Source organism: Paenibacillus sp. GD4 (genome assembly GCF_030846225.1).
GTDB classification, from domain to species: Bacteria; Bacillota; Bacilli; order Paenibacillales; family NBRC-103111; genus Paenibacillus_G; species Paenibacillus_G silviterrae.
In genome coordinates, this window is sequence record NZ_JAVCYK010000002.1 from 1,153,431 (window position 1) to 1,211,101 (window position 57,671).

At 49.5% G+C, this 57,671-nt stretch carries 49 protein-coding genes, 17 tRNA genes, 3 rRNA genes and 1 riboswitch (2 of these 70 cut by a window edge); of the genes, 11 read left to right on the forward strand and 58 right to left on the reverse strand.

Annotated features, from left to right (window positions below; all coding sequences use genetic code 11):
* Positions 1-518: the 5' portion of an alkaline phosphatase family protein gene (locus tag RAC89_RS27870; RefSeq protein ID WP_306616976.1), read on the reverse strand. The gene continues 43 nt to the left of window position 1, outside the view; 518 of the gene's 561 nt are visible here — the first part of the coding sequence; its start codon is at positions 516-518; the stop codon falls past the left edge of the window.
* Positions 519-551: 33 nt separating this feature from the next.
* Here RAC89_RS27870 and RAC89_RS31795 point away from each other — a divergent pair, with 33 nt between their 5' ends.
* Both RAC89_RS31795 and RAC89_RS27875 read left to right on the forward strand, forming a co-directional pair.
* Positions 552-713: an AraC family transcriptional regulator gene (locus tag RAC89_RS31795; protein WP_373430115.1), complete on the forward strand. Its 162-nt coding sequence runs from the start codon at positions 552-554 to the stop codon at positions 711-713.
* A gap of 126 nt (positions 714-839) precedes the next feature.
* The gene (locus tag RAC89_RS27875) at positions 840-1,520 is read left to right on the forward strand and encodes an MBL fold metallo-hydrolase (protein WP_306616977.1); all 681 of its coding nucleotides are present in this window, start codon (positions 840-842) and stop codon (positions 1,518-1,520) included.
* A 160-nt stretch (positions 1,521-1,680) separates the two neighbouring features.
* Here RAC89_RS27875 and RAC89_RS27880 read toward each other — a convergent pair whose 3' ends face one another.
* From RAC89_RS27880 to RAC89_RS27930, 11 genes are all read right to left on the reverse strand, one after another.
* Positions 1,681-2,064 carry a winged helix-turn-helix transcriptional regulator gene (locus RAC89_RS27880; protein ID WP_306616978.1) on the reverse strand — a complete coding sequence of 128 codons (384 nt, stop codon included), beginning with the start codon at positions 2,062-2,064 and terminating at the stop codon, positions 1,681-1,683.
* A gap of 39 nt (positions 2,065-2,103) precedes the next feature.
* Complete coding sequence (locus RAC89_RS27885) at positions 2,104-3,141, reverse strand: zinc-binding alcohol dehydrogenase family protein (RefSeq protein ID WP_306616979.1); 1,038 nt, start codon at positions 3,139-3,141, stop codon at positions 2,104-2,106.
* A 186-nt stretch (positions 3,142-3,327) separates the two neighbouring features.
* Positions 3,328-4,782, reverse strand: coding sequence for a hypothetical protein (locus RAC89_RS27890; RefSeq protein WP_306616980.1), 1,455 nt, complete (start codon positions 4,780-4,782; stop codon positions 3,328-3,330).
* Between the two features lie 242 nt (positions 4,783-5,024).
* Complete coding sequence (locus tag RAC89_RS27895; RefSeq protein WP_306616981.1) at positions 5,025-6,437, reverse strand: sulfatase family protein; 1,413 nt, start codon at positions 6,435-6,437, stop codon at positions 5,025-5,027.
* A gap of 43 nt (positions 6,438-6,480) precedes the next feature.
* Complete coding sequence (locus tag RAC89_RS27900; protein WP_306616982.1) at positions 6,481-8,124, reverse strand: ABC transporter substrate-binding protein; 1,644 nt, start codon at positions 8,122-8,124, stop codon at positions 6,481-6,483.
* Between the two features lie 14 nt (positions 8,125-8,138).
* On the reverse strand, positions 8,139-9,032 hold the full coding sequence (locus tag RAC89_RS27905) for a carbohydrate ABC transporter permease (protein WP_306616983.1): 894 nt from the start codon (positions 9,030-9,032) through the stop codon (positions 8,139-8,141).
* Positions 9,033-9,047: 15 nt separating this feature from the next.
* Positions 9,048-10,022 (reverse strand): ABC transporter permease, encoded by a 975-nt coding sequence (locus RAC89_RS27910; RefSeq protein ID WP_306616984.1) that lies wholly within the window; start codon positions 10,020-10,022, stop codon positions 9,048-9,050.
* A 95-nt stretch (positions 10,023-10,117) separates the two neighbouring features.
* A complete protein-coding gene (locus tag RAC89_RS27915; protein ID WP_306616985.1) occupies positions 10,118-11,923 on the reverse strand; it encodes a sensor histidine kinase in 1,806 nt (601 codons plus the stop codon).
* Positions 11,923-12,942 carry a response regulator gene (locus RAC89_RS27920; protein WP_306616986.1) on the reverse strand — a complete coding sequence of 340 codons (1,020 nt, stop codon included), beginning with the start codon at positions 12,940-12,942 and terminating at the stop codon, positions 11,923-11,925. The genes RAC89_RS27915 and RAC89_RS27920 overlap by 1 nt, the downstream gene beginning before the upstream one ends.
* A gap of 288 nt (positions 12,943-13,230) precedes the next feature.
* The gene (locus RAC89_RS27925) at positions 13,231-13,995 is read right to left on the reverse strand and encodes a CPBP family intramembrane glutamic endopeptidase (protein WP_306616987.1); all 765 of its coding nucleotides are present in this window, start codon (positions 13,993-13,995) and stop codon (positions 13,231-13,233) included.
* A gap of 303 nt (positions 13,996-14,298) precedes the next feature.
* Positions 14,299-15,036, reverse strand: coding sequence for an SDR family oxidoreductase (locus RAC89_RS27930; RefSeq protein WP_306616988.1), 738 nt, complete (start codon positions 15,034-15,036; stop codon positions 14,299-14,301).
* A 224-nt stretch (positions 15,037-15,260) separates the two neighbouring features.
* Between RAC89_RS27930 and RAC89_RS27935 the strand changes: the two genes are divergently transcribed.
* On the forward strand, positions 15,261-16,196 hold the full coding sequence (locus RAC89_RS27935) for an AraC family transcriptional regulator (protein WP_306616989.1): 936 nt from the start codon (positions 15,261-15,263) through the stop codon (positions 16,194-16,196).
* 44 nt (positions 16,197-16,240) lie between these two features.
* Here the strand turns inward: RAC89_RS27935 and RAC89_RS27940 are convergent, their stop codons facing one another.
* Both RAC89_RS27940 and RAC89_RS27945 read right to left on the reverse strand, forming a co-directional pair.
* Positions 16,241-17,449 carry an MFS transporter gene (locus RAC89_RS27940; RefSeq protein ID WP_306616990.1) on the reverse strand — a complete coding sequence of 403 codons (1,209 nt, stop codon included), beginning with the start codon at positions 17,447-17,449 and terminating at the stop codon, positions 16,241-16,243.
* A 65-nt stretch (positions 17,450-17,514) separates the two neighbouring features.
* Positions 17,515-18,114: a TetR/AcrR family transcriptional regulator gene (locus tag RAC89_RS27945; RefSeq protein WP_306616991.1), complete on the reverse strand. Its 600-nt coding sequence runs from the start codon at positions 18,112-18,114 to the stop codon at positions 17,515-17,517.
* A gap of 248 nt (positions 18,115-18,362) precedes the next feature.
* Between RAC89_RS27945 and RAC89_RS27950 the strand changes: the two genes are divergently transcribed.
* Entirely contained in the window at positions 18,363-20,033 is a 1,671-nt protein-coding gene (locus tag RAC89_RS27950) for a DUF2339 domain-containing protein (RefSeq protein ID WP_306616992.1), read from the forward strand.
* Between the two features lie 234 nt (positions 20,034-20,267).
* On the opposite strand, the gene RAC89_RS27955 is transcribed toward RAC89_RS27950, so the two are convergent.
* From RAC89_RS27955 to RAC89_RS27985, 7 genes are all read right to left on the reverse strand, one after another.
* On the reverse strand, positions 20,268-22,313 hold the full coding sequence (locus RAC89_RS27955) for a beta-galactosidase (protein WP_306616993.1): 2,046 nt from the start codon (positions 22,311-22,313) through the stop codon (positions 20,268-20,270).
* Positions 22,314-22,358: 45 nt separating this feature from the next.
* Positions 22,359-26,663, reverse strand: coding sequence for a discoidin domain-containing protein (locus tag RAC89_RS27960; RefSeq protein WP_306616994.1), 4,305 nt, complete (start codon positions 26,661-26,663; stop codon positions 22,359-22,361).
* A 41-nt stretch (positions 26,664-26,704) separates the two neighbouring features.
* On the reverse strand, positions 26,705-29,473 hold the full coding sequence (locus RAC89_RS27965) for a glycoside hydrolase family 31 protein (protein ID WP_306616995.1): 2,769 nt from the start codon (positions 29,471-29,473) through the stop codon (positions 26,705-26,707).
* A 9-nt stretch (positions 29,474-29,482) separates the two neighbouring features.
* Entirely contained in the window at positions 29,483-31,033 is a 1,551-nt protein-coding gene (locus RAC89_RS27970; protein WP_306616996.1) for an extracellular solute-binding protein, read from the reverse strand.
* Between the two features lie 64 nt (positions 31,034-31,097).
* The gene (locus RAC89_RS27975) at positions 31,098-31,994 is read right to left on the reverse strand and encodes a carbohydrate ABC transporter permease (protein ID WP_306616997.1); all 897 of its coding nucleotides are present in this window, start codon (positions 31,992-31,994) and stop codon (positions 31,098-31,100) included.
* A 14-nt stretch (positions 31,995-32,008) separates the two neighbouring features.
* Positions 32,009-33,001: an ABC transporter permease gene (locus RAC89_RS27980; RefSeq protein WP_306616998.1), complete on the reverse strand. Its 993-nt coding sequence runs from the start codon at positions 32,999-33,001 to the stop codon at positions 32,009-32,011.
* A 266-nt stretch (positions 33,002-33,267) separates the two neighbouring features.
* Positions 33,268-35,565 carry an AraC family transcriptional regulator gene (locus RAC89_RS27985; protein WP_306616999.1) on the reverse strand — a complete coding sequence of 766 codons (2,298 nt, stop codon included), beginning with the start codon at positions 35,563-35,565 and terminating at the stop codon, positions 33,268-33,270.
* Positions 35,566-35,838: 273 nt separating this feature from the next.
* On the opposite strand from RAC89_RS27985, the gene RAC89_RS27990 reads away from it, so the two are divergent.
* Positions 35,839-36,507, forward strand: a complete 669-nt coding sequence (locus RAC89_RS27990) for a CBO0543 family protein (RefSeq protein WP_306617000.1) — start codon at positions 35,839-35,841, stop codon at positions 36,505-36,507.
* A 41-nt stretch (positions 36,508-36,548) separates the two neighbouring features.
* Here RAC89_RS27990 and RAC89_RS27995 read toward each other — a convergent pair whose 3' ends face one another.
* The 14 genes from RAC89_RS27995 to RAC89_RS28055 all read right to left on the reverse strand — a co-directional run bounded on the left by RAC89_RS27995 (position 36,549) and on the right by RAC89_RS28055 (position 45,489).
* Positions 36,549-36,914 (reverse strand): hypothetical protein, encoded by a 366-nt coding sequence (locus RAC89_RS27995; RefSeq protein ID WP_306617001.1) that lies wholly within the window; start codon positions 36,912-36,914, stop codon positions 36,549-36,551.
* A 93-nt stretch (positions 36,915-37,007) separates the two neighbouring features.
* Positions 37,008-37,421, reverse strand: a complete 414-nt coding sequence (locus RAC89_RS28000; RefSeq protein WP_306617002.1) for a DUF2812 domain-containing protein — start codon at positions 37,419-37,421, stop codon at positions 37,008-37,010.
* The gene (locus tag RAC89_RS28005; RefSeq protein ID WP_373430070.1) at positions 37,418-37,759 is read right to left on the reverse strand and encodes a PadR family transcriptional regulator; all 342 of its coding nucleotides are present in this window, start codon (positions 37,757-37,759) and stop codon (positions 37,418-37,420) included. Before RAC89_RS28005 ends, RAC89_RS28000 begins: the two co-directional genes overlap by 4 nt.
* A 131-nt stretch (positions 37,760-37,890) precedes the next feature.
* On the reverse strand, positions 37,891-38,064 hold the full coding sequence (sda, locus tag RAC89_RS31800) for a sporulation histidine kinase inhibitor Sda (RefSeq protein ID WP_373430071.1): 174 nt from the start codon (positions 38,062-38,064) through the stop codon (positions 37,891-37,893).
* 24 nt (positions 38,065-38,088) lie between these two features.
* Positions 38,089-38,163: riboswitch (cyclic di-GMP riboswitch) on the reverse strand.
* A gap of 280 nt (positions 38,164-38,443) precedes the next feature.
* Positions 38,444-38,695 carry a hypothetical protein gene (locus RAC89_RS28010; RefSeq protein WP_306617003.1) on the reverse strand — a complete coding sequence of 84 codons (252 nt, stop codon included), beginning with the start codon at positions 38,693-38,695 and terminating at the stop codon, positions 38,444-38,446.
* A 268-nt stretch (positions 38,696-38,963) separates the two neighbouring features.
* The gene (locus RAC89_RS28015; RefSeq protein WP_306617004.1) at positions 38,964-39,620 is read right to left on the reverse strand and encodes a hypothetical protein; all 657 of its coding nucleotides are present in this window, start codon (positions 39,618-39,620) and stop codon (positions 38,964-38,966) included.
* A gap of 127 nt (positions 39,621-39,747) precedes the next feature.
* Positions 39,748-40,146 (reverse strand): VOC family protein, encoded by a 399-nt coding sequence (locus RAC89_RS28020; RefSeq protein WP_306617005.1) that lies wholly within the window; start codon positions 40,144-40,146, stop codon positions 39,748-39,750.
* A 196-nt stretch (positions 40,147-40,342) separates the two neighbouring features.
* Entirely contained in the window at positions 40,343-41,149 is an 807-nt protein-coding gene (locus tag RAC89_RS28025) for a class I SAM-dependent methyltransferase (RefSeq protein WP_306617006.1), read from the reverse strand.
* 125 nt (positions 41,150-41,274) lie between these two features.
* Positions 41,275-42,060, reverse strand: coding sequence for an excinuclease ABC subunit UvrA (locus tag RAC89_RS28030; protein WP_306617007.1), 786 nt, complete (start codon positions 42,058-42,060; stop codon positions 41,275-41,277).
* A 218-nt stretch (positions 42,061-42,278) separates the two neighbouring features.
* Complete coding sequence (locus RAC89_RS28035; RefSeq protein ID WP_306617008.1) at positions 42,279-42,650, reverse strand: hypothetical protein; 372 nt, start codon at positions 42,648-42,650, stop codon at positions 42,279-42,281.
* Between the two features lie 221 nt (positions 42,651-42,871).
* A complete protein-coding gene (locus RAC89_RS28040) occupies positions 42,872-44,116 on the reverse strand; it encodes a UDP-N-acetylmuramoyl-tripeptide--D-alanyl-D-alanine ligase (RefSeq protein WP_306617009.1) in 1,245 nt (414 codons plus the stop codon).
* 135 nt (positions 44,117-44,251) lie between these two features.
* Positions 44,252-44,716: a phage tail protein gene (locus RAC89_RS28045; RefSeq protein ID WP_306617010.1), complete on the reverse strand. Its 465-nt coding sequence runs from the start codon at positions 44,714-44,716 to the stop codon at positions 44,252-44,254.
* Positions 44,717-44,761: 45 nt separating this feature from the next.
* Positions 44,762-45,163: an SRPBCC family protein gene (locus RAC89_RS28050; protein WP_306617011.1), complete on the reverse strand. Its 402-nt coding sequence runs from the start codon at positions 45,161-45,163 to the stop codon at positions 44,762-44,764.
* A complete protein-coding gene (locus tag RAC89_RS28055; protein WP_306617831.1) occupies positions 45,160-45,489 on the reverse strand; it encodes an ArsR/SmtB family transcription factor in 330 nt (109 codons plus the stop codon). The genes RAC89_RS28050 and RAC89_RS28055 overlap by 4 nt, the downstream gene beginning before the upstream one ends.
* A 187-nt stretch (positions 45,490-45,676) precedes the next feature.
* Here RAC89_RS28055 and RAC89_RS28060 point away from each other — a divergent pair, with 187 nt between their 5' ends.
* Together RAC89_RS28060 and RAC89_RS28065 are read left to right on the forward strand one after the other, a co-directional pair.
* Positions 45,677-46,906 carry an MFS transporter gene (locus RAC89_RS28060; RefSeq protein ID WP_306617012.1) on the forward strand — a complete coding sequence of 410 codons (1,230 nt, stop codon included), beginning with the start codon at positions 45,677-45,679 and terminating at the stop codon, positions 46,904-46,906.
* Positions 46,907-46,935: 29 nt separating this feature from the next.
* Positions 46,936-48,273 (forward strand): multi antimicrobial extrusion protein MatE, encoded by a 1,338-nt coding sequence (locus RAC89_RS28065; RefSeq protein ID WP_306617013.1) that lies wholly within the window; start codon positions 46,936-46,938, stop codon positions 48,271-48,273.
* A gap of 71 nt (positions 48,274-48,344) precedes the next feature.
* Here RAC89_RS28065 and RAC89_RS28070 read toward each other — a convergent pair whose 3' ends face one another.
* A complete protein-coding gene (locus RAC89_RS28070) occupies positions 48,345-49,238 on the reverse strand; it encodes a LysR family transcriptional regulator (protein ID WP_306617014.1) in 894 nt (297 codons plus the stop codon).
* Positions 49,239-49,348: 110 nt separating this feature from the next.
* Here RAC89_RS28070 and RAC89_RS28075 point away from each other — a divergent pair, with 110 nt between their 5' ends.
* Positions 49,349-50,737, forward strand: a complete 1,389-nt coding sequence (locus RAC89_RS28075; protein WP_306617015.1) for an MFS transporter — start codon at positions 49,349-49,351, stop codon at positions 50,735-50,737.
* Between the two features lie 97 nt (positions 50,738-50,834).
* Here RAC89_RS28075 and RAC89_RS28080 read toward each other — a convergent pair whose 3' ends face one another.
* Positions 50,835-51,047 (reverse strand): VOC family protein, encoded by a 213-nt coding sequence (locus tag RAC89_RS28080; RefSeq protein ID WP_306617016.1) that lies wholly within the window; start codon positions 51,045-51,047, stop codon positions 50,835-50,837.
* A 36-nt stretch (positions 51,048-51,083) separates the two neighbouring features.
* Positions 51,084-51,206 (reverse strand): VOC family protein, encoded by a 123-nt coding sequence (locus RAC89_RS28085; protein ID WP_306617017.1) that lies wholly within the window; start codon positions 51,204-51,206, stop codon positions 51,084-51,086.
* A 277-nt stretch (positions 51,207-51,483) separates the two neighbouring features.
* On the opposite strand from RAC89_RS28085, the gene RAC89_RS28090 reads away from it, so the two are divergent.
* From RAC89_RS28090 to RAC89_RS28100, 3 genes are read left to right on the forward strand one after another with little or no spacing between them, the layout of a single operon-like run.
* The gene (locus RAC89_RS28090; protein WP_306617018.1) at positions 51,484-51,774 is read left to right on the forward strand and encodes a sigma factor; all 291 of its coding nucleotides are present in this window, start codon (positions 51,484-51,486) and stop codon (positions 51,772-51,774) included.
* Between the two features lie 57 nt (positions 51,775-51,831).
* The gene (locus RAC89_RS28095; protein WP_306617019.1) at positions 51,832-52,068 is read left to right on the forward strand and encodes a hypothetical protein; all 237 of its coding nucleotides are present in this window, start codon (positions 51,832-51,834) and stop codon (positions 52,066-52,068) included.
* Positions 52,069-52,076: 8 nt separating this feature from the next.
* Complete coding sequence (locus RAC89_RS28100; protein WP_306617020.1) at positions 52,077-52,217, forward strand: hypothetical protein; 141 nt, start codon at positions 52,077-52,079, stop codon at positions 52,215-52,217.
* 107 nt (positions 52,218-52,324) lie between these two features.
* On the opposite strand, the gene RAC89_RS28105 is transcribed toward RAC89_RS28100, so the two are convergent.
* From RAC89_RS28105 to RAC89_RS28200, 20 genes are all read right to left on the reverse strand, one after another.
* Positions 52,325-52,398, reverse strand: a tRNA-Gly gene (locus RAC89_RS28105).
* Positions 52,399-52,401: 3 nt separating this feature from the next.
* A tRNA-Pro gene (locus tag RAC89_RS28110) sits at positions 52,402-52,478 on the reverse strand.
* Between the two features lie 7 nt (positions 52,479-52,485).
* Positions 52,486-52,565 (reverse strand) — tRNA-Leu (locus RAC89_RS28115).
* A gap of 6 nt (positions 52,566-52,571) precedes the next feature.
* A tRNA-Arg gene (locus RAC89_RS28120) sits at positions 52,572-52,648 on the reverse strand.
* Positions 52,649-52,657: 9 nt separating this feature from the next.
* Positions 52,658-52,728: transfer RNA gene (locus RAC89_RS28125), tRNA-Cys, on the reverse strand.
* Positions 52,729-52,742: 14 nt separating this feature from the next.
* Positions 52,743-52,814, reverse strand: a tRNA-Gly gene (locus RAC89_RS28130).
* A 5-nt stretch (positions 52,815-52,819) separates the two neighbouring features.
* Positions 52,820-52,903: transfer RNA gene (locus RAC89_RS28135), tRNA-Leu, on the reverse strand.
* A gap of 12 nt (positions 52,904-52,915) precedes the next feature.
* Positions 52,916-53,001, reverse strand: a tRNA-Leu gene (locus RAC89_RS28140).
* An 8-nt stretch (positions 53,002-53,009) separates the two neighbouring features.
* Positions 53,010-53,082 (reverse strand) — tRNA-Lys (locus RAC89_RS28145).
* Positions 53,083-53,092: 10 nt separating this feature from the next.
* Positions 53,093-53,164, reverse strand: a tRNA-Gln gene (locus RAC89_RS28150).
* 13 nt (positions 53,165-53,177) lie between these two features.
* A tRNA-His gene (locus RAC89_RS28155) sits at positions 53,178-53,250 on the reverse strand.
* Positions 53,251-53,278: 28 nt separating this feature from the next.
* Positions 53,279-53,364 (reverse strand) — tRNA-Tyr (locus RAC89_RS28160).
* A gap of 8 nt (positions 53,365-53,372) precedes the next feature.
* Positions 53,373-53,449 (reverse strand) — tRNA-Asp (locus RAC89_RS28165).
* An 8-nt stretch (positions 53,450-53,457) separates the two neighbouring features.
* A tRNA-Met gene (locus RAC89_RS28170) sits at positions 53,458-53,534 on the reverse strand.
* 16 nt (positions 53,535-53,550) lie between these two features.
* Positions 53,551-53,626, reverse strand: a tRNA-Val gene (locus tag RAC89_RS28175).
* Positions 53,627-53,725: 99 nt separating this feature from the next.
* A tRNA-Ser gene (locus RAC89_RS28180) sits at positions 53,726-53,814 on the reverse strand.
* A gap of 58 nt (positions 53,815-53,872) precedes the next feature.
* A tRNA-Ile gene (locus tag RAC89_RS28185) sits at positions 53,873-53,949 on the reverse strand.
* A 36-nt stretch (positions 53,950-53,985) separates the two neighbouring features.
* A 5S ribosomal RNA gene (rrf, locus tag RAC89_RS28190) occupies positions 53,986-54,102 on the reverse strand.
* Positions 54,103-54,185: 83 nt separating this feature from the next.
* A 23S ribosomal RNA gene (locus tag RAC89_RS28195) occupies positions 54,186-57,098 on the reverse strand.
* Between the two features lie 267 nt (positions 57,099-57,365).
* Positions 57,366-57,671 (reverse strand): 16S ribosomal RNA (locus RAC89_RS28200) (it continues 1,229 nt past the right edge of the window).
* Together the 16S, 23S and 5S rRNA genes with 17 tRNA genes alongside form the textbook arrangement of a ribosomal RNA operon.

The window sequence follows — 57,671 nt, forward strand, 5'->3', positions numbered from 1 at the left end:
TCCGCTTCGCCACGCTCCGATTGCTTAAGCCACTCGATATACTCCTTGAGATGACCTTTGGCGTGGAAGGGTCCGCCCTCCTTCATGACCGTCCATAGCGGGTCCGTATCAAACGGCATGGATTTCATTTGATCATCATGCCATTGGTTTAATAAATACACCGCATCTTTCCTAAGGACCAAGTTCTCTTCAGCGATATCAACTTGTTCGTATGGATCGTTCTTTAGATTATAGAGCATTTCCTCAGGAAACAAATGATAACCATCGTGATAGGTACGAATGTAGATCCAGTCGCCGAACCTCACGCTGCGCTGGCATACATGCACGCATTGGGAAACCACCAGATAATCGCGTCCGCACTCCCGTCCGTCTAGCAAAGCAGGTGCATAGCTCTTTCCGTCCCAGCCGGTGCAGGGTTGTTTATTAAGCAGCTCCGCCAGTGTAGGCGCCAGATCCAGATGATAATGAAAGCCCGTGTCGATATGCCCGCTTCTCATCCCTGGCCAACGAATAATCATAGGTATGTGACAGGTTCCCTGATCGGCAGTGCCATGCTCGAGGAGCATTATACCGAGCCTTTTGATCTAAGCAGCTTAGCCAGGGAGCTTCATCTTTCAAAGCATCATGTGTCGCATTTATTCCGGTCTGAAACGGGGGGCAGCATCACTGAATATGTGATCGATGCTTTCCTTCTGGCAGGATTCGAAATGTGATTTCCTGACGTTGAATTCCTTGTTATACTAAATGAATCAGTTCATTTGCTTTCCGAATGACTCAACCACATCCGTAATCGACGTTAGAATGGTATGAAGCGAACCTGAAAGAGAGGCGAGTTTAAAGTGACGAAGAAACAAGAAATCATTCCGTTGCTTCTAAAGATGGATGCGGGCGGCAGGCCTTTCCCGGTCCATGCGGCGGCGCTTTGGGACGGGGAAGAAGCGACACTCGTCGATACCGGTATCCCAGGGCAGCTTGATGTGATCCGATATGCGTTGGAAGAGCATCATATTCCGTTCGAACGGGTGACCCGTATCCTGATCACGCATCAAGACCGCGATCATATCGGCAGCTTACCGGAGCTTGTCGAGGCCGGCGGGGGACGGATCGAGGTGTTGTGCCACGAAACCGGCAGACCGTATCTTGAAGGAGAGACACCGCTCGTTAAAAACGGAACGCTCGCCACGCCTGTTAAGGTTACCGGCACGTTTCGGGACGGGGAGATTCTGCCGATCGCGGGAGGCCTACGCGTCATCTATACCCCGGGACATACGCCGGATCATACGAGCTTCTACCACGAGTCGAGCCGCACACTAATCTCCGGCGACGCGTTGACTGCTCAGGACCACGTCCTACTGCCGTTCAACCCGAACTTCACCTCGGATAAGGAGGAAGCACTACGCTCGATCGAGAAGCTGTTGGAGCTTAAGATAGAGACGGTGATCGCGTACCACGGCGGGGTCTGCATCGGAAACATCCGGGAACGCCTTCTTGAAATCGTGGGTACGATGCGGGGGGCATAGAGCTTTATCGGTTGGTCGTCATCAGAGCCAAGGACGGGTAAACGTCCTTGGCTCCCTTGGTTTATTAAAAGTAACGTCTCTCCTGAAAGCTGCTTCGCTTTCATCTAAACCCCGCAGATAGAAAGACGGGTTAGTCTTCGTTGTAAAGCTGATCGGAACGTTACTTGTTGTGTCCGGTCGGTTGAAGGTCAGACGGATTTCGAACGGTCTTCTTGTAGCTATCTCCCCATTCCTTCATCGCGGTGATTATAGGAATTAAGGTTTGACCGAAATTCGTAAGAGAGTACTCTACCTTGGGCGGAACCTGATGAAACACTTCGCGGTGTACGACTCCGTCTTCCTCCAGCTCCCTAAGCTGCAGAGTAAGCATTCGCTGGGTTATGGCCGGACAAATCTTACGAAATTCATTAAAGCGCTTGGGCCCCTCCATCAGATGATAAAGCAGCACGCCCTTCCATTTGCCGCCAATAACGTCCAACGTGAACTCAACAGGACAACCTTCGTCGTTCGGGCAAAATCCGTACCCGCTTTTTCGGTCTCGCATGTTTTCCCCGCTCCTTCTTTCAAATTACCTCCCTCTATATTATAATGAAAATCCTTCTAAAACCACTTTTCCGACCGTCCGGCCCGTTTCCAGCATGGCATGCGCTTTGCGCAGGTTCGCAGCGTTGATCGGCGTCAGTGTTTCGCTTGTGGTCGTCCGGACCACACCTTCGTCCACGAGACGAGCGATTTCATTCAACAGCTTGTGCTGCTCTATCATGTCCGGCGTTTGGTACATGGATCTGGTAAACATCAACTCCCATACAAACGTGACGCTTTTGTTCTTCAGCAAGGTCAGGTTCAACAATTCATTGGTTTCGACGATCGAGCAAATTTTGCCCTGCGGCGCGATCGCCTCCGCCATGTTCGTCCAGTGCTTTTCCGTGCTGTTTAAGCAGAGAATATAGTCGACCTGGTTGAATCCGACTGCCTGCAATTGCGGTACAAAGGCTTCAAAATGATCAATGACGTAGTCCGCGCCAAGCTCCTTCACCCACCCGGTCGATTCCGGTCGGGAAGCCGTACCGATGACCGTCAGACCGGAGTACTTGGCTAATTGTGTCGCAATCGAGCCAACGCCCCCCGCAGCTCCGATAATCAAGATGGACTTGCCTGCGTTATCGGCTTTCCTATGTGATATGCCCATTCGGTCGTACAAGCTTTCCCAAGCTGTAATCGACGTTAAAGGCAATGCCGCGGCTTGCGCAAAATCCAGTTTGGACGGCTTCGTACCGACGATCCGTTCGTCCACGAGATGAAACTCGCTATTCCCGCCGGGGCGCGTAATGCTGCCTGCATAGAAAACCTCGTCACCGGGACGGAACAATGTGCAATCCGGACCTACCTGCTCGACTACCCCCGCAACGTCCCAGCCTAATATTCTGGGTTCGCTTTCCTCACGGCTTTTGGGGGAACGGACTTTGTAGTCCACCGGATTCACAGAAACCGCCTTAACCTTAACCAGCAAATCCCTGCCCGCAGCCGTCGGCTTCTCCACTTCCACGTCCATTAGACTTTCCGGATTCTCAATGGGCAAATACTTGTAAAGACCAATCGCTTTCATGGTTTCTCTTGTCATTGTTCTTCTCTCCTTTATTTGTTTACGATGTTGTTTTGTTGTTACTCGCAGTATAGAGGATATGCAGAATTTTTAATAGTACGCACATTCATGTGATATAGTATCAATTTATATACTATTGGATTGCACGCAAATGAAAAAAAAGACAACCATTTTCCAATTGGCTGCCTTCTGCTAAGATCACTCTTAGTCCGATATCATGTATTCCGTCTGCGAAAAGGGCGCCGGATTTCGACTGATTTCCGGTCGCTTGCCGCTGGCAGTAGTGAGATTTCGGGATATTACTTTTTTACAGGTTACATAAGGATAGGGCCTGCCCTCATAGCTCTGATTGTCACATGGATCGGAAAACAGATAAAGGCCTTTGCTGTCTTCCGGGATGACGGAATCATCTACGTGGAGGTTAGAAATTTCCACATTCCCGGGCATGTAGCACGTATATCCAAAATCATGCATACCATGATTTCTAGCGCTGATAAGCGCAGGCGTTCCCACATCCCCTTCCGATGGAATCCACTTGGTGTCCCGAATGATGACATCGCCCTCCCACGTGCTGCCGTAATCAGCCCGAAGCTCCACCAGCGAATTGCCATAGGATACTACATTATCAATTGTTAACAGCCCTCTGCCAATCGCTTTGATGCCCTGCCATCCGATAGAACTATCTTTAATGGAATAAATACCGGATACCCCCATATGGGCATCAATTCTTGAAATGACACAGTTCTCTACCGTAATATTTTTACAAAAATTGGATGCCACAACACCCCAGCGAGTTCGGTCTGTAATGTTGTTCATTCTGCAGTTGACTAAAGCAAAATTAACTACACTATTCGCGTGAACATCATAGGATCCCATCATGACAGGCTCACCTGCGGCACCAATGGTAGTATAGATCTTATGGCCGCTGACAAAGCAGTTCTGAATGGTCACATTGGCACAGCACATGGCATTTAAAAATCCTCTATAGGGCGAGCCGTGACCTATTTCACCTGCAATATAATGGACCACTCCGTCTACCCATGTATTGGAACGAGTGATATCGATCCCTCGACCATAATAATCATATTTGGATTCTCCCCGATTGGCTATCGTGGTAAAGATTCCGCCGCTGATTTTCAATACGGTCTTATCGATGGGCCGTGCTTCTGCCTGAGTAATTTCCTCGTAATCCCAATCAATCGGTGCATCTACGGATCCGTCTTGTTTCAAAATAAAGCAGTCCGTTTGAGCAGTCCCATTATTCTGGTTTAACCCGTATCGGATAAACCTCTTCACATTGGCATTGGCTACAATGACATAACAATCTTCCTCCAAGGTCAGCTCCAAATGTTTCTGGTCTCTGGTCAGAGACGATATCTCCAGCTCGAAGGGTTGGTGCACGGACTTTACATGAAAGCAAGGCATTTTATTGTTCTCTACAACCGTATCGTCTATCGTAAATCTGGACGTGCTCCAATCGACATCGGTTTCGATCACGGCTGTCAAGGCTTTTGCTCCAATATAATAGGTTGCATCGGGCTTCGTCTTAACCGGCAACCCATGTTTATTGGCATAGGCATGTGCAGCACAGATAGCCTCCATATCGTCTGTCTCGCCATCTCCCAGGGCTCCGAAATCTTCATAATTGACAAATTTCAATAGGTTCGCCATTTGTTACTCCCTTTCCACCGTACCATGACGGTTGCTTTATAAAAAATATCGCAGAGAATAAATAATGATTGTAGCTAGTGTACCATTGAACTCCGTATCCAACAATAACCAACCATGGTGAAAAAAACCGACCGCAGCTATTAAAGCTATCGGTCGGTTCACGCCGTCGGTTTCCGCCGTCGGTTTCCGCCGTCGGTTTCCGCCGTCGGTTCACGCATGATTCAGTTTTTTCACGAGCCGGCACTCGGAGTAACAGGAATCACCGGCTTATCCTGCATAATATCGCTGCAAGCCTGCATCCATGAAGCCAGCTCGGTGGCAAGCCGTTCGATGTGGCCGGCATTTGCCGGATCTGCCGACAAATCCTGCGTTTCCCATGGATCGTTTAGCAGGTCGAACAGCTGGATTCGTTCCGTTCCTGTGTTCGTAACCGGCGAGCGATAATAACGGATCAGCTTCCATCGGCCGTCCGTTACCATCCGCTGTACATCTCGGTAAACCGAGCACACGATACTGCGAACGCCATCACTTTCTCCTGCAATGACGGGATATAGACTTACGCCTTCCGTTTCCTCCGGCAGACCGACGTCACATAGCCCTGCAACGGTGGGAAAAATATCGATATTACTTGCCAGCGCAAGCTCCTGCTTGCCCTCCGGCACGCCTGGCCCCCGGAATATTAGCGGTATGCGTACGCTGTGCTCGTAAAGGCTCTGTTTGCCCATCAGTCCGTGTTGCCCGACCGCCAACCCATGATCCGCTGTATACACGATGAGCGTATCGTCATAAATACCCTTAGCCTTCAGCGCTTCGACGACTCTGCCGATTTGCGCGTCCATATGGCTTATCATCGCATAGTAATCGGCAATATGTTCACGAATTTCGCCCTCGTCCCTCGGCCATTGCGCAAGCCTCTCGTCCCGGCACGTCATATCGCCGGTATCGAATGGATGCTCCTTCATAAAGTTCGGTGGCAGCGGAACATCGGATTTGTCGTACATGCTTGCATACGGCTCCGGCGCGGTTCGGGGATCATGCGGCGCTGTATAAGCCACATACAGGAAAAACGGCCGCTCCTCTCGGTAATCCTCAATAAATTGGACGGCGGCGTTCGTAAACAGCTCCGTCGAGAACGTCCGTTCGATATATTCGTGTTCCTTCGGATAAGCCCCACTCGGGTCATAATCGTACACAGGAACCTTGGTATGCTCACTCATTCCGTGGAAAAGCAGCTTATCCCCTCCTTCGAAGCTTCGGGCAAAGCTTGCCTTGTCATTATGCCATTTGCCGATGGCATGAGTTCGGTATCCGGCACCCTGCATCGTTTGCGGCATGAGCCGAACATCCGGACGAATGACGCTCGAATGTTCCCGGATCAACATATCCTTGCCGATCGTCGCTCGAAAGATAGGAATACCCGTATGGACGCACGCTCTGCTAGGTGCACAAACCGCCCCGGTTAAGCCGCCGAATATATGGACGTTACGACACGATGTCCCGCTGGCAGCCAAGGAATCCAATACCGGCGTATGCACGGTTTCATCGCCGAATACTCGAATGGCGTCACCACGATGATCGTCCGCTATTAGAAATACGACATTAGGTCTTTCGGCTGAACGCTTCTTTAATTTCTTCTCTTTCATCTTGTACCTCACTCTCACGGGACAGGAAAGCTCCCCGATGCGGCTACTTTTTCGATTTAAACTGGGTATAGGCCTGTTGATAAATTTCAAGGTAGCGCTTAATGTTCATTTTATCCAAAGTGCTTAAATAGTTGTTCCACTCCTTGTCAATATCCAGCGAGCCCGTAACCGTTTTTGCAAAAAATTCAGCTCTGTAGTCCGTAAGCGTCTTCTCAAGCGTTGACAGCTCCTCCGCTTGTTCATTGGTGAAGAATAATGGCGGCACAATTTTACTCGCATCGATTGCGTAAGGCTCGTATTTTTTCGTTTCTTTATACAAAATAAGCTCCAGCGAATTTTTCGGATCCGCTGCCACGCTTAATCGCAAGTCGTTTGTTCGCAGCGAAGGCCCCGCCTGCGCCCAGTGAACATTTTGCAGCTTGCCAAATGTGGCGATCGGTTTCCATTTCGCTTGCTTCCCGTTAACGCCAAGCTCTCCTTGCTCTGGACGCACCCATTCCTGACCGGGACGGCCTTGCGTGCTGCGAAGTGTCGCTTCTTCCGAAAGCAGCAGGTCAGCCATACGGAATGCGGCAGCGGGATTTTTGGCCTTATTGGTAATGACAAATTGACCTGCAGATACCGCGTAAGGATTATATGCAGTTGAACGTATACCTGACGGTCCTTTGAGCGGAGGAACGGATACGTAATCTTTGAATCTCGGATTATCGACTTCGACAAATACCGTTTGGTTTTGCGAGACAATCGCTCCGACGATCGGGATTTCCGGGTTCATGCCCATTTGTTTCAGCTGGTTTCTGTCCTGTGTAAACGTTTGCGGAGAAATGAATCCTTCAGCAAACAGTTTACGCATATAGGTCAAAGCTTCCTTCCACTCCGGTTGATTAAAGGCAACTTGAACCTTTCCATCCCTAATAAAACGCAGGTTGAAATCCTTCTCGATAAAAGCGCTGGTCAGAAAAAGATCCAAAGTAGATGATGGGCCATTCGTAGCGCCGACAAGCGGGATCTCATCCGCCTTCCCGTTTCCGTTCGGATCTTTTTCTTTAAATGCTTTTAACACTTGATAAAACTCATCCGTCGTTTCCGGCATTTTTAAACCGAGCTTATCCAGCCATGGTTGATAAATCCACATCTTTTGGCCAAGTGAGCAGTGGTAGCAATCATTCACCTGAGGGACCGAGTAAATTTTGCCGTCAGGCATGGTAATCAAGTCTTTGACATAGGAAACCTGCTCGAACATCTTTTTCATTTCAATGCCGTATTTATCAATATACGGGTTCAGCGGAATAAATACGCCATCCTTACCGTAAATCGACTGCTGAATCGGCGATACGCTCATATTAAGCAGCACGTCCGGATAGTCGCCGCTTGCGAGTGAAACGTTAAGCTTCTCTGCAAACGTTTTTTCCGGAGCGACCTCCCAATCGATATGAATGTTCGTTTTCTCCTCCAGCCACTTGGTGAACTCGTTCGTTGCAAAATTTTCGACAATGCTGGAGCCTTTGACCATGACCCTGAGCGTCGTCTTTTCTTTCGTAATCGGGAATTCACCTGCCGCCGTTACTTGATCGTCCTTGCTTGCTTCCGCGTTTTTGGCTGCTTCCTTTTGTCCGCTGTCCGCACATGCGCCCAGAAGAGCTACAGACGTTGTAATCGCGATTGCAGCGGTTAGAGCTTTTTTCATGTAAAAACCTCCCTTTAGCCTTTTAATGATCCAATCATCATGCCTTTGACAAAATGCCTTTGTATGAATGGATAGATGATGAGCACGGGCAGCGTAGACACGACGATAAGGGAGAACTTCAACAGCTCTCGCAGACCATCCCTTGCCGCTTGATCGGCAACGTCAGTTATCATCGATGCATCGACCTCGTTTTGCACCAAAATATCCCTTAAAACCAATTGAAGCGGGTACAGCTCCTGATGCTTTAAATAAAGCAGCGCGCTAAAATACTGATTCCAATGGCCGACTGCGTAAAACAAAGAGATTACGGCGATGATTGGACCTGATAAAGGAAGCACGATCTTCCGAACAAACGTAAAATCACTGCATCCATCCATTTGAGCGGCTTCTAGCAATTCATCCGGAATGGTTGTTTGGAAATACGTACGGGCAATGATCATATTCATTACAGAAAGCGCTCCCGGAATAAGTAATGACCACCTTGTGTCGATCATACCCAGCTCTTTCACAACCAGGTAAGACGGGATCAATCCGCCTGAAAACATCATTGTAAATACAAACAAAGCCATAATGCCATTACGAGGCATAAAATCTTTTCTTGAAAGCGGATATGCCGCAATGAGTGTAAAGAGCACATTGATGGCCGTTCCCACTACGGTATAATAGACCGAATTCAAAAAGCTCGACATAATTAAACGATGCTTAAATACCGCTTCATAACCCGCTAGCGTCGGCTCTACCGGATACAACCAGACTCTGCCGGAAACCACCGCTGTGGATGAGCTGAAGGAAGCGCTGACAATATAAACCAGAGGATATAAGATCGTAATTGTAAAAATGAATAGGATGATGTAATTCAGAATTGTAAACAGCCTGTCATCCGCACTTTCTTTTATGCTTCCTGTCATAGACGTGCCCCCTTATTACCACAGACTGGTTTGCCCCAACTTTCTGGCTAAACGATTGACGAGAACCAGCAGGATCAAATTAATAACTGATTTAAACAATCCAATGGCAGACGAGTAGGAATAGTTGATCGCTGTTGATGCCAAGCCGACCTTGTAGACAAAGGTATCGATCACCTCGGAAGCGCTCATATTCAGCGGATTCTGCATCAGCAATACCTTTTCGAAGCCTATATCCAGTACATGGCCGGTGTTCATGATCAGCAGGATAACGGCAACCGGCATAATGCCCGGCAAATCGACATGCCACATTCGCCTTATCTTATTGGCTCCATCCATAACCGCAGCCTCGTGCAGCGAAGGATCGACAGCCGCAAGGGCAGCTAGATAAATGATGCAAGAAAAACCAACGTTCTGCCAAATCCCTGACCAGACAAAAACGTGTGAAAACCATTCCGGTATTCCCATGAAATTGACTGTGGGCAATCCGAAATATTTCATAATTGTCTGAACCAGGCCCACTCGCGGGTCCATCATTTGCAAAATGATGCCAACCATGACGACTGTAGAAATAAAATGTGGCGCGTAAGTGATCATTTGTACCGTTTTCTTAAAGAAACGGGCGTTGACGTAATTCAAAGAAAGCGCAAGAATGATGGGGAACGGAAACCCCGCGAATAAACTATACATGCTGAGCAGGATCGTATTTTTCATAATCCGAACAAACTCATATGAATGGAAAAAACGATCGAAATGCTTCATTCCTACCCATTCGCTGCCCCATACTCCTTTCGTCGGAATATAATTCTTGAACGCAATCAAAGCTCCATACATCGGCACGTACTTGAATAGGAGCAAATAAATAATCGGCAGCAGCATGAGCAGATAAAGCTGCCAATGACTGGATGCGTTCTTCTTCAGTCTGGTGAAGTAATTTTCCTTTTTACCGACAAATGCGGACCATGTTTTGCGCTTGCTAGCCGAGACTTCCATAAATCCCTCCCTATTTCGATGACCATGACTCGGTATGTTTCATGTCTTTCTATATTTAGGATACAAAAAGTGGGGGTGCCGAGCATTGTGCTGTTTTACACCGGTATGACTTTTTTTGCGCTGGATGACGGCATGTGAATCGTAACCCTCGTGCCCGTCCCCAGCTCGCTTTGCACGGAAAGCCCATATTGCGGTCCGAACACCATCTGAATCCGGTTATGCACATTGAGCAGCCCGATGCTGCCCTCGAATGCTCGCTGCGTATCCATCACCCTTTCCTCCTGGCTGTACATGAGTCGTGTGTTTAATTTCAGAAGTGCTTCCGCTTCAATACCGCAGCCATTATCCTCAACGATGACATAAAAATCCGCATCATCCTTCCATGCGTCAATAATAATCGTGTGAGTATCCTCGATTCCATGGGGAAACGCATGCTTAAACACATTTTCGACCAAGGGCTGCAGCGTCAAGCGAACCATGCTGTCAAGCAAATAATCCGAACTGATGCGAACATCGATTTCAAACTCGCGCTGGTTGCGATATTTCATAATAGACATAAAATACAAAATGTGTTTCAGTTCGTTGGCTACCGTAATTTTCTCCAAATCAGTGCGTATGGAATAGCGCAGCATATACGACAGAGAACGAACGATGTCTTTAATTTCGCTTGACTTCTGGATGACGGCGTAACAAATAATTATTTCCAGAGTATTGTACAAGAAGTGCGGATTAATCTGTAATTGGAGCGCTTGAAATTCCGCTAGCTGCCGTTTCATTACATTGTCTTGATTGCGCAGCTCGGTCTCGTAAACCCGGTCGACAAGCTCTTCCAGACGGGTGACCATCGTATTATAGCCTGTAATAAGCTGATCCATCTCATCACGGCTTCCGGTTAATGGTACTCGGGTCCATTGACCCTTTGCCGTCTGACGCATTCCGTTTTCCAGCAGTCGAATGGGACGAACGATAGATTGGCCGAACCGATAAGCTAGAAATAAGGCCAAAATCAAAGTGACGATACCAACGATTAGTGTTGTTTGCCGCAAGTCCGAAATCGGCTTGCTTTGTTCTGCAACCGACATGCTTGCTACCAGCGTCCATCCGGAGTAGTCGGACTTTCGGCTAAAGAAAACCCGCCCCGGTTCTCCGGGCAACTCAAATATTTGGTCTTTATTGGCTTCAACCGTATTAAACTGCATACCGTCAAGCTGTTTGCCGATCCGGCTCGGATCCGGATGGTATAATATTTTTCCGCGGTCGTTGACGATAAAAAAATAACCGGATTGCCCGAGCTTTATGCCCTTCCAGAGCGTGTTCAATTCCCCTATCTTTAATTCGAAGCCCACAATACCTTTAAATGATTTGGACGAAGTTCGGTCTGCCAATTTGCGAATAAGGGAGAGATGTCCGTCCAAAAACCCGGAATCTTGGATCGTCAGTTTGCCGTTCAGATCATCGTTTTCCTTCATTTGGTCAACATATTCTTCAAACCCTTTGTAATTAAAAGGAACAATGTGGATATTGAAATCCGTTGCCTGGAACCCGTTATAACCGATAATGTACGTCATTGAGATTTCCGGGTTGTTAATGAGAACCGGTTGAAATACCCCCTTCATGGCAAGTTCGGATGTATAAAAGCCGGGAGCGGAATTGCGTGGAAGATCGAGAGCCTCTTTCACTATAGGAGATATCAGAATAGAAACCGTTGCCCTCTCGTAATTTTTCAGATACAAATCAGTTTCATGCAAAACATTATCAACGATTTGAGTCAACAGTCCTTCATACTGATTTTCCAATTCGCTGGACGAACGCCAATAACCGGTAACCCCCACCGTCACCAGGGTCAGCGCGATAATAATGACAAAGTAAATGTAAACCTTGCGTACCAAGCTGTTATTCATTATTTGATCCCGAGCAGCGCGCGATATTCGGTAGGGGAATATCCGGTTGCTTTTTTAAACACTCTTGAAAAGTGAGGGTAGCTTTCGTAGCCGATCTCGGCTACGATGTCGATGATTCTGTAGTGCGGTACGGCAAGCAGCTGCTTAGCTTTCTCTATTCGTTTGCGCATACGGTACTGCACGAAGGTCTCATTCGTATGCTTCTTAAAAAAATGGCTGAAATAGGTCGGCGTCACGCCCAGCTTCCCTGCAACCATATCCAGCGAAAGCTCCTCCTCACAAAGATGCTCGTCGATGTAACGGAAAGCTGCCTCCAGAACATTGATTCTTTCATGATTGCGATATTCGTTCAGCCGCTGTATCCATATGCCGATTTCGGCCTTAAACCATTCGAACGTAATTGTAGCGACCGCATCCTCGATAAGCGGCCCCAACTCAATACCGTACGCCCCTCTGGCATTCAGTTTCTTGTTAAGCAGCCTGACAGCGTCGTATACCCTCTGGTGCTGCTGGGTGTCCGTATCAACGGTGAACAGCTCCCTCTTTCCCCCCTCAAGCAATTCATCGGCCCGAGCCTTGTCCATCATCCAAACCGCTTCCTCCAATTGATCGATCCACTGTTCAAAATGAGTGAAGGATATAAGCGCCGGCTCCCGTATGGCGAGCAATTTATCCAGCACTGGATAAAGCTCAATTTCCGTAATTGGTTTCAGCAAATATTCCTGTACGCCGTACGACATACATTTTTGTGCATACGCAAAATCACCGTAGCCTGAAAGCACAGCGACTTTGGTAAAGAGCTTTAGCTGCTGTATATTTCGGCATAGCTCCAGACCGTCCATACGAGGCATCCGAATATCCGTTAACACAACGTCAGGAGGGTTAGCCATGATACCCGATAATGCTGACACTCCGTCTGTAAACGTATCGATCTCATGAAACCGTTTATATTCTCCAATTAACGTTTTGAGACCCATCCCGATGATAGGTTCATCGTCAACAATAACGATTCTGGCCATTCGCTTGCCCCCGGTTTCAAAGGATGCATATCTCAGCTTACTAGCTTTATTATGTAGTAATTCCCTATAGCCTGCATACCCATCAAAACCTGAACATCATCATCAAAATTGAGACTTTCCTGCCGTTAATAATTCAAATGGATAGGCAAAATGAAAACAGACCATCGGCTAAGCAGCAAACTTGGCAAAAAAACACCTTTCATGTTTGGTGGAAGTGTCGCTTTTGCGATTCCAAACAGAAAGGTGTGCTAGTTAAATCTACTATATAATGAGGAGCTCGGTACTTCACTAAATAACATTAATAAGAATAACATGCAGGAAAACATCAGCCGCCATGTGAGACAGCATGGCCTGCTCCAAGCCTTTTTTCCAATATACGTACCCAAACCAAATTCCGAGAAGACCATTGAGCACGAGCGTCCTTACGATCAGCAGAGGAGTAAGCCCGCCAAAAATCTGATCGACAGCCGGCAGGTGAAGTGCTCCGAAAAGGATAGAAGCACCTATGATCCCAGCCAAGTAAAAAAAGCTTGGAATATGATCTTGGGATTTGCGGAAAACCAGCGCGAGTACCCAGATCAACAAATTCATTACAAACAAACGAAGCATCAGTTCCTCCGTAATACCTCCGTAGAACATAGCAAGAAGCGCTTTCCACCATTCTACCTTTCCCACCGGATTAGGCAGATTCAGGTTTGGCATAAAAACAAATTTATCCAACATCAGGTTCAAAAGCGACCCACCGAAACTGACCCCAATTCCAATAAAAAACCACGTCAGATCAAATCTAGGCTGGCTCTTCTTTTGGATCCACGCTTCGATGTGGGGAAAGGACAAGCCGGTGCGCAGTTGTAACCTCAAACCTATCAAGCATAACGCAAACAGCATTACGGTTTGCTGCAAGGCGCCTAGCGCTGCAGCCATCCATACCGGCAGCCCGTCTAGATTTCCGATCGTTTCACTCAACAAATCAAGCTGATAAGGGATAATAGCTATGATTCCGATCAAGCCTAACAATGTAAGAACAAATGCCGGTTTCAAGTATGCTTTCATTACAATCTCCCCCTCTTTTCATTACAAATTCCGGAAGTTACTAAAATAAGTGTCATGTATGCGAGTGTGCATGCCCTACGTTTATGTTATCATTTTTGATAATAAAAAACCAGCGTAATAACTGGACTTCGTCGCTGCCTTCGCGAGTGACAGAGGTGCCGCTAACATGACCGCTTAGTAGAAGTATATTCCGCCGTTCCCTGTCTATCTCCAAAATCAATTCTCATCATCAAAATCAAAGGAGCGCTGATCATGCTGATCTGCGCCCCTTAAGGGAATCCACCTATTCACTGTCCGCACTATTCAGTTGAACCCGCCGTTTACGCGAATCGTCTGTCCCGTTATCCAGCGGGCTTTGTCGCTGACGAGCAGCTCAATCACGTTCGCGATGTCCTCCGGCTCGCCAAGCCGTCCAAATGCATTCATGCGGCGGTACGAATCAATCAGCTCCTCGGATTTGCCATTCAAGAATAGCTCAGTCGACACTTGCCCGGGTGCAATGCAGTTGATGACGATGTCCTTAGGACCGAATTCCTTTGCCAATTGGCGAGTCAGCTGTTCGACGGCGCCCTTAGTTGCCGCGTAAACGCTGTACGTCGGGAGCATTGCGCCCGATATGGAGGTCGAGAAGTTGATGATCGTCCCGCCTTTGGCCATATGCTTCATCGCTTGTTGGCAAGCGAAATACGTGCCTTTCACGTTGATAGCGAACTGCCGGTCAAACATCTCCTCCGTCACGTCCGCGATGGCCGTACATTCCATCGTGCCGGCATTATTGACGAGAATGTCCACGCTCGCGAATCGCTCGAGTGTCTCCGAGAATAACGCTTCCACCTCGCTCACCTTGCTTACATCGGCGCGGATGGCAACCGCTTCGCCGCCGGATTGCTCAATCCTCTTTACGACTTCACCCGCTTTCTCCGAATTCGAGGAATAATTAACAACCACCTTCGCACCGGCTTGACTCAATTGAAGGGCAACCTGCCGTCCGATTCCCCGCGACGCTCCTGTAATCATTGCAACTTTTCCATTCAAGTTCATTTCCGTTCTCTCCTTCTATCCTGATTTGGCCAAACGATGATTCGCCGTGTTCAGCCTTGCAAATTCATTATAGAAAATATTTGTGAGAGCCCGTTAGAATATACCTGTTTCATTCTTGCCTAATTCTCTTCGGTTTCGCTCTATTAGAAAGCTGAGCTTCGCACTTAACTCCTATTTTCTGATATGATGAAAGTAAACACTTCCTGGCTAGAGGGGACACAAACATGGATACAAAGAATGATTCACCTCGCATAGAACAAGCCTTGCAACAACTGGCGCTCTTGATTCAGCGCCATGCTCCGTCGAACGGTACACATAGGACAGCTGTTCCTTCTTTGACGCTGATGCATGCCACACAAACGTCAGAACCCCTGGAATCCGTATACAAACCATCCATTTGCGTCGTGGCACAAGGGGCGAAAACAGCAACACTAGCCAATGAGACCTACCGGTACGATCCTTCCACTTATTTGGTTACTTCCGTCGAATTGCCGATCATGGGCAGAATCATTGAAGCGGCACCCGAGGTCCCCTATTTAAGCTTGAAGCTGAGTTTTGACGCCGACATCATCCTGGACATTATGAAAGAAACAAACCGTCCTATTGATGTTCCTGCGGAAGCCTCCCGCGGCATTACCGTGAACCGAACCTCTCCTGCACTGCTCGAAGCCATCGTGCGGCTCATGCAGCTGCTCGATACTCCTGAGGACGTTGCGGTTCTGGCACCGCTCGTCATTCGCGAAATTCTGTATCGGGTGCTTCAAGGCGAGCAAGGCTCGCTCATCCATCAATTTGCGATCACCGGCAGCCATGCGAACAACATTGCTCAAGCGATCCGGTTGATTAACCGGCAATACGACCGTCCGCTCCTGATCGAGCACCTTGCAAAGTCCGTGAACATGAGCACGTCTGCGTTTCATAAACATTTCAAGCGCGTCACAGCGATGAGCCCATTGCAGTACCAAAAAACGGTGCGTTTACAAGAAGCCCGCCGCTTACTTCTGACGGAAGCTGTGCCGGCCTCCGATGCGGCCTTCCGTGTAGGCTACGAGAGCCCCTCTCAATTCAGCAGGGAATATGCCCGCATGTACGGACGACCGCCGATGCTGGACGTTCAAGAGCTGCGTGGGGCGAATAGGCATACAAGAACAGAGCATTGACGGATAACTGCCCCCCTTCTCGGAGCGACGAATGTCCGATAATGTCATGAAGCCGCGTGGACATTCTCCAGTCTGTGCCTTTTCCCTTTGAGCGATAAGACGAAGCAAATAAACAAGATTAGGCATGCCAGCATATACGGATAATTAACATCCAAGTCGAATAAATAACCGGCTGCAATAGGCCCTGCAATATTGCCAAGACTGGTAAAGGCAGAGTTCAAGCCCGCGACATAGCCTTGCTGATCCTTAGCCACCATTGACATTTGTGTACTGATAGCCGGTCGTAGGATATCAATTGCCAAAAATACAATAAAGGTTACGGCGAATATCATCCAGAATCGGTGAACGAAAAGCGTCAACAAAATAAACAAACCTGCAAAGAGAAGGCAGAGGGATATGACGCGCCGCTCCCCTACACGCTTTAATATCCAGCTGAAGGCCGTAACCTGGACCACAGCGCCGGCTATGGACCCGAACGTTATGATAAACGCGATATCCTTGGGCTCAAACCCAAACTTTTGATCGACAAACAGCCCGAAGATGGTTTCAAAGTTAGCAAGCCCGAACGACATGACAAAAACAATGATCAAGCTTAAAAAATAGGGCTCTCTATAGGCGTTTCTCAATTGCATAAGGAGACTGCTTTGTTCAACTGTATTAGACGGGGTATCTGTTATATTTTCTTTTGAAGGGCGCGATTCCCGAAGTATCAGCAATGTCATACATGCAGCGAGAAACCCCGCAGCCGCTGCTGCGTAAAAGGGCACGCGGATTCCCAATTCGGCAATATACCCGCCAATGCCCGGTCCAATAATAAAGCCTGTTGTAATGGCTGCGGTAATGTACCCCATCCCCGCAGCACGCTCTTCCTGCGTCGTGATATCCGCCGCATAAGCCATAATGGCCGGCATTATCATTGCCGCACTGATGCCGCCGAGCAGCCTCGAAACAAAGAGCAGGGCAGGTGAGCCGGCTAACCCAAACAGCCCCTCGGAAAAAGCGAACACGATCATGCCGATGACAATCATTCTTTTTCTGCCGTAGGAATCGGCCAACCTGCCTGCGAGCGGCGAACAAAGAAGCTGCGTCAGCGAAAAAGCGGCAACCAGCAGGCCAACGACCCCTCCGGTAATGCCCAGACTCTCCATAAACTTAGGCATAATGGGGATGACAAGTCCGATCCCGGAGAAGACTAAAAGTAGATTGAGCATGAGAACCAGCAAGGCTCCCCGGTTTTTTGTCAATAGTGCCATTTGAAATTCCTCCATCATCATAAAAATACTGAATTTTCATTCAGGATTATAGCAAAAAAAAGGGGCTAACGGCTCGGCTTGGCTATGCCGTGCAGAAACACATCCATAGCCAAGCGATACGCCGCCAGCGCTTCCTCTCGTTCCATTCTCCGGCAGTGCTGATTTAATCCAAGCATCAAACCATCCAATATTATGGCGAGTCCGTTCACATTCGTGATTGCGAATTCATCGTTATCAATGCCCCTCTGAAGCAGGTTCCGATTAAAGTCAATGTACCCTTTGACCATTTCGTTGATTCGCTCCTCCACTTCAGGGGCTTTCTCTGAATTGTTGAAAAACTCATCGGCTGCCTTCGTCAACGGATGACTCAATTGATCGAACGCCAAGAAATCGGCCATGCCATATAATTTCTCGATTGTGGTAGAGTACAGCTTTTCCTTGGCCAGCCATCTCTCATCCCATTCCCTATTCCAATCTTCAAGTAAATACAAAAAAAGCCCTTCCTTGTTCTTGAAATGATAATATATGTTACCTGCACTACATCCGGCAGCTTTAACAATGTCTTCAATGGACGTGGCTTTATAGCCTTTTTGAGCAAATAAAGCTTTTGCTGCATCGGCAATTTTTTTCTTCGTTTGCTCCGTTTGCTGTTTCTTTTTATTCACGCATACTTCACCGCTTTCCGGCTGACAGATGTATTAAAATGAAGATCCGCCTGAAACACTGAATGTTTATTCAGTATAGGGGATGATTGAAGTTTTTGCAAGCCGATCAGCTTCCACGCCAAAAATAGTACTATATAAACTTAGTACTTCTTTCCATAAGAATCACCTTGTATAATTTGTAATCATAAAGGAGTTGTTTCATGTGAAGGTAGCATTTAGAGTAAACATACATAAAGGGGGTGTTGCCGTTGAACTATGATGATCGCTTGAATAGCTTAGAAAAGCGAATCGAGGAGCTTGAAAAAGAAGTCAACGAATTAAAGTATAATAAACGACCCGATAGGACGGATACAAAAGTACTTTCTCGCCCAGTGGGTGAAGGGGTCTCCACCTCCGTATCCCCGTACGGAGAAACGAAAAAGGAAACCCAAAAGGAGACCATCAAGAAGAAAGAAACGGATTGGGAACATCTCATTGCCAGAGTATGGCTCCCCCGCGTGTTCATGTTTGTCCTATTAATCGGTCTGATCTGGGGCTTTAAAGCAGCGGTAGACGGCGGTTTGATCACAGAGGAAATGCGATGCCTACTCGGTCTCCTTGCCGGTGGTGCTTTCGTTTACCTCGGCATCAGACAACACCGGCAGCAACGCGCTTTATTATCCCAAGTGCTCTTCGCAGGCTCTATTGGGATTTTCATGCTAACCACCTTCGCGGCGCATTACTTATATGGCTTCATCAATGGACCTACGGCTTTACTTCTCAACGTGCTTTGGACGATGCTGGGAGTCTGGTTCTCTTATCAATACAAATCACAAGCATTGGGTGTACTGGCAAGCATCACCGGAATTCTCGCTCCCTTCCTGGTCGAAAGCAGCCATCCGTCTACCATCTTCTTTGTGTCGTACGAAGTGCTGCTCTACACCAGCTTTATGATATTTGCCATGAGACAGCGATATGTAATTTTGTTCTACGCGTCATTTATCTTCATGCACCTTGCCTTTATGATATTTAGCTTTGGATCGGATTCATCTGACGAATGGCTCGCCTATGGCGTCTTGGTCCAGCATATCCTTATCTTAGGCTCGATATTACTCAAAGCGGGAATCCTAAAGCATCAGCTTCGTATGCTGGTAACCAGCTTTGTCCTTACAGCCCTCTGGTTTAAAGTAAACATGGATTCCTCGGAAGTCGACACTGTCTTGTTAGTGTTCACTCTTCTCTATAGTGCGCTATCTGTTTATTTCTGGAAAAAGAAGGATGGGCAGGCATTACCCTTTACGCTTGCGGTTGCTTCGTACGCCTTACTTTTCTTCATGATGAACCGCTTTGAAAGTGAAGCGGTTGTCGGATTTTTCATTATTGAAGGCTTTATCGCTCTTGCTCTTGGTTTTGTCATTACATCCGCATTTCAAAAAATCAACGGGCTTCTCATTTATCTCTTGGGGTGCATCGCCGGACTACAAATCTTATCCGATGGCATGAACTCCCTGGCTTCAGCGAATACCTTTATATGGGTTGTTTTGCTGCTTACCCTAGCAGGCATCACAGCACTTTTAAGGCGTTATCCTTCCGGAAGCCAAAAGAGCCTGACCAAAATCCTTTACTACGGATTAGGCCTGTTATTCTTATTCTTCATTACGGATGCAACCACTGCAGTAACGCGAAATGTAAGTGAAAATACGCAGCATTTACTTATTTCATCCGCTTGGGTGGCGTATGCCATTTCCGTCATAGCCTATGGTCTCAAGAAGGGAATCAAACAAGTTCGGCTTGCCGGTATCGCTTTGTTATTTTTAACTTTGATGAAAGTCATCTTCTTCGACCTCCCAACAGTATCCGTGGTGATCAAAGCAGTTCTATTTATCGGACTTGGAGGCATCGGCGTATTGCTTTCCCGATTCTTCTACCGGAAGGAGTAACACGTAACAACACAAAAAGGCGCTCTTTTTGGAGTCAAGTAAATTAATGCGCATGTTTGATTTTTTAAACCCATATGGTTATGAAAATTGCCTAGAGGTGGAAACGGCAGGAGTCGGGTTCACCCTGCTCCTGCCGTTTCCGACTGTTATTGTAACATTTTTTTGATAGGGCAACCGTGCCTAAGTCGATCTGCCACCACGGGTTTGCCGCGCTGCGATATCGTTACGGCCTGCTCAAGTGATCCTTTTCAGGACGGAATATCCTTTTGGCGGCAGGATCAGTTGATCTTGCACCGGGGAAAGCTGCAGCACATCCTGATAGGGCTGATCCAGCTCCACTGCAGCCGAGTCCGTGGAGGCGTTGAATACAAACCACGCCGTATAGCCTGCCGCCTCCCGTCGAATCGCTTCCACACCCGGAGGCAGAGAGAACGGAGCTTGCTGCACCCCGGCTTCCGCCGCTATGCGGGTTAGGAGCCTTCTCATCGACTCCGACTCTAAATGGGTGCCTACATAGTAGGCGACGCCCTTACCGAACCTGCTTCGGCTGAGGACACCTTCGCCTTCCCGGAACGTATCCGCATACACTGCCGTAAGCTCGGCCCCTTGGGACTCCAGACTTTCCGTCCAATACCGGTTTGAGTTTACCATGCGTTGGCTCCCCTGTTCCAGCTCGATGAGCGACACCGAATGCTCGAAGACCGGCTCCCATTCAACGACATGAATGCCGAACAAGTCCGTCATCCCGGCAGGGAGTGTCTCCTGGAAGGCGACATTGTCCTTGTTCTTGACGGAAGTCAGGAAGGTGGCCACGACGATGCCGCCGCCCTCGGCGTAATCCTTCAGCTTCTGCTGCAAGCCATCGTCCGTTAAGAATAACGATGGCACCACAATCAGCCGATAACGGCTTAAATCCGCTTGGGCCGAGATGACATTCGCACCGATCCCCAGCCGCGTCAGCTGTTCATACCATTGCTGTGCATGGGATATCCAGGAGAACTGCTTGTGCACGGGCTTGATCTTGAGCGCCCACAGGGAATCGTAATCGAACAGCACCGCCGTATCGCAGCGTACCTCCGTCTCCTCCAGCAGCCCGCTTAGCCGCTTCAGGTCCGACGCCGCCTCCTTCACCTCATGATACCGCCTGCGAGGCACCCCGTCCGCATCAAGAATCGAATGGTTCAGCTGCTCGGCCCCGTACGGGAATTGAATGTATTGAAAATGCGTGACCAGTTCCGCGCCTCCGGCAAAGGCATGCACCGCCAGCTGTCGGATCGAGCCGGGATATGGCTGCAATCTGCCTTCGTGCCCCCACAGCGCATGTCCGCCGCCGCATGCAAGCTCCAGCACCCAGAATCGGCTTGACCCCGATTGCGTCGCAACATTGCGGCCCAGCGCCCATTCAAACGAAGCGCCGTACAGCTCCGCACCCCGCAAATTCGGGTAAGCATCGACGCCATACCGGTCAAGCTGCCGGAAGCCTTCGAAGTAATCGATGCTGTTCGTGCCGCAGCCCGTGCCGTTTGTCGTTACGACTTGTTGCTTGCCGCTATGTTCGCGCAGCGCCTCAGCCTGAACCTGCTGATAGGCAATCATGGATTCGCTGCAGAACCGTTCAAAATCAAGCCTTAGCGAAGGATTGTCGAAATACGTATCGATCGGCTTGCTCGTATTCGTCTCGATTGTTGCCACCGGAAGGTTGATCTGCCGGAACGCGTTGTATCGCTGTCCCCAGAATACGGTCCCCCACCGCTCGTTCAGCTCCTCAATCGTTCCATACTTTCGTTCCAGCCAAGCGTGGAACAAGCTCCTGCAGACGCTGCAGCGGCAGCGCCCTGTCCCCTCCTGGCCCAGCTCGTTGTCGATCTGGTAGCCGATGACATGGGGATGGCTGTGAAACTGCTCCGCCATCCGCTTCGCGATACCGTAAGAATAATCACGGTAAATCGGGTTGTTATAGCAATAATGTCTCCGGCCGCCGAAGGGCCGCACCCTACCGTAATTATCTACGTACATCATGCCCGGATGACGCTCGCAGAGCCAGGCGGGAGGCGCTGCGGTAGGCGTGCAGAGCACCGTCTGTATGCCGAGCCGCCCCGCCCTTCCGATCACAGCCTCCAGCCATTCGAACCGGTACACGCCCTCCTCCGGCTCCATCTCGCACCAGGCGAACTCCCCGATCCGGATGACGTTCATTCCCGCCTCAGCGAGCAATTGCAGGTCGCGCTCCACCTGATCTTCCGTTCTCATCTCCGGGTAATACGCTACACCGTAATACACAATAGGTTCTCCTCCTGACCGAATCGGTCGAACATGTGATGGGATTTACTCGGTCAGCACCCGAAGCTCCGCAACAGAAGCATAGTTCAGCGGCTTCACCAATCGTACATAACGGTAAGCCGAAGCATCTAACACATTAGCGGACCATATCGCCTTGAAGGGCAAAGCTTCATCCCCTTGGCTGCCGAGCACCGTATAGGTGCCGAAGCCCGGATCGTTAGAGGCCCGGATCTCGAAATTTTTGCGTGTGCTTGCCTGGTCCGCATCTTGCCTCGTTACGATCTCCAGCTTGCGGATCGAGTACGCCGAGCCCAGGTCCACCGTCCAGGAAGCCGTTCCTTTGGAAATCCATGCGGTGGAAACACTATTGTCGTTCGCTTTGCCCGCGTCATACGCAGCACTGTAACTATCCGTTGCCGTCGCCGGCTTTCCCAGCGCCCTATTGGTTAATGCCTTCGGCGTGCCCGTCACGTGAACTCCGGCAGATTCGTTGCCAAGTCGGCCTACGGTCCGGATGGTGAACGTAAAAGGGACGTTATTTGTGAGCCCGGTCAAATGGACTTTTCTTTCTTCGGCAGGCACACTCTTTACAAGCGTATCGCCGTTATAAATACGAAGCTCGGACCATTGCGCATTCAACGGCGCATCCCATGCGACAATCAGCTCTTTGTCCAGCGTGTAGGTCCTTGCGCCGACAACCTCCTCCGGAGCAAGCACCGGCGCTGCCAGCACCTTCAGCTCGGCAACGGCCGCGTAACCAACCGGCTTGACGAACCGTACGTATCTGTACGCATTCGTGCCAATATGCTCATTAGACCAGGTCGCTTGGTAAGGAAGAGTATCAGCTCCCTGGCCGCCTAATATACTATAGGTTGCAAAGGTGGGATCGTCGGAAGCCTGAATTTCAAAATGGCTCCGCGTGCCCGCTTGATCGGCATCCTGCCTGGTGACGACCTCGATGCCGCGAATCACTCCATTGCGGTACTGCTGTCCCAAGTCAACCGTCCAGGAAGCCGCTGTTCTGGATACCCATGCCGTGGACGGCAGCCCGTCATTCGCCTTATCAGCTTCATAGGAGCTGCTGTATGCATCCGTGGCCGACGCCGGCTTGCCCAAGGCAAGGTTCAGCAGCGTCTGCGGCGTGCCGGTCACCTTGCGCCCGAACGACTCTTTGCCTTGCTGATTCACAGACTTGAAGGTAAATGTATGTGGAGCTCCGTTCGTCAATCCCGTAATGACCGCATGGCCTACACCTGTGGGAACCGATTGCACCAGCGCTCCACCCGCTTCGGGCTCTCCGTTGTAAATCTTAACTTCCGTCACTTCCGCATCAGATGGATCATCCCATAAAACCTGCAGCTCGCCATCTCCGGCAATAACCGCCGTATTCGTAATCTCCTCCGGCGACTGGAGCGGTGCCGCCATGACTCTCAGCTCCGCCACCGCCGCATAGTTCGCCGTCTTGACGAAACGGATGTACCGGTACGTCGGCTTACCGGATAAACTCACAGTCCAGGTGGATTTATATTCGAGCGTTTCTGCACCTTGGGCACCGAGCACTTCATACGCGGTAAAGCTGCTGTCATGGGAGCCTTGTACCTCGAAATTTCTCCGCGTGCTTCCCTGATCGGCATCCTGCCGCGTCACCACCTCGATTCGCTCCGGCCTGTAGAGCTCGACCTGTTCCATAAGATCAAGCGTCAAGGATGCAGTGCCGGCGGTAACCCAAGCCGACTGGATGTCGCCGTCATTCGCCTTGCCGGCTCCAAAAGCATCGCTGTATTGGCTGGTCGCCTTGACCGTCTTATCCTTGGCGATGTTAATCAGCTCTGGCCTCGGCTCGGCTGCGGAGATTACGATAATATCCACGCTCGTATGAACGTCGATATCGTCGATGAGGATATGCACGTCGATCTTGGTCTGACCTGCTCGCGCCCCGGTCACCACTCCGCTAACGCTATTCACGGCGGCGATGCTGCTGTCGGCGGAGCTGAAGGTCACCGAGGTTGCTTGAGATGGCTCCACCGGCTGCCCGTCCCGGGTCGTGAGCGCCGCTTGCATTCGGGCTGATTGACCTGGCCGCAGCACGGTAGAGCCTTCCACCGACAGCTTCATGAAGTACGGAATGAGCGTGTTGTTGATCACGCTGAAGCCGGTAACGGCGTTGATGTTGTTTAACGCGACATCCCTTACTGCTCCTTCCTCCAGCGTCAGCGTAACCGTTTTGCCATAACCGGCCGTTTTGGAAAGCGTGAGCTTCACCGTTGCGTTCTTCACATCCGCGTAGTCCATGACTGCCGAAGCCACTTCGGCCGACGTCCCGTTCAATCTGAACCTCGTCGCATCGAGCTTCCCTGAATCGGATACGGATTCGAGCGGTTCATTGAACTTCAATGTCATCTCTTTGCCGGTTGCATCGGTCACAGCGCTCAGCAGCATTGGACGTGTTGGGTCCGGAAGCCGTGACGGCGGATCGACCGGGTCGGTCAACCGGATGTCCCTGTACGCGGGCTCGAGCCCCGCCATGTCTTTCACATGCTGAAGGTCATTGTGGTTACGAATGAAGGTGCTGGTCCCGTAAGGCGCTTCATTCGTCTTGATGTCCCTCTCTGTGTTCAGAATGACATTATTCATCACCGTCATTCCGGAGCTGTTCTGATCCAGATAAATCCCTAGATTCTTCCACCATTCTTTATCCGGCGGTTGATTCATCGTTGTCCACGGGGAGCGAAGCACATCATGAATGTAATTATCCGTGATCCGGGTGCCCGGCTGGTACGACAAGGTATAAATCCCTCCCCCATCGTCGAGCAGCTTCATGACATGAGAAATACGGTTGTACCGGATCGAGTTGTTCTTGAGCGCGGTCGTATTGGTGGTAAAGCCCCAGCCGAGAGAAATACCGGAATACGGCAAATCGGTCAGCTCGTTGTGCTCCACCGCCATTTCCTCCACGTATCCGCCGAAAATACCCACCGCCCCATAGTAGTCTTGACCGACCTTGGACACGTAGTTGTTGCGAATCGTCGTTCGTCTGTCTACGGTACGTGGATCCGCAGGCGGCGCCTTCATGGTACTGATCCTGCTCGCTACCGCGATCCCGTTGCCGGATATATCGGTAAACACGTTGCTTATGATGGCGTTGTCAAAATTACCGGCAACAAGCTCCAAGCCGGTCGCCCCCAAATGCCGGAACGTATTCCGCTCGAAGCGGATATGGCCTGCCGCCTCCAGCTGCACCGCGCCCGGCAGCTTCCCGCTATACCAGACATCGCCTACAGGGTAATAAGTCGCTTGCGTGCCTGCATAGCCGTCATTCGGCTTCAGCCAATTGGAGTGCTCGAAGCTGATGCCTTGAAACTGAATGTGGTGCACCGGTTGATCGAGCGTGCCTTCCAGCTTGATCAGCGCTTCCAGCTTAGGAGCAATCACTTCCGCGGTGGAGAGATTCTCCCCGGGACGAGGCATATAGTACAGTTCCTGACGGTCCGTATCCAGAAACCATTCTCCCGGTTCATCCAGGAACGCCATTTTATTCTCAAAATGATACGATTGATTCGCTTCGCTTAACGGCGCTTCATTGCCGATCACCTGGCTTCGTTCAGGCTCTCGGGTCACGATGGACGCAATGGTGTCGTTCGCGCTGAACGAATCAACGAGGAGATGACGGTCTGCCCAATGCGTCTGAATAATCATCTCAGGCGTGCCCGCGCCGCCGCTCAATCCGTTCGTCTCGTAGACACTGACTTGGACCGTCTTGCTGCTGTTATTGTAGGACTTTAATCGGTAAAAGCTACCCGCGTTCGGCGTTCGCGCTCTGATGCCGCGTGTACCGTTGATATAGAGCTGCCTGAACTGCTGATTGCCAACCGGTGCTTTATACACCCCGTCAGATACCGTCTGCCATCCGCTAACCGGCTGCCCGCCGCTGACAACAGGCTTTTCCCCGGGGTGCGCCTTATAGATTACGTTGTGCCCATGAAGCCCCGAATCCTCTGGACCGAAGGTAACCGTTTCGTTCAGATAATACGTTCCTCCTCTTAGGATAACAACGACATCTCCAACGTTCTTGGGGCCGGTATGGGATGAATGGAGATAAAATTGTCTGATTTCATCACGCGCTTTGTCTATGGATTGGAAGGGACGATTCTTCGAGCCGTTGCCTGTCACATCGGAGCCGGAAGGCGAAACATAAATTTCTTTGTGAATTTTAATGTCTTTCTCTTTCTCTTTCTCCGCCTCCGATTTCTCGGCAGCAAAGCCTTGAACGGCGAACAACTGGAATAACAGCAGGCTGACCATACTCCACACAGCCCATTTACGTGCGAAACGATACTTCGTCATGGACATCGCTTGACCTCCCGGCAAGTTCTCGTACTCATTCGCGAAGCTTATAAAATAATGATCCATTCCTTATCCGTCGCCACGGGATATTCGAATGGGAATGAGACAGGCTCCCGCCCTACTCCCACGTGGACGAGCAGGGTAGCCTGAATCAAGCTGCCCGGACTGCTGTAGCCGCAGCTAACCGTGTGAATGCGAAGGACAATCCCTCCAGCTTGCGGCTGAACGGAGAAGTCGATGCGATCGTAGGCCCCCTTGCAATAATCCAATGAAACGCCGTCATCGAGATAATGAGTCGTGCAAGCTGCCGCCCCATCCGAAGAAGGGTAGTAGTGGACGAGCAGCTCTTTGCCGTCATAGTCCGTCGTGCTCAGAATAGGCGGAGCCAGGATCAGCAATGTACCTGATTTTACGAACAGCGGAAGCTTGTCGATGGCCGCATGATACGAATAGGAACGACTACCTTCATACCGATCTTCCGTCCAGTAGTCGATCCATTCGCCTGCGGGGAAATAAATATCGCGCACAGCCGACAGGTCTGCCGCTTCGGTCTCCTCCACAATAGGCGCCACCAGCAAGCCGTCTCCCAGCATGTATTGGTAGTCGCAGCCGTACGTTACGGGGTCCTCCGGGAACTCGTAGAACAATGGCCGCATCATCGGCACACCGTCCAACACCGCGCCATAGGCGAGGCTGTACAAGTAAGGCATAAGCCGGTATCGAAGCCGGATATATTCCCTGACGATAAGGAAGGCGCGTTCGCCATAAGCCCACGGCTCCGTCCGGTCGCCATGCGCCCGGGAGAGAGGCGACAGCAGGCCCCATTGGTAGGAGCGGATGAAGAAGCTCTCCGAGCTGTCCGGGCTCGTGCAGAAGCCGCCTACATCCTGCGACCAGAACGGGATGCCGACGAGCCCTGCCGCCTGCCCCGCCTTGATCAGCACCCTCGTACCCGAGTAGTCTGCCAGCTGATCCCCGCCCCAGGTGCAGGGATATTTGCCGCTGCCGGCAAAGCCGGTCCGCTCCCACACCAGCACCCGTTCGTTCGGCCGCGCCTCTTGGAAGATACCGTAGATCGCCTTGGCAAAATACAACGGGTACAGGTTGTGCAGCTCGCTGCCCGTTCGACCTTGCCTGCTATAGAGGTCGGAGGGGACCTCGGAGCCGTCGCCGCCGTCGATCTTCAAGCCGTCCACACCCAGATCAAGCAGCGGCTGCAATTGACTTCGCCACCAGGCCACCGCCTCCGGGGAGGTAAAGTCCACCAAGCCCGAGTCGTGGCCCTTCCACCAGCAAACCGGATGGAAACGTCCTTCAGCACCGCGGAAGAAATGACCGTTCGCCACCCCTGCCTCGTATGTACTGCAGGTCGGATTGACGAAGGGGGACGACCACAGAATCAGACGAAGGCGGCGTTCCTTAAGGCGGCGGACAAAATCCTCAGGCTCAGGAAAATTCGCCGAATGCCATTGGAATTCAGTGAAGTCCTCCATCCAGGGAGGATCGATCCCGATCACATCCAGCGGTATCCCCTCCTGCTCGAACCGATCCGCCTTGGCCAGTACGGCCTCCGCCGAATCGGCTCCCGTCTTCGATTGCCAGAAGCCGAACGCCCAACGCGGAGGCAGCTTGGCCTTGCCGGTGATGCTGCTGTAACGGGCAACGATAGCTTTGGGTGCGGGGCCGTGGATAAAGAAATAATCAAGATGACCACCCGTCGCCCATAGCAGGGCACGGTCCGGGACCAGCCCGCCCATATCAAATATCGAATGATACGAATTATTGAAATACAAGCCGTAGCCCTTAGTGCTGATGTAGAACGGCACCGGAATGTCGCAGTGAACGAAATCGTGGGCGACCCACATCTCTTCCCGCTGTCCCCGCTTCGCCAGCGATGGTGTAGCGTTCTCACCCAAACCGAAGAGCTGCTCTCCTTCCGACAGCTCGATGGACATTCCCGTGAGGGGAGCGCTGCTCATCCCTTCCGGCGTATGCCGGAACAGCAGCTCCCCGGTGTCCCTATGAAGCACCGACAATTCGAAGGGCTCCTTGCTCAGCCGTACTTGCAGACCGTTCCAGGCGAGGCTCAGTTGGTCTTCCTCGTCTTCCAGGAGCAATGTCTCCTCACAGGTTAAATTGCCGTCCAGCTCATCCAGCACCATGTCGTTGATAAGCGGCCTCTCTTTCTCGTCAGGACGAAACGCCGTGAAGCGGAACACACCTTCCCTGAATAGTGATAACCGCCCCTCCCATCCGCCGGAAAACCGCATATGCAGCTGCCCGTCGGCGACCTCAGCCCTTAGCAAGCTGCCAAGTCCTTCGAGCGGAAGAATTTGCAATTCCCCGGGTAATTCGGCGAGCAGCGTCGTATACCCAGGCGGTTGATACGGCGTGCGTCCCTTCCCCTTCAGCCACATATTCACCGTAACGCCTTCATTGACGACAAGCAGCAGGGAATGGGACGTATTCCCTTGAAGCGAGGCGGTGGGGACGACGAATTGCGTATCAACGCTCGAGCAGCGGATTCTGCCGATTTCCCTGCCGTTCAAATACAAGGTGAGCTTCCGAATATGGCGTATTAATCCGAAGTCGAGAAGCATGTACTCATTCTCAACGCTACCTTCGTGATCCCGCAGCTCCATAGCCCATTCCGCACGGAACCAGGCTGCTTCACTGCCGGCAACCGCAGAGCCGCCCGCATCCAGATCGTAGACGGCTGCTCCTTGAATCTTACTTATCAGCTCTCGCTCGGCATCGGACAGCCTGGCGATCGTTTCCCCCAGGCCGCCATCCTGCCAGTTTAATTGGACAATCATCCCGTTCTCCTATTTCGCCGAATTTTTGTGAATTTCCATCAGCTTTGCAAGACCTGCTTTTTCCAAGTCCTGAATGTACTTGCTCCACACATCGTCCTTCGAAGGGTCTACCGCCCCCATAATCGATTTTTGCGAAAACTCGAGACGTTTATCGTTCAGACCGGTATAAAGACTTTGTCTGATCTTCTCATCCTCTTCCTTGAATGTGAAGAAGACGAACGGTGCGGCCGGCTCATTGCCGAACATGGACAGGATTTTGTCGTTCTGTTGATCGTTGACCGACTTCTCCGCCCAGCCCGTCTCGCGTCCCAGCGAGAAATGGAAGCCGGTTTCCTTGAGCAGCGTACTTACATCCGTGAATCCGGTCTTCAGCCTCGGCTTGCCGTTAACCAGCTCGTGCTGCTGGCCCTCCAGACCCGCTTCCATGAATCGGATGCCTTCGGGGCTGCAAATCCAGTTGATCATCTCTAGAATCTTATCGAGCTTCTCTCCCTTAGCAGCTGAGGTAATGGCCATCGAGCCCGATACATAAAACGGCATTTCTTTCTCTGCGAGCGCCGGCTTATCGCTGTACCCGCGAATCAATTGTGGTGCAAGCTCCCAGTCGGCGCCGGCAACCGCTTTCGCTTTATCCTCGAAGTAGGAAATACGAGAGCCGTAGGAATACTCGATTAACGATTTGCCTGTGAAATTTTTCTCTTCCCATTGCGGTCCTGTGATGGTCGCGAATTCTTTCTCGATCAAGCCCTCCTTATACAGCTTGTTCAGGAAGATCAGCATGTCTCGGTAATTGTTCGACGCCGGACCGTATTCGATCTGATTGTTCTCCGGATTTTTCCAAAAATCGATATGCGTCCGATAGGCTTGCTTGAAGCCGGCGAGCAGACCGTCCACCGCCCAGCGGTTCGACATCGGCACGGAATCCGGATATTTGGCCTTCAGCGTCTTCAGCGTCTGATAGAGCTCATCCATCGTAGCCGGCAGCTTGAGGCCCTCCTTTTCGAACACATCCTTGCGGTAAATCCAGTCACGCTGCATCTTAACCACATTCTGACCGGGCAAATAGAACATTTTTCCGTCATCGGTCGAGACATATTTGATAAGCGTCTCCCACTCCTCATTCGAGAACAGCTTGCGATAGTTCGGTATTTTGTCCAGATGATCCTTGAGATTGAGCAAATATCCGTTCTGGCCCCATTTTTTCATCTGCTGATTGGCCGTCCCTGCATTGAAGTTCATCAGCAGCTCCGGATATTGACCGCTGGCGAACATCACATTGAATTTGTCCGTATTTTGCTCCCACAGCACGTATTGCGGATTGAGCTTAACCCCGAGCTTCTTCTCCAGCTCCTTGTCCCGCAGTGTCGGAACATTGGTTGGGACAACACTATCCTGCCAGACGAAGGAAATGTCCAGCTGCTTCGATGCCGATGAGCCTGCTGCACCATCCTTATTCCCGGAAGTCTCCGCCGGCGTGTCGGCTCCGCCCATGCAAGCGGATAATAAGGCTGTAGTGACCATACTCATGCTAACAACGGCAGATAATTTCGTTTTTTTCATGTAACTTCCCCCATCGCTTCATATTTGTTCTTTTACTTGAAAATTCAGGAGCTTGCAGACGGAATCAACCTTTTAATGACCCGATCATCACGCCTTGGACAAAATACTTCTGTACGAACGGGTACACGATGACCATGGGGATGATGGAAACGACCAGTGTTGCATACTGAATGCTCTGAATCGTTATTTTGGAGGAGGCTTGATCGGCCTGCGCCGATTGCCCCAGCTGCGCCAATTGCTCCGCCATCTGGGACTGGAGCACGATCTCGCGAAGAACCAATTGCAGCGGCCACTTCTTCGCATCCTGCAAGTAGATCATCGCAGAGAAGAACGAGTTCCAATGCGCTACGATGTAGAAGAGCGCGATCGTCGCAACGCCCGCCTTCGAGAGCGGAAGCACGATCCGCATAAAGATACCGAAGTCCGTGCAGCCGTCCAGCTTAGCCGATTCCTCCAGGTCGGACGGGAAATTTTTGAAGAAGGCATGCAGGATAATGAGGTAGTATGCGTTAATCGCGGTGGGGACGATCAATGCGCCGAGACTGTTGTACATCCCAAGCTCCTTAACAACCAGAAAGGTCGGAATCAGCCCGCCGCTGAAGAACATCGTCACCAAAATATACGCTACGATCGACCGTCGGAACGGTAGCTCCTTCTTGGAAATCGCATAAGCCGTCAGCGTGGTCAGGACAACATTCAAGCAAGTGCCTAGCGTCGTTATAAGCACGGAATTCATCAGTGCCCGCGGCACGATTTTTTCTCGAAAAATGGTTGCATACGCATTTACATCCAGCTGCTTCGGCCATAGGCCGATACGTCCCTGCACGATCTGATCCGGACTGCTGAGTGAGACCGATACGATGTGAAGAATCGGCAGGATGACGACCGCTAAGACCACAAGCATAAGCAGATGCGTGAAGCCGTCCAGCAACCTGGACGAGAGCGTGCGGTCTCTTACCATAGATATGTTCCTCCTTAATACAGACTTTCCTCCGTAAACCGTTTGGACAAATAATTGGCCGTCACCAGCAGGATGACATTGACTACGGAATTGAACAGGCCTACCGCGGCGCCAAAGCTGAAATCAAGATCGACAAGACCTCTTCGGTACACATAGGTTGAGAACACATCCGCCGTCTCATAAGTCGCCGGGCTGTACATCAGAATAATCTTGTCGGCTCCGACGCCGACCAACCGGGAAATATTCAGGATGAGCAGCACGACAATGGTTGTCTTGAGTGCGGGAAGGGTGATATGCCACATTTGCCTGAGCCGGGACGCCCCGTCGATGACAGCGGATTCATATAGCTGCGTATCCACCTTGGAGATGGCAGCCAAGTAAATGATCGCGCCGAAGCCCATTTCCTGCCATATCCCGGACCCGATATACAGCGTACGAAACCATTCCACGGCACCAAAATAATAGGTGGGTTCGATTCCGAACCAATCCTGCAGCAGCGTGTTCACTGCACCGCCGGAAGGAGAAAGCAGCAGCTTCATCATTCCGACGACCGCAACGAGCGAAAGAAAATGCGGCAAATAGCTGATCGTCTGTACGAAGCGCTTATACAGTGCCCATCGCACCTCGTTCAGGGCAAGCGCGAACAGGATCGGGACCGGAAACCCGAATACCAGGGACAGGAAGCTCAGCAGCAGCGTGTTCCGGAGAAGTCTCATGAAACTGGAGTTCTCGAAGAACGATTGGAAATGCTCCAAGCCGACCCATTTCGATTGGTAAATGCTCTCCAGAAAGCTCATGCCCGCGGTCATCTTGAAATCCTTGAAGGCAATCAGGATGCCGTACATGGGCACGTAGTCAAAAATAAAGAAATAAATCAAACCCGGAAGAACCATTAGCAAGAGCACTTTGCGCTGAAGAATGTCCTTCCAGGTCCGGAACAGCCAAGATCGCTCGGCCCCGCTTCTCTGCGGATTCGCGGATGGGGTGTCCGTTGCGGCAGCGTGCATGTTGTCGACCTCTCCTCTCTTTTGAGTCAGCCATTCGCATCTGGCTTGTGAGTTCATCATGCCGCAAAGCCGTCCTCGGCGTAAACGGACAGTTCTTTGGTGCAGCACACATTCGTTTGGATTTGGAGGCGTTTCTCAAGAGGTGTCCTTGCCAAGGTCCGGGGGGACACAAGTTAAGATGGCCGGACTTTTTATGCGTTTCATGCGGATCATGCTAATCAATTCCTTTAATAAAAAATAGACCCCCGAGCGAGGGTCTATGGTGTCTATGATTTAAACGAATCCCGGTATTGCGTTGGTTGTATGCCTTTGACTCGCTTGAAGGCGCGGCGGAACACCCTGTCGCTGCTGTAGCCTACCTGAACGGCGATGTCCTGTATGGACTGACTGCTGTGCGCAAGTAGCTCACAGGCTTTGTCCAGCCGTTTGTTCTCCAAATAAACCGAGAAGTTCATCTGCAGATGCTGCTTGAAGAAATACGATATGTAGCTCTCGGTAAGCTTCATATGCATCGAGAGGCTCGTCAGTGACAGCTCCGGATTGGCAAACTCCAGTTCGATGAACCTCAGCATCTGCCGCATGGTTTCTTCGTTGTGTTGATTGCGGTTCATCTTGGCCTCTTCACAGAACACCAACAGATAGTGGGTGATGATATGGTAGGATTCGGCAAAATCCCGGTGCAGCGTCTGGTCGAGCTTGCTTGACCACTCCTCCGGCGTTTGCCCATGCTTGGTCTGCATATGGCCGCTAACCTTCGTCAGCGTCCCCTTTAGCTCCAGCAGAAGCTGATGCAGTACGGAGGGAGCGAGCTTTCGTTTCTGTATGTTCTCTGCATAGATGTGCTCCAGCAAGGAGTTCAGCTCCTCTGATTCGCCTGCCAGAACCGTATTGTTGAGTTTAACCTCAACTTCCATCGGGTAGTAATAGCCGGTCTCCGTCGGCGTGAGCTCTTGCGTCCATAAGATACCGCTCTCCTCCACGTAATCGCCGGTCTGTCTCGTCTGCTGGTATGCCTTCCAGGTGTCGTTCAATGATTCGTAAGGAGGGCTGGCGATGATGGTCCCATGAATAGAAAATTTATGCCGGAGCAGACCATCCAGCGTTTCGAACTTTTGCTGCAATTCATGGCGATACTCCTCCGAATCGGAAGAAGCCACACCGTACCATACAACGATCGTATCTTCGCTAACGTCATGGATCCAAATCTCGCTTCCCAGAAGGTCACCGAGTAGATTCTTCACAATGAATTTGCTGAAATGAAGCTCCTTCAAAAAATCCGGCGAGATGATCCCGTTGTAGCCCCGGATTTTGATCAGCAGCATAAGGAAGCCTTCGGTCTTTAACTTCAGTCTAGCCTGGATTTGAAACGCTTCCATTTCACCGAAAGAATGAAAATCGCCTCGCAGCAGCTTATCGAAGAAGCTGTTTTTCAACAGGGGCAGCTGATCATCCATCATTTGCTCCAACTGCTGCTTGCTGCTGATGATTTCATGCAGAGCGCCCTTCATATACTCATACTCGTTCTGTCCCTTTCCCTCTTCCCGGGTCACATAGGTTTTGAACGAATAAAATAACTCCTGCAGCGGCTTGCTGTTCCGATAAGATAAATAAACGGCAATCAACAGACCTACGAGCAAGGTAACCACCGAAATATACCAGGTTGTTCGTTTGATATACACCGCTTTGGACAGCACAGAATCGGCGGGTATGACCGAGATGTATTTCCAACCGTTATATGCGGAGGTCGTATAGGCTACGAGCATATTCTGCTCATCGATTTGCTTATGAAAGCTCCCCCACGGCCCGGAAATCTCCGCAGGCTCTACAAGCAGCGCGGCATTGTCCGTTGAGGCCAGCACCTGCCCCGCGGCATCCGCAATATAGGCCCAGCCGCCCGAATTCCCTGTTACATGGTTCAGCATGGACGTTAGTTTCGTTTGATCGATATAGATGACGATCGCCCCGTCGGGAGCCGCATGGCTGCCCAAATAAAGCGAGCTGGCATAGGCAACGGAAGGAATCTGTCTCCCTTCAAAATGAAGAACGGCCGGAGGAAGCAACGACTTGAATCGCTCCGTGATCAATAAAGTCCAGCGATTGTATTCCAAGTCGCCGAATTTCATAAATCGCTCGTACTCTTCCTTGCCGTGATAAATCCCGCCGCCAACAGAAATCAGGGTCTCCGACTTCTTCAGGAATACCGAGAAATCAAAGATAAACCCATTGGTCATGTAAGCGCTGAGATCCTTCTTCATTTCGGTGAACAAAATATGGTCTTCGTCCGATAGCGGCAAGCCTACATTCAAGGCACTTCTCACATTCGCCAGTAAGGAGAAGCGGTTGACCATGTGATCGATCTCCTCCAGCCGCTGATCCATGATTTCCTTATTTTGATTTAGAATGGACAAATTCGCCTGAAGCGCACCGTCCTCCACAACGTTCACAGTATGGCTGTAAAGATAAGATCCCATGAGGATAGGAATCATGAGCACGATCAGATAGGATACAAAATAACGCTTCAATACGCCGTTGTTACCGACTGTATTCAGAAAAGTCTGCAGCATCGATATCCCTCCCTCCCGTTCGGCCACCTTTAAGATTCTCGCCGGATTCACTTTTAGGATAATCGATGGCTTTTGCAAGAGCAAGAAATAATAGCAAATTTGGAAGTGCAACAGGAACCCACCTATAATTCGACATTATCTCTAGTTATATAGTATAATAGTACTAATTAACTCAGAGCGGAGTGGTTCCCATGGTACATTTACTCTGGAATGCATTTGGGATCATAAGTTTTAGTATCGTCATTTACATATCAATTAGCGGCTTTTTTGATAGTGGAAAATTCGGAAACCATTGATCCTCAAATACTTGAGAATAAAAAAACCATTTACATCCAACACTACCTTTATTCTCTTTTATGCGGAGTGACTACTTTGGAATCCATTCCTTCTTTCGACCAAATACAAGAACTCAGAAAGGTTCTTAGGGACATCAGCATTGCACACTGGTATGGTGATGATTTATTCTCATGGCAGTGGTGGCTTCTCTTTGCTGCCTCCATCCTTCCATGGGTCCTTTGGTACAAGTATTTCCTGCCAAGAAAAGATCCATCTTTGGTCTATACGTATGGATTGATTTTGGGCGTAATGGCAACGTTCTGGGATGTTATAGGTGTAGATCTTTTGTTATGGGCTTATCCCACTAAATTAGTTCCAATGGTTCCTCCGTTATTCCCTGCAGATTTAAGCGTCATACCTGTAAGCTTCATGTTAATCTACTCGGCATTTAGGAATTGGAAGAGGTATGCATTGGCGACCCTGTTATGCTCTGCCTTTTTTGCCTATATCGTAGAGCCACTTTTTATTTCAAGTGATATGTTTGTAATCAATAAGCCCTGGACACATTCACACTCGTTTGTAGGATTATTTCTGTTAACACTTTTCTGTAAATGGTTTACTCAGAAAATTTACGCAAAATTTATCTCCAACCTCGGCTCGGCCTGATACGGCCATGCATAGCTCCGGCAAATAGCCTCAAGAACATGTTATTCAACGGAAAGCTCGTCAATTGCTTGAACAGCTAGTTCCAACGCTTTTATTCTTCTTGCTAAAAGGGTTCTTTGGGGACTGCCTGTCTTTGACTTAGTAAAACTGTTATTAATGGATGGTAATAAACCAGTAATAACATTGCGGGCTGCTCTTACATCTTCCTGAGTATATTGATGGGGGCTTTGATTCCAGATGTTTTCCAGCGCGGCCAAGCCGATGCAAACAGCCTTGAGTCGTTTCTTCGCTAGGGTCGTATTTGTACCATTATCCGTCATCTGGGAAATCGCATTCTCAAGCTTACTGATCGTCGATTGCAAAGATTTCAATGATTCCAACTTATCTACATCTGTTAATTTTTCCATGTCAGTACTGTCCTTTCCTTGTACCTGTCGATGTAAATCGTTCTTTACTTCAATGAAATTATGGGCAACCCCGTCTTAAATAAAAATGTTGTCTTAATCGGTATGCTGCTTGATCAGCTTCTGAAAACCAAGCGTCTTCTGGACTTTCCGGTAAAACGATCGAATCGATTCCTTGTCGCTGTACAGTTCGATCGTCTCCCCCTCTAGATAGGGCCTCCGGAAATACCGCCAATTGACACGAGTCCCGACATACTCCCAGCCGGCACCCGCATAAAGCTCGCAATATTCTTCCAGCTTCTCGGCGTTCATCGTATCCTGGTAATCCATCCGATACTCATACCCGACGCTCGGATCGTAATCGAAGCGGTAACGAATCATTCCCGGACGGTTCAGATGCAGCCCGCGTGCCGACAAGCCGGTCAACCAAACCTCGTCGCGCTTATAGTTCCAAACGAAAGAAAATCGGTTTTTGTATATCGATTTGGCGAGCCGAGCAACCTTACTCATGTACCATTCCTCACTAATTCTGTGACCTTTCGTCCGTTGCTTAACAATTCTTCCATTCGCTCCATTTCCGCCATCACGACTTTCTTGCCAAGAGGGGTAATCGCATAGGTTTTGCGGCGCGAATCCACCCCAACTTCGTCTGAAGGGACGATCAGTCCTTTTTTCATCAAATTATTAAGCGCCGTGTACAATGTTCCCGCCCCGATTCTGACGCGGCCTCCGCTCATTCTCTCCACGTCCTGCATCATGCCGTATCCATGTGCAGGAGATGCATACAGCGAAACCAAAATGTAGTAAAACGCTTCGGTCAAGGGCAGCATATCCCTGGTGTCCTCCAACGTGTCGCCTCCGTTCTCCATAACTATATCGTATGTCGGTATAATAACTAATGATATATCGACTGTCAATATATATGTACAAAATACGACGGCAGCCTTCGTTAATCGGCTGCCGTCGTGTTATGTTTGAGCTATCTCCTCTCCCTTATGCTTTCTAGTTCAATGTTCCGTCGAACTATCTCTTCCCAGAGTAATGTAATAAAATCTCTATGTAATTCCAATCTTACAGCATCTTTATAAGCCTTGATCAATAAATCTTCATCTAAATCCGATAAACCTATTTTTTCACTCATAGTCTCTGTCATCACCTTATACAAAAAGGTTGCTGTTTCGGCAACCCGGCTGCCGTGGATAGGCCCGTAGCTTTGCGTCCTTACTTTTCAGTAAGTTTGCTATTTCGAACAGTATAACTGTAATGTAAACCTAGACTAGTTTCATTTACAATATTAAAAATTGAAATATATGGTACTTTATAATCAAGTTTTTCTTAAGTTATGCTCCGAGATTACATATTCACTAATTGCAGCCGCGAAAAATCCTGGTGAAGCGAGCTTATTTTATTGATTTGCTCGATGCCATTATTCATGTTTGAAAAATTCAATTACCAACACAATTAAGCCAAGAATTGAAAGGGACACCACCCACTATCAAGTTGCTATCGTTCTCTGACAGCGTGCAAATGCCCTAATTATTATTATCTTCTTGAGTCTTTTTGTTTTGTCTGTATCGCATTATGGCAATAGGTAAGTTCAACACTCCAGTAAGAAAACAACATATAAGAGGTATCAATTGCGGCAGGGTAGGGTAAATTGCTTTTCCATCTCCTACAGGTCCAATTTTGGGTTGATGGCTATCCCACAAACCATACAGAAGACCCAAAAAAGGTGTTAATATGCAAATGACACTTGCAACTATATAAAACACAAACTTGTTCACTTCTCCTCCTCCTAACGATGAAGCTGCACGCGCCGAACTGCTCTCTGTGCATAGTGCTATCGACTAAGGATCGAGCTAGTGTAGTATTTCGTGTAATCTTCCACATGTTCCAAAAAATACCACAATCACTTATACGTCTCACTCCAAAAAATGTTTCATTTTGCGAGCTGTGACACAAAACAGTTCAAATATCGTCTAAAAAGCGGACGCACAAGGGACGAACCGCTCTTTTCTCTAATTTGCTCCTCCACTTCGGTTCCCCACACAACTAGTTTTCTTTGCCGTACCTTTTCTTCAAGCCATCGACTTCAATTTCAATACCAATATCGTTCGACCAACCAGTGTAGCCTGTTCCGTCCAGCAGCTTGCCTTCAAATGCCATGCCGACACTGACTTTCTGATGAGCCGGAAGCGTTATCGTTTTCGGTTCGAACTTGACCTTCGATGAACTTCGTATGAGATAAAGCCTGAGCGTTACATCCTTTTCCTTCCCAAAGTTAACCAGCGTAAGGGTGCAATCAGCTTTCGTACTCGCTTTCTCCGATCGATAGCTGCACTGGCTGTTATTTTTGGAAAAATCGACGGAAGCAACGGAATTGGAATGATAATGCACAAGAACCATGGCATGCTCGATCACGATCGGAAACAGAAACGGGAAGGCGATACAGCTCAGTACGATCCGGCTTCGAATTTTGGGAAACCGCACTTGATAATATTTCACCGCACCAATGTAACCAGTAATAATGACAAGCAGCCCAACAGTAACCGAGATATGAAGCCCCGAATCGTACTCAGCATTGGTCCACGGTGGTACTCCAGCCATTCTGAATATACTGTCTCCGAAAGAATAGCCAAGGTGGGTGTTAGATATGAGAAGCAGACCGATCAGAATGAGAACGAAAAACAGAACTTCTTTTCTATGCACTTCATCACCCCTTATATCGCCTAGCTCAGAATAATTTAAGAGAAGATGCTTCGCAACGTCAAGAAGGGGTGATCCCTTTCATTCTCAGATGACGAGAAACACCCCTTCTTGGCTTGTCCTGTAATAATTAGTCTTCTTCCTTTGGCCACCCGCCCCACAAATTGCCCATATGTCCGTCCGGGTCGCGGAAGGTAAAACCGTAACCACCTTGGGGCTTGTACACCATTTCGCCAACTGCGGCATCCTTCTTCTTTAACTCTTCATACGCTTCATGAATGTTGTCCACCTGAAGCGAGATAATCGGCTGAAGCTGCCCCCGGCTGTTCGTAAAGTCCAATTTCGGCACCTCCGGGCAGCGAACAAGCCCTAAACCGACACCTCCGACGTTGAGCCAAGCCTCTTGGTCGCCCGGGGTATATTCGAACGTGAATGGAATGCCAAGCATCTCCTTGTACCACCTCACGGAAGCTTCCAAATCACGAACCGGCAATTGGACAACCGCATAGTTTTTTACATTGACCGCCACAAAGTATTCCTCCCTCATATCGTTCCTCGCGAGAAAAATTCGATCAAATGGCCATCTGGATCTCGCAGAGTAAATGAGTAGTGCCCTTGCTATACGAATACATTCTCTTTCGTGACAGCATGGGCAGCGAGACTAAGGTAAGCACGGCAAATCATCACAGCCCACTGCTTAGACGGAGTGGGTGGGGTTTCGCATTTTATAGTTTTCGTGCCTTGATTACAAAGGTTACAGGAAGCATCTTTGCTTTTTTTGAAAAATCGCCGTTTCTCCTAGATTGCATAATTTCTTCATCAGATTCCTCAATCATTTGCTCAATGACAAATCCCTCTTTTGCTAACGCATTCACATAGGTTGATAGTTTACGATCCGATAATGTAAGTGTACTTTCGCCAAGAGTTACCGAATACCAAGATTCATCGAAATAGCATTTCTTAAAAACAAGCCTATCATTGTCTACAGCAACACATTTGTGTATCGGGTGAGACCAGCTGAAAATAAATATCCCGTCTTTTTTAAGGTAAGAAGCAATACGGCGAAAAGTCCCCTCAAGGTCGGTTGTCCAGCCTATGGCATAAATCGAATAAACAAAGTCAAAATAATCCTTTGGTATGCCGCATTCTTCTTCCATGGGAGAACAGATTAATGTTGCAGAAAGACCGCACGCTGTCAAATGCTGCTTTGTCTTTTCGATTTGGTTTTCCGATATATCCATCCCCCATAGTTCAGATGCTTTGCGTTCCCCAAGATATTGCAAGGATTGACCGCTTCCACAGCCTATTTCTAGCATCTTTTTCCCCGAGACATCGCCAAAAAGCCGGCACTTTTCCTCCGAGACAAAGGCTCCATAAAACGGAAGTGCGGTTGCTCCTAAAACATCATTTCCTGTTGTATTCCAAAATAAGCTATTTATTTCATGAATACTACTCTTATCCATGTCTACCGAAACTGCTCCAACCTCACGACCGCCTATCATGTTTGTTCTATAATCAGAATTTTTGTCCATACCGTCGTCCTCCACAGATACGATTAACCAATCATAACCAAATCCACCAAAACTATCATACCGTACATATGTTCTTGTGTAAATACCAGTCTATTACGAAATATAGAATGAGCAATATCGTTGGCTCAAGAAGAAAAGGCCGGAAGACCGCGCCACGCGACGACCGGGGGCAGCGTCCGGAGTCCGATTTTGCTCAAGTAGAGAAGCATTGGGACGAGATGGATGATGATGGGTTCGACGATCTCAGCTTCAGGCTCGTCTATCGACTGCCGTAGGCATTTAATAAAGGAAAGCATTTCATCGATCGGTAATTTATTGACCTCAGCAAGTGTGAGGCCGCCGGCGTATATATCCGACAATCCCTTGCTCAACCCAGTTCCCCGGCACGCCGAACATTCTGGTTGTTTGGAAAAAAATGATATCATCTTCAGATTGCCTTTGCTGGTCGTGCGTGTATTGATCATGGATTGAAGATTGGATACGCAGCCGCGGTAATATTCCGTACGGAGCCTTTTATTATATACAAACGAAACAGGTTCCTTGTCATGCCCATACAGTAAGACGGAAATAAACCCCGGATCCTGCTCTTCGAGCGGCCTAAGATAATCAATTCCAAGCATCGCCGCCAGCTGCTTGATTCTCGGAACCGGCGCGCAATTCGTGCCGGCCCATAAGAGGACGGCGCCATTCTTGAGCGACAGCTCGGGGGCAATCATTCGGCCGTGGTCGATTTCGGTCGATGCAACGGTCCCACTACATTCGGCACAAGGACCGTAAGAATCGGCGACCCTTGTCTCCGCTATACTTCCGTAAAGGGCGCCTAGATATTCCGATACGGTCATTATGATGCCGACAAGGGTCCCCGGACGTTTGGGGTTAAACGATCTAATAGGAATCTGTGTGCGCTCCATGGTTTCACGCTCCTTCAGTTGAATGCAATTTATACTGCACAAGTCCGCATATCACACAACCGCTCCAATCCCATTTTCAGACCCAAGCTTATTCGCCTTAACTGCCCAATACTTATTGGAGCTGCCGGCATCGTTCCGCCGTAGCTCCATAGTGTAACCGTATTCAGTTATCGTTTGGAAAGCATTTACTTTGAATCACCGGTTCAGTAAAAAATGATTCAAATTGCGTCGTACATATTCTCGGATGCTTTGGGAGGATTCGCACTCTTCACAAGCTTGCCTCCATCAAAATGGCGCCCGTATGTCTTGACAAAAGAGGTAATTTTCTCGGTAGTTGGCAACTCGCCGCTATGCTGCCACGTCAAAAAGTAAGACTGTACTTCCCCGCTATAAAAGACCCAGCTGAAAAATTTACGAGCAAAGTTATGGGAACCGCTCGTACGAAACTTATGCATTCGCTTGCCATCCCGCCAAACGGTCATCGTTTGACCGATCCCGCCCTGCATCTGACCGGTTAATTCGGCATAGAGCAAATCGTCGTTATTTTTCATTGCCTTCATAATAAATTGATTTAATATCCCGTTTAACATTAACCTCGGGATGTTAAACCTTTCGCCAAGGGTAACGGAAATGACCGCTCCTGGAGGAATTTCACAACTTCTGTCACCAAGTGTAAATGCTGCGCCATATTTGTTGTTCGGATCTTGGTGCTTTACCCATGCCCTCATCTGACTTCGCTCGCCTTCGTATGTAATACAAGTAAATTACGACGCGGCTTTTAATTATCCTCTTTTCCAGTATCAATCTCCGTTTATAATAAATTCGGCAGCAACGACTCCAATTGTATACCCCTTGACCCCTTCAGCATTATCGCATCGTTTGGCATCACCCTATTCTTCAGTACTTGCGCTAACTCCTTTTTGTCATTATATGCTTGGACACCGCCAACAGGAAATCGCTTCTCTGCTTCAAAAGCAATATATTTACTGAGATTGCCGACTGTATAGACAAAATCTATTTTAACCGGATCAATCATTCGCCCAATATCACGATGAAACTCCTGCTCTTGTTCACCAAGCTCCAGCATATCACCTAAGACTAGGTGTTTTCTTGAGTAACCTGTTAATTCTTCAAACGTTTTTATAGCCGCGCTCATTGAAATTGGACTTGCATTCCAAGCATCATTAATAATAGTAAACCCCAACGTGGACAGAATCTTCTCCATTCTCATGCTAGTTACTCTCAAGGATTGAAAACCCATATCTATTTCAGTTGGACTCAATCCCATTGTTGTTGCAACAGCAATTGTGGCCACTGCATTTATAACGTTGTGCGCGCCCAGAAGAGGTATGAAGAGGGGTTCATCACCGTTGTATATCAATATTCCGTCATCTTGCAAACCATCAATAATCTCTAATTTCGCGGCAGCAATTTCTTCCCGAGACCCAAGACTTGATAAATGAGAAACGCCAATCATGGTAATGACAGCTATGTCCGGTTTGGCGATAAGGGAGAGTCGACCCATTTGACCACGCTCACTCATCCCCATTTCAACGACGGCAACCTCAGTACTCTTATCTATTTCTAAAATCGTTAATGGTAAGCCTATTTGGCTGTTTAAATTACCTACGGTCTTGTGAACCCGATATTTAGTCTCTAGGACTGAACTGATCATATCCTTTGTAGTTGTTTTACCATTGCTGCCCGTGACACCGATTACTTTGATCGGCAGCTCTTTGCGGTAATTTGCTGCTAGCATTTGCAGAGATTTCATGCAATCATCTACATAGATTAGAGGTAAATGAATTGGAGGGTTTGGATGATCCTTTTGCCATAAAGAAGCCGTAGCTCCTTTGGTTAGTGCCTCTTCCACATAATCGTGAGCGTCTAATTGCCTTATGATTGGGATAAACAGATTTCCTGACTGTACCGATCTTGAATCAATAGACACACCTTGAATCAATAGTTCCTCATAATCACCAGATAGCCCATTTCCTTCGACCATTTGTTCAATAACTTTTAGCTTATGGGAAATCATCAAATCACCACCATTCACAGATTGAATGAATCAAATTATTATAGTTCTCGAACGAAAAGGATATTCCTTCCAACGGGTAGATATTAAAAAGTCCAACTTCTCTGTAGGAACAATGAGAAATTGGACATTTTTGAAGAGCGCCTTTGGCTTATTTTAATATTCTCCTTTAATTACAAAAAACGAACCTCGAATGGTTCCAGCTAGTTTAGACTTCTGTCTAGCAAACTTAAACTTCTCTTCTAACTCCTTCGGTACCTCCATACCCTCCGAAAGCTTAAAACCAACGGCCCGTTTCTTAGGGTCATCAACCGTATACATGACGTTAACCCCTAGACCATCCTCAAAAAAGACGAAGGCCCATTTGATATTTTCCACTTGAAAACGCGATGTTTCTAGTGGTTTGGCCGCAAACTCAATACCACGTTCTTCCTTCAAAATCCGGTTCACATAATCTAGAGTCTCCTGGCTCTCGCTAGCCGGTACTACCGTAAATTCATGCTTGTATTTGTTCATAAAGTAACGAGCTTCATTAGCACGTAGCCCAGCAAGCGCATCTACTACAGGTGAAGATTCCAGACCAACCGTAGACACATTTTTGAAATCAACGATATAGGACATTTCCATTCCTCCATTTACCCTTCGGTTCAATTCATAAAAATTGGATTACAATTCGGTCAACACATTTTCAAGCTTTCCACACATGCTCGTCCAACCATATTTTGCGCCTCCGAGCGCTTGGTCTTTGCTGAAGCCAGTTTGGTTAAGATGCAAATGAACGGTTCCGTCTTGATCTTCTTGTAATGTCCAAATGATCGTGGTATTTTCTCCGCCGCTGACCCAGGTATAGGACAAACGGTGCGGCTCGTCAACCTCCAACACTTCGCAATGGATGATGCCGTCCCAGTCGCCATACGGTTGCTGGCGGAACTGAAAACGATGGCCTACGATCGGTTTGAAATCGTTGTCCATAACCCATTTGGCCAATGTATCTGAATCGGTAAGGGCGGTCCATACTTTTTCTATGGGACTGTTAAATTGATACTCCAATGAAAGATTCTTGCTCATGATTGTTCCTCCCTCAATAAATAATCCAATTTTTGCAGATTGGTTGTCCAGAATTTTTCGTAGTACGATAGCCAATCCTGAATTTCTCTCAGCGGTGTGGGATTCAGGCGGTTGCGCGTTTCCCGGCCGACTTTGCGATCGGTCACGAGGCCAGCTTCCTTCAAAATCGTTAAATGCTTGGCAACAGCGGTGCGGCCCATTGAGAAATGGGCTGTCAGCTGGTTGAGCGGCAGTTCATCGGCGTCCGCCAATAGACGAATGAGCTTGCGACGGGTCGGATCAGCAATAGCATCGTAAATATCATGCGTTGGTGCGCTTGCGTTCATCATCAGCCTCCCCTTTAGAACAACATTAGACACCATATGGTGTCTTAATAATAAGACACTAAATGGTGTCGTGTCAAGTAAGGGATATTTATTTTATTGATTCTCTCGTTATTCCGTTGTAAGCTTGGATGAAGCCGGAAATTACCATAGCTTGGATAACTTTTAATACGAATATGGAGGGAGCCGCGTGCGAGCACAAGCAAATACTATTCGTCAACCAGGGTTAGGAGCAGCTGCTACCGTTTATCCTATCTTGTTTGCCGTCAGCATCGTGCATTTATTGAATGATTCCATGCAGTCCGCCATTTCAGCCTTATTTCCAATTCTCGAGAAATCTCTTCAGCTAAGCTACACCCAAATTGGTTTCATTGCTTTTGCTATGAACATCACCGCATCGCTGCTCCAGCCTTTCATCGGCATTTATGCCGATGCCAGACCAAAGCCGTATATTCTTCCTTTCGGCGTTTGCTTCACGTTAGCAGGAGTTGTGGGCTTATCGATCGCACCCAGTTTTGTCTACATAGTGCTTGCGGTTATTTGCATCGGCATCGGCTCGGCCGTGTTTCACCCGGAATCTTCCCGCGTCGCTTACTTGGCTGCTGGAGATAGACGGGGGTTGGCTCAATCCATTTTTCAGGTTGGAGGAAATATCGGCAGTTCCTTGGGCCCGATTATGACCGCCCTTATTTTCGTACCGCTTGGTCAATTTGGCGTCATTTGGTTTTCCATCGCTGCGCTGGCAGCTATCGGAATACAATTCTACGTGGCTAGATGGTATAGCGGACAAAAAGTCCGGCCGCGATCTCCGGTCTCTAAACAAACCGTCGAACGGAAGTCGGGGTTGTTATCCAAACAGCAGATCAGGCTGGCTATGGCCATCTTAATCGCGCTCGTATTTTCCAAAAACGTGTACATCTCGAGCATAACCAGCTTCTATACCTTTTACCTGATCAAGGATTACGGAGTCAGCGTAGAGCAGGCTCAAATGTACCTGTTTGCGTTCCTAGCGGCTGCCGCAGCCGGAACCTTCCTGGGCGGGCCGCTGGCCGACCGCTTCGGACGCAAAAATATTATTTGGCTCTCAATACTGGGAACGGCGCCGTTCTCTATCCTTTTACCTTATGCGGATTTATTCTGGTCGGGTGTACTATGTGTTTTTGGGGGCCTTGTCTTATCTTCCGCTTTCTCGATAATCGTCGTCTATGCTCATGAATTGCTTCCCGGGAAGGTTGGACTTGTGTCGGGGCTCTTTTTCGGATTGGCGTTTGGATTAGGGGGATTGGGATCTGCGCTGCTAGGCATGCTTGCGGATGTTACGAGCATCGCGTTCATTATGAAGCTGTGCGCGTATCTGCCTTTGATCGGATTACTGACAATCTTCCTGCCTAAGGACAAGGCGCTCGCCGGACACCGGTAAATGTACAGCATCTACAGGGAGGAAGGGTCATGGTCGAACAAAACCAATCAGTTCGCTTAAGCGGAATGCTTCTGTTTTTTTTGCCTCTAGGGTTTTCCGCGCTGCTCATCTCCTTATCGCATGTCATTATCAATAGTACATTGGCCCACGCAGCTACACGTCCGGAGCTTGTCATTACAGGCTATGCCATGGCCTTTAGTATATTTGGCTTGACGGAAGAAGCCGCTGTATTGATGAGGCAAACATGTACCGCATTAGTCAGAGACAGGAGAACCTTCCGGGCGCTCCTGCTTCTCGCTTTCTTCTTGATCACGTTTATTCTTCTTATCTCCTTCACGGTCGCCTACACTCCGGTTGGAGCTTATCTGTTCAGCTATGTGTTCGGGGTGGATGTCGAGCTTCAAAAGGATATTCTCAGCACTTACCGCATCCTGCTGTTCGTAACGATATTCTCCGTAATTCGCTGCATATACCAAGGAATCCTTATTTCACATATGCGGACCAAATGGCTTACGATCGCTATGGTTGTCCGGCTATCCGTCATGTACGGCTTATCGCTGCTATATATTCACAATCCGCAGGCTATCGACGGAAGATCAGGGGCATTCATATTCTTGGCGGGGATGATGATCGAAGCGGCTGTAAGCTACGGTGAAGGGCGTTTGCTCGTCAAGAAGCTCCCTCTGCATTCAACGGAGGGGGAATCTCGTGATCTCCGGGGTGTTTTTACCTTTTACCGTCCCATGCTCATTTCCGTGTTCTTTGCGGTTAGCGTAACACCGGCAATTAATGTACTCCTTGGACAAACGTCGAACATGGAGCTGGCCGTCGCCTCCTATTCTTTGGCCTTCAGCATAACCTGGCTCGCGATCAGCTTCCAGACGTATATGCATCAGATAGTGCTGAATTTTTTCAATAAGTCATCCCGTCTTGTCTACCGTTTCTGTCTCATAGTCGGACTTATTCCCGTTTGTGCGCTGATCTTGCTGGGCTTTACACCCGCCGGGCAGTGGGCGCTGCAAAACCTCGTAGGAGTTAACGGGGAGCTGCTGGACGCAACCCATGAGGCGCTGCGTATATTCGCTCTGTTCGCGCTGGTATTTCCTTGGGTCGATTTTTGCAATGGAATCGTCTTGCTGCGCGGCCAAACCTCCATCATGGTCTGGTCTCAAGGCTCAAATATTACCATTACCGTCATTGTGCTTCTACTCGGCGTCTGGCTTACCCCAGGTTGGAATGGCGTCATTGGTGCGCTGGCGCAATCAGCCGGTATTCTGGCGGAGCTGTCCGTGCTTGTCGCTTGGCTCTCCAGACTGAGACAGCCTACGCCGCTCTACTCCTCCGCCGCAGCGAAGGAGATTTCTTAAAGTAAAGCCATAACGAAAAATGCAGCCCCCCTTAGGAACAGAGCGGGCTGCATTTTTTTCATATGTATGTCTTAGTCAATATGATCCGATTTGGACATCCGCCCAAAATATCCCAAAACTACGTCACGGAATTCCAGAGCTGCCCGTGAAATATATCGATTTTTGTTCCATAATAAAGCAATTTCAAGCGCCAATTCATGCTCCTCAACTCGAAGATAGCGGATAGGTTCCCTCGAATTCATTGCCGTGCCTGGTATGAAGGCAATGCCAATCCCGGCTTCCACAAGAGTTGTTAGCCTGGCAGGTTCATTTCCCTCGTAGACATAGTTAGGAGTAAATCCAGCTGATTGGCATACGGAGTCTACTAAATCGCGGACACGGTAGCCTTTCTTTACACCGACAAACCATTCATCCTTAAGTTCCGCCAGGGAAACGCTGCTTCGGTCTGACAGCCGGTGCCCCTTGGGTACAGCTACAAGAATAGGGGCGATGAACACGATCTGGCATTCAATGTCTTCCCCTTGTATCGGAGGTGAAGATAAGCAGAAATCGACCTCGCCTCGATGAAGAAGCGTAACCATTTCTTTTGTGGTCAGCATTTGCACGTGAAATTGGATTTGAGGATGCTTATTCCGAAACTCTCGAAGGATATTGGGCAGCGCGCTTGCGCTTGTTACCGCCAGCTCGATTGTGCCGTATTCCGGGCCGGACATATCGCTAATCTCCTGCTTCCCCTGCTCCAATTCAAACAAAGCTCTTTCCGCGCGGCGAAGGAATTTGCTTCCGAACTCATTAAGCCGCAGCTTCCTCCCTGTCCGATCGAATAGAGGGACCCCTAGATCCTCCTCCAGGCGTTGAATCGTTTTGCTTAGCGACGATTGAGTAACGTGCAGACTTCGAGCCGCTTCAGTTACATGCTCCAATCGTGCAACTGTGAGAAAATACTGCAATTGAAGAAGTTCCATTTTGTCTCCCCGCTTATTCCTTCAAGTCTATGAAATTATAACATGAAATGCGTTGGAATAAATATTCCGTTTCAAGTACGATGTCATCAGGACATAGGGGGGACTCAAAAATGAATGCTCACAGCAGAAGGTTAATGATTTCCGTCGGACTGGGGATACTGCTCAATCCATTAAATTCTTCAATGGTTTCCGTTGCTATTCCAAGGCTGCAGCATGTGTACCAGCTTGACTTCACTGTTGTTTCCTGGATTATTTTTTCTTTCTACATCGCAAGTGCTATCGCGCAGCCCGTCATGGGAAAAGCCAGCGACTTATTTGGCCGCAAGAAAATATTTCTTACCGGACTTGTTGTAGCCTTTGTTGCTTCATTATTAGCACCGCTATCGCCAAGCTTTGGGTGGCTCATCGTTTTCCGTATTGTACAATCCATCGGGACAAGTATGATGGTTGCGGTTGGAATGGTAATTGTACGAATTCATATTCAAGAGAACCAAGCGACTGCGCTGTCGGTTTTATCCGTATTCCTATCCGGAGCGGCAGCTATCGGACCCTTTGTTGGCGGGATGTTGATCCACTTGTGGGACTGGTCTGCTATTTTTTTCGTCAATATTCCTTTCGTGGCGGCAAGCTTTCTATTCGCTTCCATTACAATTCCTAAGGGCGAACCGACAACATCCACTGGACGTAACAGGCCCTTGCGTAAATGGCTTGAACTCATTGACGCGTCTGGAATCCTGCTCTTCACATTGGGGCTGGTTGCCCTGCTCATTGGACTACTGTCGGTAAAATCATCCGGACAAGTTTCATTAACAAGTGTCGTTATCGGACTGATAGGGCTTGCTCTACTGGGAGCTTTCATTCGGCATGAGCTTCAAACGGCTTCGCCCTTTGTTCCTTTGCGGACATTTGCAAACTATCCAGCGATGACTTGGATCAATGTCGAATTCATGCTTGTTAATGTACTTTTTTACTCGGTCTTTTTCGGGCTTCCCTCTTATTTGCAAATAGTACGTCACGTCAGCGAGCTCCATACAGGGATTCTCATGTTAAGCTTAGGTTTGTGCTCGCTCATTGCTTCTCCGCTGGCAGGACGATGGGTCGATAAATCAGGACCCCGCCCGGCATTGCTCGTATCGGCAATCCTGATGACCTTGGGGTCAGTATGGATCGTGACATTGAATCAAGCTTCATCGGTTATCAGTGTGTGTTTGGCTTTAGCTGCATTCGGTGTCAGCAACGGGTTGAACAATGTCGGTATGCAAGCGGCTTTGTTCCAGAGTGCCCCAAAGGAAATAATCGGTGTAGCCTCCGGATTATTCAATACATCAAGATACCTGGGAACCATTCTCTCTTCGTTGCTGATTGGCATCGTAATGGGAGATAAGTTCAGCTTCGGGGGATTTCGGGTGCTTGGGATGATCCTCACGGTAGTTGCCATGTCCTTGGTAATCATTTGTTGGCGGCGCCGGGAGTCAAATCAATTGAAGGAGTCCCCTTAGGTATTTCCGGTTTATAAAACAAGCGACCCTTCCTCAGAATATGTGAAAGAGCCGCTGCCTTTCCGGCAGTTCGTGCAAGGAGGACTTTGAGGGAAAATCACTGGCGACCTTTGGCTAGGATCCGGAAGGTGACACCGAATTTATCGGTTACATTGCCATAAGCGGGGCTGAAGAAACTTGCTTGCAGCGTTTCGTTGACTTGACCGCCCTCTTTCCATGCCTCAGAATATTGGGTAGCTTCGTCTTTGTCGTTGGTTTGAACTACGATGGTCACCGTATCACCGATCTTTAAGACGGCGAAGTTGATCAAGTCTTTCTTTTCAGGAGGCAGCAGGGCGTCCGGATTTCACGGCATATCGCCAAATAGCAGTGCATAGACAACCTTGGCATCCAGCGCATTCACGTAAAAATCGATAGCCTGATTAGCGCTGCGGTCCATTTCAAGAAAAGGGATCAAACTCGTACTCACAACAACCATTTCCTTAGTTTACATATTATTAACCGGGACACCGATGATTTTTTTCATACCGGCCGGTTTCCCTTGTCACTTACTATGTCGGAAGTGGGCTGGATAACGTGACCGGATTCGGTAATAAACTTTTGCGAACATCCCGTCACATCTCCTGAGTTGCATACGACATATAAGTAAATGGAAATAAGGAAGGAATGTGCACATGGACGATTGCAACTGGCTTGCGGAACAGTTCGAGTCGCACCGATATCACCTGCAGGCGGCGGCATACCGGATGTTGGGATCTCTAAGCGAAGCGGACGACGCTGTACAAGAGTCATGGATACGTCTTAGTCGCACCAATACTAGCGGAGTCGAAAATATGGGGGGATGGCTGACAACCATCGTCTCCAGAGTATGTCTTGATATGCTGCGATCTCGTAAAACGAGGCGGGAGGAACTTGCAAAGGTGGGTCTGCCCGAACCGGTTACTAGTCGACATGACGGAAGCGACCCTGAGCACGAAGCGCTAATGGCTGATTTAGTCGGTCTTGCGATGCTTTCTCGAAGATCGCTCCCATTATAGGGCGTAACGAGGCCTCAGCAAGACAGCTTGCGAGCCGTGCGCGCCGACGGGTTCAGGGTGTCGGTTCAATCTCGGGAACAGCGGAGCTCAAGCAAAAACGAGAGCTTGTCGAAGCGTTCCTTGCCGCATCGCGCGGCGGTGACTTTAGGAAGCTTCTCACGGTATTGGCCCGAATGTCGTGCTCCGGAACGACACCGCTTTGCGCCGGTAGCCAGTGTTCCGGTTGTTCTAGGCTCGGAAGCGGTGGCCAAGCAATTCGCTGGTCGTGCCCAGGGTGCGGACCGGTGCTTGTGAACGGATCTGTGGGCGCCATCGTAGCTCCTCGCGGAAGACTGCTCTTCTTGCTCGAACTTAAGGTAGCGAATGGCAAGATCACCGAGATCGACATGATTGCCGATCAAGAACGGTTTCGTCAAATCGACATTGCCGTTTTGAACGATTGAAAGCCGCTGCAGCATGAAAACAATTCTAACCAGACTCAGACCGGGTAGGCACGCAGAAAATCAAAAAAGCCGCGGATAACCTCCGCGGCTGTATTTTTTGTATGTAATGGAGCGGATGATGGGAATCGAACCCACGCTACCAGCTTGGAAGGCTGGAGTTCTACCATTGAACTACATCCGCACATGGTCGGGACGACACGATTTGAACATGCGACCCCCTGGTCCCAAACCAGGTGCTCTACCAAGCTGAGCTACGTCCCGAAATATATGCCGGTAGAGGGACTTGAACCCCCACGGTTTCCCTCACGATTTTGAGTCGCGCGCGTCTGCCAATTCCGCCATACCGGCTTATTATGGCGTGCCCTGAGAGATTCGAACTCCCGACCTTTTGATTCGTAGTCAAACGCTCTATCCGGCTGAGCTAAGGGCACATGAAAGAAAGGCACCAACCAGATTCGAACTGGGGGTAAAGCTTTTGCAGAGCTCTGCCTTACCACTTGGCTATGGTGCCAAAAGAAAAACCAAAGCGGAAGACGGGACTCGAACCCGCGACCCTCGCCTTGGCAAGGCGATGCTCTACCACTGAGCCACTTCCGCAAGAATGCAGTCGAGAGGACTCGAACCTCCACGGCTGTTACACCACTAGAACCTGAATCTAGCGCGTCTGCCAATTCCGCCACGACTGCATATAGAGTTGATGGTGCGGTTGAGAGGACTCGAACCTCCACGAGCGTACGCCCACTACCCCCTCAAGATAGCGTGTCTGCCATTCCACCACAACCGCATAAAAAGTGAGTCATGTAGGACTCGAACCTACGACACCCTGATTAAAAGTCAGGTGCTCTACCGACTGAGCTAATGACTCATGAGATACACTGGGGATCTAGGATTCGAACCTAGGCATGACGGAGTCAAAGTCCGTTGCCTTACCGCTTGGCTAATCCCCACTACTGATTAAAGGGCGATCGAAGGGAATTGAACCCTCGAATGCCGGAGCCACAATCCGGTGCGTTAGCCACTTCGCCACGACCGCCATAAAAGTAAGGGAGTCAAAAACTAACTGGTGGAGGCTGATGGATTCGAACCACCGAACTCGTACGAGAACAGATTTACAGTCTGCTGCGTTTGGCCACTTCGCTAAGCCTCCGTGTGAAATGGCGGAGCCGACGGGATTCGAACCCGCGGTCTCCTGCGTGACAGGCAGGCATGTTAGGCCTCTACACCACGGCTCCGCGATAATTGGTTGCGGGGGCAGGATTTGAACCTGCGGCCTTCGGGTTATGAGCCCGACGAGCTACCGGGCTGCTCCACCCCGCGTCGTGTATTTCTTATATGGTGGAGGCTGACGGGATCGAACCGCCGACCCTCTGCTTGTAAGGCAGATGCTCTCCCAGCTGAGCTAAGCCTCCAGATGTGGGGTGACCCGTAGGGGATACTCATCACTGTCTGATAAGATGCGAAGTATCGCTATCGAAGCTTCTTAATCCCTTGACCAACGGGCCTTCAAACGGAGAAGGAGGGATTCGAACCCTCGAGACGCTTGTGACGCCTACACGATTTCCAATCGTGCTCCTTCGGCCAGCTCGGACACTTCTCCATATATGGCTTCCCGAATAGAACTCGAACTTGTTACAGCTCGATAATCTGTCGAGTGTTGGTGGGCCCTAGTGGACTCGAACCACCGACCTCACCCTTATCAGGGGTGCGCTCTAACCAGCTGAGCTAAGGGCCCTTGAAACTAAAAACTCCCACAAACGTGGGAGCTCGTGCTTGGCGACGTTCTACTCTCCCAGGACCCTTCGGTCCAAGTACCATCGACGCTGGAAGGCTTAACGGTCGTGTTCGGTATGGGTACGCGTGGTTCCCTTCCGCCATCATCACCAAACCGGATTTTTCGTTAGAAAATATCCATCAAGGCTTGCACCTTGAAAACTGGATTCGAAACTTCAGCAAATGTCATATGCTTTATAGGATAAGCCCTCGACCGATTAGTATTCGTCAGCTCCACACGTTGCCGCGCTTCCACCCCGAACCTATCCACCTCGTCGTCTACAAGGGGTCTTACATACTGGGAAATCTCATCTTGAGGGGGGCTTCACGCTTAGATGCTTTCAGCGCTTATCCCTTCCGTACTTGGCTATCCAGCCGTGCCTCTGGCGAGACAACTGGTACACCAGCGGTACGTCCATCCCGGTCCTCTCGTACTAAGGACAGCTCCTCTCAAATTTCCTACGCCCGCGACAGATAGGGACCGAACTGTCTCACGACGTTCTGAACCCAGCTCGCGTACCGCTTTAATGGGCGAACAGCCCAACCCTTGGGACCTACTTCAGCCCCAGGATGCGATGAGCCGACATCGAGGTGCCAAACCTCCCCGTCGATGTGGACTCTTGGGGGAGATAAGCCTGTTATCCCCAGGGTAGCTTTTATCCGTTGAGCGATGGCCCTTCCATTCGGTACCACCGGATCACTAAGCCCGACTTTCGTCCCTGCTCGACCTGTACGTCTCGCAGTCAAGCTCCCTTATGCCTTTGCACTCTTCGAATGATTTCCAACCATTCTGAGGGAACCTTGGGGCGCCTCCGTTACTCTTTAGGAGGCGACCGCCCCAGTCAAACTGCCTACCTGACACTGTCCCCGCACCCGATCAGGGTGCCAGGTTAGAACTCCGATACGATCAGGGTGGTATCCCAACGGCGCCTCCACCGAAGCTGGCGCTCCGGCTTCCTAGGCTCCCACCTATCCTGTACAGATCGTACCAAAGTCCAATATCAAGCTGCAGTAAAGCTCCATGGGGTCTTTCCGTCTTGTCGCGGGTAACCTGCATCTTCACAGGTATTAAAATTTCACCGGATCTCTCGTCGAGACAGCGCCCAAGTCGTTACGCCATTCGTGCGGGTCAGAATTTACCTGACAAGGAATTTCGCTACCTTAGGACCGTTATAGTTACGGCCGCCGTTTACTGGGGCTTCGGTTCACAGCTTCGGGTTTAACCCCTAACCGCTCCCCTTAACCTTCCAGCACCGGGCAGGCGTCAGCCCGTATACTTCGCCTTGCGGCTTCGCACAGACCTGTGTTTTTGCTAAACAGTCGCTTGGGCCTTTTCACTGCGGCCCCCTCGGGCTATTCACCCTACCGAGGCACCCCTTCTCCCGAAGTTACGGGGTCATTTTGCCGAGTTCCTTAACGAGAGTTCTTCCGAGCGCCTTAGCATGCTCTGCTCGCCTACCTGTGTCGGTTTGCGGTACGGGCACCTTCTCCCTGGCTAGAGGCTTTTCTTGGCAGCTTGAACTCATGACCTTCGCTACTTGAATTTCGCTCCCCATCACAGCCCAGCCTTTCGGTTAGCGGATTTGCCTACTAACCAGCCTCGCTGCTTGGACGGACATCCATCAGTCCGCGTCACTATCCTTCTGCGTCACCCCATTGCTCATAACGGTTCACGGTGGTACAGGAATTTCAACCTGTTGTCCTTCGACTACGCCTTTCGGCCTCGCCTTAGGTCCCGACTTACCCTGAGCGGACGAACCTTCCTCAGGAACCCTTAGGCTTACGGCGGACAAGATTCTCACTTGTCTTTTCGTTACTCATACCGGCATTCTCACTTGTAACCGCTCCAGCTGTCCTCACGATCAACCTTCACTGCTGTTACAACGCTCCCCTACTGCCCATATATGGACTCATAGCTTCGGTGGTGTGTTTAGCCCCGTTACATTTTCGGCGCAGAGTCACTCGACCAGTGAGCTATTACGCACTCTTTCAATGGTGGCTGCTTCTAAGCCAACATCCTGGTTGTCTTTGCAACTCCACATCCTTTCCCACTTAACACACACTTGGGGACCTTAGCTGATGATCTGGGCTGTTTCCCTCTTGACAATGGATCTTAGCACTCACTGTCTGACTCCCGGGTTAAAGTCTGCGGCATTCAGAGTTTGACTGGACTTGGTAACCCTTGGCGGGCCCCGCACCCAATCAGTGCTTTACCTCCGCGACTCATCACCCGAGGCTAGCCCTAAAGCTATTTCGGGGAGAACCAGCTATCTCCGAGTTCGATTGGAATTTCTCCGCTACCCCCACCTCATCCCCGAATTTTTCAACATTCGTGGGTTCGGGCCTCCAGTGCGTGTTACCGCACCTTCACCCTGGACAGGGGTAGATCACACGGTTTCGGGTCTACGTCTACGTACTTATTCGCCCTATTCAGACTCGCTTTCGCTGCGGCTCCGGCTTCTCACCTTAACCTTGCGCGTAAACGTAACTCGCCGGTTCATTCTACAAAAGGCACGCCATCACTCATTAACGAGCTCTGACTTCTTGTAAGCACACGGTTTCAGGTTCTTTTTCACTCCGCTCCCGCGGTTCTTTTCACCTTTCCCTCACGGTACTGCTTCACTATCGGTCACCAGGGAGTATTTAGCCTTGGCAGATGGTCCTGCCGGATTCCGACGGGGTTTCACGTGTCCCGCCGTACTCAGGATCCGTCTAGAGTCTCGGTTGCTTTCGGTTACGGGGCTGTTACCCACTTTGGCCGGCCTTTCCAGACCTGTTCGCCTACCAACCTGCACTCACATTGACGTCCTACAACCCCAAGGGGCAAGCCCCTTGGTTTGGGCTGTTCCGCTTTCGCTCGCCGCTACTGACGGAATCACTTTTGTTTTCTTTTCCTGAGGGTACTTAGATGTTTCAGTTCCCCTCGTCTGCCTCCTACACAGCTATGTATTCACTGTGTGGTACGTGAGTATTACCTCACGCGGGTTCCCCCATTCGGACATCCCCGGATCAAAGCCTGCTTACGGCTCCCCGAGGCATTTCGTCGTTCGCCACGTCCTTCTTCGGCTCCTGGTGCCTAGGCATCCTCCGTGTGCTCTTATTAGCTTAACCAATCGTTCGAATGATCTTGGTTCTCCGTTCCGTTGCGCTACGCACAAAGTCACTCCAAACTCAAGACATTCTCACTAGCAGCTAAAAGATTGATGATCTCGCATGCGCTCAATCATCACATCGTATAGATGTTTCGACATTTTGCTTTGTTTCGATATCCAGTTTTCAAGGAACAAAAGTTCTGAAAGGCATTGCACCTTTCAAAACTGAACAACGAGGTGAGTGATTTTAATGTCCGATGGCCTGCAGCCATCATGGACTCCATAGAAAGGAGGTGATCCAGCCGCACCTTCCGATACGGCTACCTTGTTACGACTTCACCCCAATCATCTACCCCACCTTCGGCGGCTGGCTCCTTGCGGTTACCCCACCGACTTCGGGTGTTGTAAACTCTCGTGGTGTGACGGGCGGTGTGTACAAGACCCGGGAACGTATTCACCGCGGCATGCTGATCCGCGATTACTAGCAATTCCGACTTCATGCAGGCGAGTTGCAGCCTGCAATCCGAACTGAGACCGGCTTCTAAGGATTCGCTCCGGATCGCTCCTTCGCTGCCCGTTGTACCGGCCATTG

Bases quoted from the DNA above. Each gene is read 5' to 3' on its own strand.
- RAC89_RS31795 (WP_373430115.1), top strand. From the start codon at position 552: ATGCTCGAGGAGCATTATACCGAGCCTTTTGATCTAAGCAGCTTAGCC.
- RAC89_RS27880 (WP_306616978.1), bottom strand. From the start codon at position 2,064: ATGCGAGACCGAAAAAGCGGGTACGGATTTTGCCCGAACGACGAAGGT.
- RAC89_RS27885 (WP_306616979.1), bottom strand. From the start codon at position 3,141: ATGACAAGAGAAACCATGAAAGCGATTGGTCTTTACAAGTATTTGCCC.
- RAC89_RS27895 (WP_306616981.1), bottom strand. From the start codon at position 6,437: ATGAAAGAGAAGAAATTAAAGAAGCGTTCAGCCGAAAGACCTAATGTC.
- RAC89_RS27900 (WP_306616982.1), bottom strand. From the start codon at position 8,124: ATGAAAAAAGCTCTAACCGCTGCAATCGCGATTACAACGTCTGTAGCT.
- RAC89_RS27905 (WP_306616983.1), bottom strand. From the start codon at position 9,032: ATGACAGGAAGCATAAAAGAAAGTGCGGATGACAGGCTGTTTACAATT.
- RAC89_RS27910 (WP_306616984.1), bottom strand. From the start codon at position 10,022: ATGGAAGTCTCGGCTAGCAAGCGCAAAACATGGTCCGCATTTGTCGGT.
- RAC89_RS27915 (WP_306616985.1), bottom strand. From the start codon at position 11,923: ATGAATAACAGCTTGGTACGCAAGGTTTACATTTACTTTGTCATTATT.
- RAC89_RS27920 (WP_306616986.1), bottom strand. From the start codon at position 12,942: ATGGCCAGAATCGTTATTGTTGACGATGAACCTATCATCGGGATGGGT.
- RAC89_RS27925 (WP_306616987.1), bottom strand. From the start codon at position 13,995: ATGAAAGCATACTTGAAACCGGCATTTGTTCTTACATTGTTAGGCTTG.
- RAC89_RS27930 (WP_306616988.1), bottom strand. From the start codon at position 15,036: ATGAACTTGAATGGAAAAGTTGCAATGATTACAGGAGCGTCGCGGGGA.
- RAC89_RS27935 (WP_306616989.1), top strand. From the start codon at position 15,261: ATGGATACAAAGAATGATTCACCTCGCATAGAACAAGCCTTGCAACAA.
- RAC89_RS27940 (WP_306616990.1), bottom strand. From the start codon at position 17,449: ATGGCACTATTGACAAAAAACCGGGGAGCCTTGCTGGTTCTCATGCTC.
- RAC89_RS27960 (WP_306616994.1), bottom strand. From the start codon at position 26,663: ATGTCCATGACGAAGTATCGTTTCGCACGTAAATGGGCTGTGTGGAGT.
- RAC89_RS27965 (WP_306616995.1), bottom strand. From the start codon at position 29,473: ATGATTGTCCAATTAAACTGGCAGGATGGCGGCCTGGGGGAAACGATC.
- RAC89_RS27970 (WP_306616996.1), bottom strand. From the start codon at position 31,033: ATGAAAAAAACGAAATTATCTGCCGTTGTTAGCATGAGTATGGTCACT.
- RAC89_RS27975 (WP_306616997.1), bottom strand. From the start codon at position 31,994: ATGGTAAGAGACCGCACGCTCTCGTCCAGGTTGCTGGACGGCTTCACG.
- RAC89_RS27980 (WP_306616998.1), bottom strand. From the start codon at position 33,001: ATGCACGCTGCCGCAACGGACACCCCATCCGCGAATCCGCAGAGAAGC.
- RAC89_RS27985 (WP_306616999.1), bottom strand. From the start codon at position 35,565: ATGCTGCAGACTTTTCTGAATACAGTCGGTAACAACGGCGTATTGAAG.
- RAC89_RS27995 (WP_306617001.1), bottom strand. From the start codon at position 36,914: ATGGAAAAATTAACAGATGTAGATAAGTTGGAATCATTGAAATCTTTG.
- RAC89_RS28000 (WP_306617002.1), bottom strand. From the start codon at position 37,421: ATGAGTAAGGTTGCTCGGCTCGCCAAATCGATATACAAAAACCGATTT.
- sda (WP_373430071.1), bottom strand. From the start codon at position 38,064: ATGACAGAGACTATGAGTGAAAAAATAGGTTTATCGGATTTAGATGAA.
- RAC89_RS28025 (WP_306617006.1), bottom strand. From the start codon at position 41,149: ATGGACAAAAATTCTGATTATAGAACAAACATGATAGGCGGTCGTGAG.
- RAC89_RS28030 (WP_306617007.1), bottom strand. From the start codon at position 42,060: ATGGAGCGCACACAGATTCCTATTAGATCGTTTAACCCCAAACGTCCG.
- RAC89_RS28035 (WP_306617008.1), bottom strand. From the start codon at position 42,650: ATGTTAAACGGGATATTAAATCAATTTATTATGAAGGCAATGAAAAAT.
- RAC89_RS28045 (WP_306617010.1), bottom strand. From the start codon at position 44,716: ATGTCCTATATCGTTGATTTCAAAAATGTGTCTACGGTTGGTCTGGAA.
- RAC89_RS28050 (WP_306617011.1), bottom strand. From the start codon at position 45,163: ATGAGCAAGAATCTTTCATTGGAGTATCAATTTAACAGTCCCATAGAA.
- RAC89_RS28055 (WP_306617831.1), bottom strand. From the start codon at position 45,489: ATGAACGCAAGCGCACCAACGCATGATATTTACGATGCTATTGCTGAT.
- RAC89_RS28065 (WP_306617013.1), top strand. From the start codon at position 46,936: ATGGTCGAACAAAACCAATCAGTTCGCTTAAGCGGAATGCTTCTGTTT.
- RAC89_RS28070 (WP_306617014.1), bottom strand. From the start codon at position 49,238: ATGGAACTTCTTCAATTGCAGTATTTTCTCACAGTTGCACGATTGGAG.
- RAC89_RS28075 (WP_306617015.1), top strand. From the start codon at position 49,349: ATGAATGCTCACAGCAGAAGGTTAATGATTTCCGTCGGACTGGGGATA.
- RAC89_RS28090 (WP_306617018.1), top strand. From the start codon at position 51,484: ATGTTGGGATCTCTAAGCGAAGCGGACGACGCTGTACAAGAGTCATGG.